Here is a 57,671-nt window from a genome sequence, read left to right as displayed (position 1 = left end):
CTACTGGAATACGGTAGCGCTCTGCAAAGGCAACTAATTCTTTATTGGCATCTGCATAATTGACACCACCACCAGCCAATATAACTGGTTTTTGAGCTTGGCTAAGCTGTTTCAAAATTTTCTTAACCTGCAAACCATTTGGTTCAATCGTTGGCTGATAACTTGGTAGGTGTAGAGTTGGGTCATGATAAAAATCAACAACTCTTTCTTGGATGTCTTTTGGAACATCAATAACAACGGGACCCGGTCTCCCCGTTGTTGCAATATGGAGAGCTTCTGTAATGACTCTAGGAATATCTGCCGTATCCCGAATTTGGTAATTGTACTTGGTAATCGGCATTGTCATCCCCAAGACATCTGCTTCCTGAAAAGCATCTTTACCGATACCACGTGTTGCGACTTGACCAGTAAAAACTAAAAGAGGAACACTATCACCCATTGCGTCCGCAATTCCAGTAATGGCATTGGTAGCTCCTGGCCCAGAGGTTACAATGGCTACGCCCACCTTTCCTGATGATTTAGCGTATCCTTCGGCCTCGTGGACCGCTCCTTGTTCATGACGAGCCAAAATATGCTGGATTCCCTCATATTGATAGATAGCATCATATAGAGGCAAAACTGCCCCACCAGGATAACCAAAAACAAGGTCTACTCCTAGTTGATGCAGGGTGTCTAAAATGAGATAGGACCCCGAACGCGGTTGGTCTAGTTGAATTTCTTGCACGAATATTCCTCCTCTCTGCAAATTTGTTATCTACTATAATATCACAAGGAAGTAGAATGTCAAGGAATTTTCTGAAAATTCCTACATTTGTTCGTTTTCTTAACTATTTCCTAACATTTTCTTAAGCAAAACTTAAGCAAATCCCTTGACCGGCTTGGTTTCAGCTTGCTTTTAGAAAACTTCAGTATAGTAGTCCTAACAAGAAAAATAAATGAGGTTTAGGATATGTATTATGTAGTGATACCGGCTTACCAGCCAGATGAAAAATTAATCCAACTATTAGAAATAATGAAAAACAGGCTAAATTGTCAGGTCATCGTTGTAGATGATGGTAGTACTGGCGCATCCAAAAATATTCTTGAAATCGCCAAAACCTATGCGATTGTTCTACACCATGATGTCAATAAAGGAAAAGGCCAAGCCTTGCGAACAGCCTTTAGTTTCATCCAAGATTTGAGAAAACCAGGTGTTATCGTAACTGCTGACGCAGATGGTCAACACGCTGTAAATGATATTGACCGTGTCGCACGCGCCGCCATGAATCTACCAAGCCGCCTCATCCTTGGCGTCCGTCAATTTACTAAGGACATCCCGCTCCGTAGCCGATTTGGTAACAAACTAACCAGAGTATTGTTTAGACTGCAAACTGGTGTCAATGTGTCCGATACACAAACAGGCTTGCGTGGATTCCATACTGACTTAATTCCATTCATGTTAGATATTGAAGGCGACCGCTATGAGTACGAGATGAACATGTTAACTCAGGCAAGTCAACGCTATAAAATTACGGAAGTTCCAATTCAAACTATTTATATCGATGATAATGCCAGTTCGCATTTTCGTCCCATAAAAGATGGGCTGCTCGTTTACAAAAATCTCTTCAAATTTGCCCTGACATCTTTTGGTGGATTTCTAGTTGACTACGGAGTATATGCACTTGCCTTATTGCTACTCACTAGCTTACCAACTGCTGTACGCTTATTGGTCGCAAACACGATTGCTCGCATTTGTAGCGCTACCTGCAATTTTGCACTTAATAAGAAATTAGTCTTTAACAATGAAGAGAGCATCGCACGAACAGGCGCAGGCTACTTTACACTAGCCTTTGTCCTCTTCCTTTGCGATACAGCCCTCCTCTATCTCTTCCACCAAATTCTAGGACTCAACCTCTACATTGTCAAACTTGCAGTTGGTATCTTCCTTTTCCTAGCCTCTTGGTTTGTTCAAAAGAATATTATTTTTAAAGAAAGGAAATCATTTTCCCATGAAATTGCTTAAAAACCCCTTTGCCTACGCATCCATCTTCGGAATGCTTTTGACAGGAGGTTTTACTTACTCCATGTTAAAAACCTTCGTGCTTTCCGAGGCTATCACAACGGTTGCTGCAAGCAATGCTACTTCTACGAGCGAGCAAAATACGACTACAGCTTCGTCTTCCACTACTGCCACAACAGCAACGAATGTCTCTACAACGGATACTAGTTACACTGATGACAATATCCAAATCAACCTAGAGACCATCACTACCAACAACACAACTGTTTACGTCGCAGATATTCAAGTCAGCTCTCCAGAGTATTTAAAGACAGCTCTAGCCCAAAATACCTATGGCACGAACGTAACAGCTAAAACTTCTGAAACTGCGGCAGCAAACAATGCCATTCTAGCGGTTAATGGTGACTACTACGGAGCCAATTCAACTGGTTATGTTATTAAGAATGGGGTTCTGTATCGAGACACTGTTCGGGACAATGCAGCTTATGGCGACTTGGCCATCTACGCAGACGGCTCATTTGAGGTCATTTATGAAAATGAGATTACCGCCCAAGAATTGATTGACAAGGGTGTCGTCAACCTCTTAGCATTTGGTCCATCATTGGTCGAAAACGGCGAAATTGTCGTCGATACTTCAACAGAAGTCGGACGTGCAATGTCATCCAACCCTCGTTCTGCTATCGGGATTATCGATGAAAATCATTATATCATCGTCGTAGCAGATGGACGTACGTCTGAAAGCCAAGGACTCTCTCTCTATCAATTGGCAGAAGTTATGAAACAATATGGTGCTCAAACTGCCTACAACCTTGATGGCGGTGGTTCATCTACTCTTTATTTTAACGGTCAAGTTATTAACAACCCAACAACAAATGGAAATACTATCTCAGAAAGGGCGGTGAGTGACATTGTCTACATCGGTTACTAATTCAACTACAAGAGTTTCAAGAACATTTATCTCCTACTTAGCAATAACAGCTTTCCTGTTTATTTTCAGTCGAATCTATGAAAGTCTCAGCTATGGCGAAGTCTCTGTCTTTATGCATTATATGTTCTGTATACCATTAATAGGCGGAGCTGTGCTACTCGGTCTGCTGCAACTTATACCTACCCTTTCACGTCTCTCTTATAATTTGTGGAATTCTGGCGTTGCAACTATTACAGCTGGGTGTCTTCTCCGAGGCATTATCAACCTATCTGGACGTTCAACTACCTTAGATCAACCTTATTGGTACATCGGCGCAGCCTTCCTAGTTCTATCTTTAGTCAGTCTTTTTATCAATCCATCCGCAAAACAATCGTCGAAAAACGACCACTTAATCTACAAATAAATTGTAATGGCACTTAACATTCTTAGGTGCCTTTTACTGTGGAATGAATTGTTGAAAAATTCGGAAATTTCCAATTATTTATCAAATCTTTTATCGTTTCTTTCATATCTATGATATAATGGGTAAAATAAGATAGGGAGAAGAAAATTATGATCGATACAAACAAACTTAAAGACTTTCGACATCGCAGCTCTGTTTACGATTCGATGGTCAAATCGCCCAACCGTGCTATGTTGCGTGCCACAGGCATGACCGATGATAGCTTTGAAAAGCCTATTGTTGGGGTTATTTCGACATGGGCTGAAAACACACCCTGTAACATCCACCTTCATGACTTTGGAAAATTAGCCAAAGAAGGTGTCAAGGAAGCAGGTGCCTGGCCTGTCCAATACGGTACCATCACCGTTGCAGACGGGATTGCCATGGGAACTCCCGGTATGCGCTTCTCCTTGACTTCACGTGATATCATTGCAGATTCTATTGAGGCAGCTATGGGAGGACACAACGTGGATGCCTTTGTCGCAATCGGTGGCTGTGATAAAAACATGCCTGGTTCCATGATTGCCATCGCCAATATGGACATTCCTGCCGTATTTGCCTACGGTGGAACCATCGCTCCAGGAAACCTCAATGGTAAAGATATTGACTTGGTTTCTGTCTTCGAAGGAATCGGAAAATGGAACAATGGCGACTTAACTGCTGAAGAAGTTCGTCAGATTGAGTGTAATGCCTGTCCTGGACCTGGTGGTTGTGGTGGTATGTATACTGCCAATACCATGGCTACTGCCATTGAGGTAATGGGCATGTCTATTCCTGGCTCTTCTTCTCACCCTGCTGAATCTCCTGAGAAGAAGGCTGATATTGAAGAAGCTGGTCGTGCTGTTGTACGCATGCTAGAACTCGGCATCAAACCATCTGACATTATGACGCGTGAAGCCTTTGAAGATGCTATTACAGTCACAATGGCTCTAGGCGGCTCAACCAATGCTACGCTCCATCTTCTAGCCATCGCCCATGCTGCTAATGTTGAATTAACACTGGAAGATTTCAACGATTTCCAAGAGCGTGTACCTCACTTGGCAGACCTCAAACCATCTGGTAAATATGTTTTCCAAGACCTCTATAATGTCGGCGGTGTCCCTGCGGTTATGAAATACTTGCTCAAAAACGGCTTCCTTCATGGCGACCGCATCACATGTACAGGTAAAACCGTTGCTGAAAACCTAGAGAATTTTGCAGACTTGACTCCAGGTCAAGATGTCATCATGCCACTTGAAAATCCAAAACGTGCAGATGGCCCACTCATCATCCTCAAAGGTAACCTTGCTCCTGAAGGTGCCGTTGCCAAGGTTTCTGGTGTGAAAGTCCGCAACCATACAGGTCCAGCCAAGGTCTTTGATTCTGAAGAAGAAGCGATCGAAGCAGTCTTGACTGACGAAATCGTAGATGGCGATGTAGTCGTTGTCCGCTATGTTGGACCAAAAGGTGGACCTGGTATGCCTGAAATGCTGTCCCTTTCTTCTATGATTGTCGGAAAAGGCCAAGGTGACAAGGTAGCCCTTCTAACAGACGGTCGTTTCTCTGGTGGTACCTATGGACTGGTTGTCGGACACATCGCACCTGAAGCTCAGGATGGTGGACCAATTGCCTACCTCCGTACAGGTGATTTGGTGACGGTTGACCAAGATACCAAAGAAATCACCATGCACGTTTCTGACCAAGAAATCGAAGAACGCAAGAAAACCACTGTCATTCCACCACTCTACTCTCGTGGTGTTCTCGGTAAATACGCCCACACCGTATCCTCTGCCTCAAAAGGAGCCGTTACCGACTTCTGGAGACCAGAACGTACGGGGAAAAAATAAGGAACTCAACGACCCTGTCCTCGTGGCAGGGTTTTCCAAAAGGAGAAAAAATGAAACTAAACGTCGAACTCTCCCGCTTTCGAGTCAAAGAAGGGAAAACTGCCAAAGTAGATGAATGGATGGCCTTTCTCAACGAGCACATGGAAGACACTCTCCTCACTCTTGAAGGAGAGAAAATGTATATCGAAACCATCTTCCGTGAAGTACTGGACGACCGCGAATACCTCTACTGGTACTCTGTCCAAGCCGAAGGAGGGATTGAAGTCAAAGATTCAGAATCCTATATCGACAAAAAACATTTAGAATACTGGGAAGAATGTATCGACCCGAGCTATGGCATGGTCGATTTGGATCCGCAAGTTATCATGATTCCAAAGCCTGTTTATGAAACCATAGAAGAACTAAATAGACAATACGATGAAACATTTAAAAAGTGAGGCTGGACAGAAAGTCCAGCCTCACTTTTCAGAGTTCGTGTCAACATCTCAGCGCAGTGGTTGATTGGCTCTAACAGTCCACTGGACTGTTAAAGGTTGGAGATAAGATTTTGCAAAGCAAATCTCAGCAATTCGTGTTTTACACTCCAAATCCGACCATTACGACTGTTGCGAACAGAGTTCGCTTTATCTCCAACCTCAAACTGTCTCCCAGACAGTTTTGTAGCGAACTCTGTTCGCCCTATCTCCAGCCTCCAAAGATTCCCCGAACCTTTGGAGCTATGCGGAGGTGGGAGCGAAATAGTCCAGTGGACTATTTTAGCCCGAACCAACATATTTGGAAGCGAGGGGAACTCTTTTGATCGTCAAGTTCTTTCCAGCTCCCATTTTCTTTTTATTTCGGACTGATACCAAGCGTAATGCGTCCAAGACGACTGATGCGGGTCATCTTCCAAGCAGGAGACCAGACAATCTCTACCTGTGCATCGTTTATACCATCAATCGTTTTCAAGGCTGCAACCAATTCACCAGGCATAGTATCCGCACAAGAACAACCTGAATCTGTAAAGGTCATGATAACCTTACAAAAACCAGCTTCATCTAAATGAATCTCATAAATCAAACCCAAATTGTAGATGTCTAGTTCAATTTCAGGATCGTAAATGGATTCTAAAACCTCTATCAACTGTTCTGATACAGTTAAGGCTCGTTCATTAATCTGAATATCTTCTCTCATTAGCTTTCTCATCTTTCTAATTTGTATCATTTTCTCATATTTTTTATCAATTTTCAAGAAAAATTTGCAAATTCTGAATATTCAAAAAAGAGGTTTGAACGAAACCTCTTTTTAATGATTAGCCTTCTCTAGAATCGACGTAATAGAGAATAGAGAATGGCTAGTGTAACTAAGAAAATGATGGTTTTATAGAAAAGACCTCGTCTTTTCTTATCCGGTTTTGGTTCAACGTAACGAGCTTCTTGAATTTGTTGAGTGATTTCATCTTCTAATAGTTGATTTTTTTTTGTCATCAAAAGCCTCCCCTAGCCTAAGATAGCTACATAGTTTTCTACAAATTCATTACTTGTATGAGTGCGCTGTTCAACGACCTTGTCAGTCAGTCGCCCAGCATTCGAATTCAGTAGTTCTACTAATTTGTGTGGTTCTGCCTGTGGTACAATATGATCTTTAATAATTAACGAAGCATTATGAACAGTATTTTCAAAAGCAAAAATCAACATGTTTTGCTCAAAGGCTTTCCGAACCACTTCCATTACTTGACTTCCATGATTGATGTCCAAATAGATGTCACAGGTATCATATAATCGTTCAAGCGCCCTTTGTGAAATATTTGGGTAAAGTTGAACATTGTCCCTGGTATCAAAAGCCATCAAACGCTGTGACATTTCAGTCAAGGCAGCAATATGAAATTTGAAATTCGGCAGAGCAGTCGTCAAATAGTCCAGTTGCTCAATCTGATCCGAGTTTGTAAAAATAAAAATGTCTTGTCGGTTCTGATTCTCACGTCTTTGAGGGTAGATATAGCCAAGATATACTAACTTTTCAGCCTGTTCTGCAGGCAGAAGCGTCCGCATCTTGTCAAAAGTAGCCTTATCCTGAACCACGACGGTCTGGGTGCGTTGAGTAGCACTAGCCAGTAAAATTTTCATATTACCAGGAATGTCATCTCCTATCGTTTCCTGCCAGAAAAGAATATCCTGTCCTGGTTGTGGCATATTGTAAGATAGGAAAAAAGGAGTCGACAGGGAATTATACCAAATTTGCGAAGTGTCCCAGCCCATCTCTTTAAAGTAGTGTTTTAAAAATGCTACACGATTTTCAAAAAAATGAGTCTTTCCTTGCCAATTTAGGATAACATCGCCAGTCATAAAGTTTTCTACAATGACTTCCAAGCCTTCGCGAGTAAAATAACTACGCGTTGTTGCCTTTTGTTCTGCAGTAAAATAGGTCCGAGCATAGAGCCAGCCATATTGATTGTAATGGTCTGTAAAACGAACTTTTTCATTCTTATCCATCCAATCAACATTCTTCACATATCGTAAATGCTTGGGCTCTGCATAGAAAATTTTCGCACGTTTTTCGCTATATTCCCAGATTTCTCCCTCACCGTTAGTGCCTGTAATTTCCCAGAATGGTGGCACCTTTATCTGATTAAAATAAAGAGGTTTTCCGTGACCGGCTTCCATCTGGCAATAGTATGAATAAACGGATGTCACACCTTCTGGCAAAAAACCATCATCGTTGATGACAACAGTAGAGCCTGTAAGCCCTGCTTGCTTCAAGGAGTAGTACAAATCTTGACTAGCTGTATGAAAATAATCAAATAATAAAATCATCGCTTACACCTCCTCGATAAATGTTTGCCAAGCTTCTTCTAGACGACTGGTTAGAAATTCTTCTGCCCGCTTGTAAGAAGCCTGATGCCAGGCATCCAATTGGTTAGATTGATACAGTTGAATCAAGCGCTTCGCAAATTCTTGTGCATAGATAATGGCATCATCTGGGTCCTGTCTCGGAATAAGAGAACCATTTTTTTCATTTTCAACAAAGGTTTGGTTCCCGTACGGAACATCCAGACCAATAATCGGCAAACCTGAGCCGATAGCTTCCATCAGAGTCAAACCGAAGCCTTCACTGGTTGAGGCTGTCAGATATACTTGATACTGCTGATAAATATCAGTCAAATCATGGTGTCCCTTGAGATGAATATAACTTTGCGCTTGATGTTGCTCAATCATGCTTGCCAACTTCGATTGCTGACCACCAGCACCATAAATATCAAATGTTAGGTCAGGTAGTTGCTTCTGCGCTAAGACGACACCTTCAACTAACCAATCAATATGTTTTTCTGCAGCTAAACGTGAACAGGTAAGAAGCGAGAATGGACGTCTTCCTTCGGCTGAATGACGCAATTTATCTAAACTACCGACTGGCAAGACAAAAATAGCTGGATCTAAATTTGTATATTTTTTAAATTGAGCAGACAGCGTATCTTTCTGAGCCTGGGTGGATGTGATGAAGGCGTCAATTTTATCAGCATTGGTAAACTGATATTCATAATAATTATTCCAGAGAATGGTATCCTCTGTCATTGAATTAATATTGTAGTGTTCCGCATGAATCACCACAGCAACCTTTGCAGCTCCCTTATGACGAAGAATAGCTTGACCTGTTCCCGTCGCGCGATCCACAAGAATAATATCTTGACTGGTCAACTGCAAACAATCCAACATATAGCCAATCAATTCTTCTTTTGAAAATAAAATCGTATCCTTGAAACGGAATAGAGACTTTTCACCGTCACAGTTTTCTTCATAGGCTACACTGCCATCTTCATTGAAGAATGTCCGTTGATACAACTTAGGCTGATTGTCTACTGGTGCATAGTATTCAGAGAACATTTTTGTATAACTAAAATAGTCTTTACGAATAAGTTTCCCTTTGGATAGGTATTCGACACGTTGCACATAGTCTGGGTGATCTTTTCTCAAAAAACCAACGGCTACAATGCCCTTTTCCTTATCTTCATAGCGGATAGAGTCATTGTTTTGTGAGATTTTAACCATGCCAGATGATAAACTCGATTCAAACTGACCAATGGTATAGGTTGTCGATCTGGTTTTCACATCAGTAAAAAATCCATACAGCCATACTACTTCCTCATCTTGAAAACCAATATTAGCTGTATAATGTGCAAGGTTTTCACCTTGGAACATATCCGTAAAAATAAATTTACTGTCTTGCTGAATATTTCTTAGTATGCTCGCGCGATAGGCTTGAGCATACTCAACGCCACTACTGGCCCAACCGATACCTCGGTTGATATTGTAAATTGTCATTCACTTTCCTCACTTCACCTTATACAAAGTAAATAGAGAATCTTCCCTCTTTATCTACTTCGATAGTACTTAGCATGATATTACGTACAATTTTCTGCTGAATTTGTCGAGTCATTTCCTTGTAGGAGCGCAAAGATTCTTTGTAGTACTCGGAGACACTTCCTTTTTGTGCTGTTGAACGCGTCGTTATCACACCTTTCAACTGTTGCAGCGTATCTACCTCTTCAATCCAAGCTTCATCAATAGCCTTTAAAACTGCCAATCGATAAAATTCAGACATCCCCTCATGTGTTTGAACAATACGAGCTTTCTTCTTCATTTCCTTTTTAAAGATTAGAAAAAGTAGGTCCTCAATTTGGGTATCACTAGCAAGAAGCAAATCTTCAGGTATTTTTTTAAATTCGTAGGTAAAGTTGTCCAAAATATAGCGTCTCAATTGATGAGGGCTACGTTTGGGATGGGTCTGTAAGAAATCTCCAATGACTTCAAATACAATTTTCTCTACCTTAGCCGACAGATCCACGTCTTCTAACATGAGTTTATCCCTAAGAGCATATACCTTATTCCGCTGGATGCGCATGCTCTCATCATATTCGATCGTAAAACGACGGGAACTAATCGCCCCATCCTCACTTTTTGTTTGAGCATGCGTAAGTGCACGTTTGAAGCGTTTCGATTTTAAGGGCTGTCCATAATTCCTTCGTTCGGTGTTGTTATTTTTCTTAAAGTACTTTTTAACCCACTCAGGTCCATTATTGACTAGCAACTCATCTTCCAATGAGACAAAAAATTGTGACATCCCCGGTTCACCCTGACGTCCTGAACGACCTCGCAACTGCCAGTCCATACGACTGTTGGGCATCCGCTCTGTTCCGATAACTGCTAACCCGCCAAGTTCAGCCACTCCTTGACCAAGTTTGATGTCCGTTCCACGACCAGCCATAATAGTTGCACAAGTTACAGTTCCATATTGTCCCGCTTCTTGAATAATAAGCGCCTCTTTGGCAACATTATTAGCTGTAAGGGTACTATGCGGAATTCCTTCTTGCAACAACATCTTAGAATAAATTTGCGTGATTTCTACCGTTCCTGAAATTAACAATACAGGCTGCCCCTTCGCATGAAGTTTTTTTACCATCTCAATGGTGGCATATAACTTCTCTGGTAGGGTGGCATATATCTTATCAGGGTAGTCAATGCGCTGGGTCGGTTTATTTGTCGGAATAGAAACTACAGGGACATGATAAGTTTCAATCAATTCATCTTCAGCCTGATGTCCAGTTCCAGTCATTCCTGCGATTTTCGGAAACATGTTAAATAGACTCTGATAGGTGACTGAGCCCATCGCTCGACTTTCCTTAGTCTTCTTGACCTTTTCTTTTGTCTCGATAGCTTGGTGAATACCAGATTGCAAACGTGTTCCTTCTAGCACCCGACCTGTCCGATTATCCAACAGTTTGATTTCATCATCCTGCACGACATAATCAAAATTTTTCCGATAAAGATAATGAGCGCGGAGAGCCAAGTTAATATGGCGATTCAACTCCCAACTTTCGGATGAGTAGAGTTCAGCTATATCAAAGTACGATTCTGCATAGTCATTCCCTTTATCTGTCAGATAAACTTCTTTTTTATCTGGGTCAAAAAAGAATTCCTCCCCTTCTTTTAAGGTTAGAATGAACTGATTACAAATATCAAATAGGTTTGATTGCACTCGTGGAAAACCCGAAATAATCAACGGTGTCTGAGCACTGTCTAGTAAGACGGCATCCGCCTCATCAACGATTACATAGTTAAAGTCTCGTAGGAATTTGCCTTCTGCAGATGACGCAAGATTATTAGAGAGATAATCGAAACCAAGTGTTGCACTAGTTGTATAGGTAATATCTGCCATATAGACACTTTCCCTATCTTCTTCTGAATCTTGATTCGTATCAGTATCTTCTTCCTTCGCACCAATCCCAACAGTCAAGCCTAGAAACTGATAGACTTTTCCCATTTCTTCCCCATCACGAACAGCGAGGTAGGCATTGGTGGTTACTAGTATCGCTCCCTTACCCATTAGTGCATTTAGGTAAAGGGGCATTGTTGCAGTTAGGGTCTTTCCTTCTCCGGTACGCATTTCTGCAATACAACCTTGGTGGAGGGCGATGCCTCCCATGACTTGAACTTCGTAAGGAAACTGCCCTAGTATGCGGTAGCAGGCTTCCCTCGCAGTTGCAAAAGCCTCTACCAACAAATCATCCAAAGTCTCCCCTTGTGCAAGGCGTTCTTTGAATTTTATTGTCTGACCAGAAAGCTCTTCATCGGTCATTTGGCGATACTCAGATTCTAGTTTAATAATTTTTTTAGTGATACGCCTAATTTTAAACAACCGATATTTGTTTAAAATTGAAGTATTATTTCTTAACTTCATACCCCTTCCTCTTCTCTAGTATTTCGGATAAGGCCTGTTACAAATTCTAAATCCTGCGGATAACGATTTTGGCTGTAATACCCCCTCGCTTTTCTAGATTGGTAGTGGGTGTCAATCTCGTCCAAGACATATAGTGCAATATCAGAAAAATAAACACGCTGACAACCTGCACTAACTAAAGCCATATTGTAAGTGAAGGCATCAGCAGGGTAAACAAACTCTTGTTCTCCATTTTTCAAGATATCTAATCCAACAACCTCGCCTTGGCGATTAAAATATTGCAATTCAATGTAAGCACGACCTTCTGGTTCAACAGAATAGTTGTGTTCTATGCGATAGCGATAACCAGGACGCAAAAGCGGAAGATTCGGCGACTGACGATCCCCTTGATAATTGGTCCTTGAATGCCATCGTTTTATTGGTTTACCAGAAGCAAAACGAAGATTTTCAAACTGAACCTGTTTATCAAAATGATCAATTACAGAGCCATACAAATAATTTCCACCATTCGCTGTATCTCCCCAATAAATCTTTTGTATTAATCGTCCTTCCATTAGAGCTTCCTTCCAAAATCGTTCTTCAAGAATTTATGATACTGCGTCATGAACCACCTATTAATGGCTCTACTATTATCATTGTGACGTCCCTCATATCCCTTGGCATAGATATGTGTATCACTATCTGCCAGATGCTCTACTAAACGCTCCATAGCATGACCATCATAGTCATCCTGTTGCATGTAGGCAATGGCAAATTCCGTCTTATCAAAGTCTACCTTACCAAATTTATTCCAAAAATGCTGGTTAAAACGTTCAATCGCTGCTTCGTCTGATCCTCCAACGACATTTCGAATCATATCGCCACTTGTTTCAAACTCATCTGGTCGCTTCAACTTCAAGTTAGCAACTGTATCTCCTAAATTTGTAAATGGTTTCCCAACAATGACAGCGTGCGGTTTAAAGTGAGAAGCATAATAGAGACCACCAAATGCGCCCATCGACAACCCGGATAAAATCAATTGATCGGATGTGAAACCAAGATAGTCTAACGACTCCTGAATGGCATCAATCACATTCTTTTCCAATTGCTCTGTTCCAGAATAGAAACACCCACCTTCTAAACGCGGATCAGCAATTAACATAAATGGAGTTCTCATAGCTTTCATCATAAAGAACCCTTCGAAACCTTCCGCTCCACGGAAACCAGAAAAGTATACATTCAGTGGTGGTTTTAAATCTCCAGGATTGAAATAGGTAAAAATCTCTTGTCTTTTTTCATCAACGTGTCGCTTTCCACCTAAAACAAACCGCCCAAGCCCTTCTCGAGAGTATCTCCAGTGAGTTACACCAAATTTTAGCTTTCCACTTCCTTTTACACTAAATGAAATAGAATAATGGCCAACTTCCTCATCTGTCCTTAAAATATATGGCTCTTTTAAGTCACATTCGTCAATAATCAGAGTTTTATACACATCGCCAAGCGATCCCTTGCGAAGACAAACAATCTCCATTCGGAGTTGACAGTCGCCTTCTTTTATGAATTCTGGCCAAAGTTCCAATGACATAGAGAAAACAGGCAGATTATACCGAAATGTATATAGTGTTGTAAAGTCTTTACCAAAGTCTCCTTCAAAATTCACACCAACATTTCCATCGTATGATACTTGTCCTTTAAAGTGCGGATTTACATCAATTTCAGGAATCTTTAATTTTGCACCATATTGCCCACCAAATAAATTCCGATATAGATAAAGTATGGTGTCGTAATGTGATTCCTCAATAGGTAGTTCCCTCATTACCGCTCGTCGACAAATTCCATCTACTCGCTGATCGAAAATAGTGACTCCCTTATCCTTAAATAGAGAGTAAGCATCGACATTAGAGGTAAGTTGCTCCAGTACTTCTTCCGCAATATCCGAAGTAACTACCACACCTGAAAAATGAATATGAACTTTTGGAGGTTCTTCCATTTCAGCTAGTCTTTCCTCGGGTATCTTGGCAATTTCAGCAGCTTTTAATCCCTCTAAGTAATCTTGTAGTTTATCACTTGGCGTGTATAACCACTCTATTTGTTCGGGAAGTTCTAGGTCTTTCGCCCAGTTCTCATCCCCTATCTGCAATAGTTTCATTTTTACTTTCCAATAATTCTTTCCAATGGGCTATGATTTTTCCACTAGTATAATCACCCATTTTTTGAACTGTATAAATAAGCGAGTTATTCCAATTGCTCAAGCCATCAAAATAATAACGAATAGCTTCCGAAATCCCTGAAACCTCATCAACAATCCAACCGTTTTCTGAATGGGTCACATACTCAGTTTTTATCATATTAATTTGAGGCAAACCAGCACTAATGCTTGCAATTTGAGTATATATGTGAGGTTTTTCACTCAAATCAATCACTAATCTTGTTGTATCCAATTCTTTTATAATCTGATTTTCATTTGTAAAATGTTTGAACTGGATAGCAGTTAACTCTATTTCCTCATCTTCTTCCAGTAAGTTCTCGCTTTCATTTTCCACCAAATCAGTGAATCGTTCTAATGAATAATTTTCATTAATAATCTGCAAGACTTCTTCTGTTACCTGCTCTTTTTTTCTACCGTTCTCATAACTTATTAAATGAAGTTCTATCAGTGGATTCTCCATCATTGTTCCTAAAATTTCATCTAAAGCTAGACGATAACGGGTTTGATCTATACCATCAATTAAGAAATAGATAATTAGTTCTTTAATTGTCTGGCTACGCCCTAAGCGAAGACGAGTATCAAATGGAGTAACGCGATTAATAAAACGATGTGGTAACTGGTGTTGTTCGATTTCTGCCAAAAGCTGTTGTTCTGCTGCCTCAGTATCAATAATTACTAAACTTGCAGCCTCAACAACCAGCTTTAGCGCCTCAGTATTTTTTACATCAAAACGATCGCCAAAGAGAGAAAATACCTTTCGATACTCGCTAAAATTATTAAAGATAAGATCATTATGACGTAAATCACTAGCTACCACCAAAAAGTCATCTGGTTTCATCCACTCAGATTTCAGTAATTGTACACGTTCTTTAAACAATTCCTCCCAGGCATCATACTCTAATTTATGGAAGATTTGATCGGCCGATGGATTGATTTCAATCACACTATGCTTTCGAGTTAGATGTTCTCGAACCTGCCATACCCCAAATTCATTTAAGTAATCCTGATAACTAGGAACACCATCTTTTGAATATTGAATGCTAGATAAAAATCCTCTATCGTCAAAGTAATAGCGTCTAGCTTCTTTATTTTCTTCGTAAAAAATAACAAAGTGTAGATTACCATTTTCGGCAAAATGAATATCAGCAATCTTTTCGTTATCAACATATGCCAATACCATAAATGGGGAATAGATAAATCTAGTTCCTTCAGGCCATCCTAATTCTTTAAAAGGAATCGTCTTCGTTTCCTTTCTTTGAATATTTTGAATATCATCAAAAAATGACCAATAATTCACATCTAATAAGCCTTGTTTGTGTAAATAATAGCGAAGTTGCGGGTGGTAGCATGTCAAAATAAGCGCAGCTTCTTCATGAGCGGCTTGAAACATCTGAATTTGGTTGATTGTATCATCAAAGCTCATACGCTCAAATACACGGAACCATAGTGGCGTTTCAACAAACCACTTACGATTTCCGTTATACCATGACGGAATAAAATAATACATTTTTTCTCCTTTAAATCAAGTCATCGTACTGTTTCCAAGTTTGCATTACACTTATTTGCTCTACAATTCCTAACATCAGAGTGGTCATAATATAAATGTTTTGTATAAGAATAGCAAAACTTATCTGCCCTGATTGGCTCCAAATAATCAACATGGGAATACCCCCCATTAAACTTGTATAAATTGCACCTATAATTGCCAATTTCCACAAATACGATCCGATGTATTTCTTAGTAGCTTCTCCTGGACGAACTCCTTCAATATAATCCCCACCTTTTTGCATTCCTTCAGCAATTTCTCCTGGATCCAAATTAAAGAACGCAAAGCCAATTGCCAGAATAAATAACAGAATAAGATAGAAAATTATTCCTACTAGCTGTGACATTGAGAAATGTTGTGAAAGATACTGTAGTACTTCATTATCTGGGAAAAATCCGAGCAATATAGAAATAAATAACGGAGGTAGAGTCATCAAGGTCATCGCATACATAAACGGCATCCCACCTGCTGGGGTTAATTTGAGAGGGATGTACGTCTCCTCTGCAAAGGAACTAACAATTGTTATTCTTCGAATAGGGATTCGATATTCTGCTCTAAAGACCCTAATTGTAATCCAAATAAGAATTGATGCTCCACCTAGGACAAACAGAGTAATCAGCAACCAAATCCAAATATCAAAGCGATTCTCAGATACCAATCTAGCAATATTTACTAAAAATGTTAAGGTCATATTCGAAATAATGATGACTGATGGCCCACCAACGCCTTTTCTAGCGTTAACAGCCGCAAGCCATGCAAGAACATAGCTCCCTGCTATCAGGATAACAATTGAACTGATTCTCAAAAGTACTTTACTCTGTGGTCCTAATGCTGGAATTTCGAAATAATCACTAACACCACTATACCCGTATGCTTGAATAAAAGCAATTATAAACATCAGTGACATCTGCCATAACTGAGTTTGTCGCTTCGTTGCCACTTTTACCACTTTAAACAAACTCAAAAAACGCCACAGAATCATACTGGTCATCCAAGGACTTAAACCCAATGAAAATAGATTCTGCATAGAAAAATTCCCTCCAGATACCATCGCTAAAGTATCTAGAGAACTCGTTAAATCATACCCACCAGCACCTATTTCAGAATAAACTGGCAACGTCCCAATAGGAATATATTTCCCTAACATATAGACAAAAATTATACCAACTGACCAAAGTATCCTTTTTAAAATTAATGAACTTTGGATTTTTTTCTTCATTGATGCAAACATTTTATACCCTCTTTCTATCATGTATTGTGAGAATACACTTCTCACAATACATGATAAATCGAAGCTATTCAAATAAATAGCTTCGAAAATATCACTGTCGTCAATTACTGTTTTCCTCGACATCTTCCTCTTCTTTTTTACGGCGTTTATACAAACCGCCAAGAAGGAGACCTGCCCCAAGGATTCCTGCCCAAGCTGATGATTGTTCACCAGTATTTGGCAACGCACCTTGTCTACGCGGAGTTTGAGATTGACGAGACGGGGTTGATTCTGACTCTGAAATAGATTCAGAGACGGATTCTGAAATCGATTCGCTGACTGACTCGGAGATGGATTCAGAGACCGATTCGGAAATGGATTCGCTTACCGATTCAGAGATAGATTCAGATACAGATTCTGAAATCGACTCGCTGACCGATTCAGAGATAGATTCGCTAACTGACTCGGAGATGGATTCTGATACAGATTCTGAAATCGACTCGCTCACTGACTCGGAGATAGACTCAGAGACGGATTCAGAAATCGACTCGCTCACTGACTCGGAGAGGGACTCAGAGACGGATTCAGAAATCGACTCGCTGACCGACTCGGAGATAGATTCTGATACAGATTCTGAAATTGATTCGCTGACTGACTCGGAGAGAGACTCAGATGTAGATTCAGAGATTGACTCGCTGACCGATTCGGAAATCGATTCGCTGACTGACTCTGAGATGGACTCAGAAACTGATTCTGAAATTGACTCGCTCACTGACTCGGAGATAGACTCAGAGACTGATTCCGAAATAGATTCGCTTACTGATTCTGAGATAGATTCAGATGTAGACTCAGAAATTGATTCACTCACTGACTCAGAGATAGACTCAGAGACGGATTCAGAAATTGATTCGCTAACTGACTCGGAAAGGGACTCAGATGTAGATTCAGAGATTGACTCGCTGACCGACTCGGAGATAGATTCAGAGACTGATTCGGAAATCGATTCGCTGACTGACTCTGAGATGGACTCAGAAACTGATTCTGAAATTGACTCGCTCACTGACTCGGAGATAGACTCAGAGACTGATTCCGAAATAGATTCGCTTGCTGATTCTGAGATAGATTCAGATGTAGACTCAGAAATTGATTCACTCACTGACTCAGAGATAGACTCAGAGACGGATTCAGAAATTGATTCGCTAACTGACTCGGAAAGGGACTCAGATACCGATTCGGAAATTGACTCGCTGACCGATTCAGAGATAGACTCAGAGACGGATTCTGAAATCGATTCGCTGACTGATTCAGAGATAGATTCACTTACTGATTCTGAAATTGACTCGCTGACTGACTCAGAGACTGATTCCGAAATTGACTCAGATGTAGATTCCGAAATTGATTCGCTCACTGACTCTGAGATGGACTCAGATACGGATTCAGAAATTGACTCACTTACTGACTCGGAAATTGACTCAGAGACTGATTCGGAAATTGACTCAGATGTAGATTCTGAAATCGATTCGCTTACTGACTCGGAGAGGGACTCAGAAACTGATTCTGAAATCGACTCACTGACCGATTCAGAGATAGATTCTGAGACAGATTCTGAAATTGATTCTGATGTAGATTCCGAAATAGATTCACTAACTGACTCGGAGATAGACTCAGATGTAGATTCTGAAATCGACTCGCTTACCGACTCTGAGATGGACTCGCTGACCGATTCTGAGATGGATTCAGAGACAGATTCTGAAAGTGACTCACTTACTGATTCTGAGATAGATTCTGATACGGATTCCGAAATTGATTCGCTGACCGACTCGGAGATAGATTCTGATACGGATTCTGAAAGGGATTCGCTAACCGACTCGGAGATGGATTCAGAGACGGATTCGGAAATCGATTCACTTACTGACTCTGAAAGAGATTCAGAGACGGATTCGGAAATTGACTCACTCACTGACTCGGAAAGGGATTCAGATACAGATTCTGAAAGGGATTCGCTGACTGATTCAGAGATAGATTCTGATGTGGATTCAGAAATAGATTCGCTCACTGACTCTGAGATGGATTCAGAGACGGATTCGGAAATAGATTCGCTCACTGATTCTGAGATAGACTCGCTAACTGATTCTGAAAGGGACTCCGATACGGATTCTGAAAGGGATTCGCTAACCGACTCGGAGATGGATTCAGAGACTGATTCAGAAATCGATTCACTTACTGACTCTGAAAGAGATTCAGAGACGGATTCGGAAATTGACTCACTCACTGACTCGGAAAGGGATTCAGAGACGGATTCGGAAATTGACTCACTTACTGACTCTGAAATTGACTCAGATGTAGACTCTGAAATCGATTCAGATGTAGATTCAGAAATCGACTCGCTGACTGACTCTGAGATGGATTCAGAGACGGATTCGGAAAGTGACTCAGATGTAGATTCCGAAATGGATTCGCTGACTGATTCGGAAAGGGACTCGCTGACTGACTCGGAGATAGACTCAGAGACGGATTCGGAAATTGATTCAGATGTAGATTCAGAAATAGATTCGCTCACTGACTCGGAGATAGACTCGCTTACCGATTCAGAGATAGATTCTGAGACGGATTCTGAAATTGATTCGCTGACTGACTCTGAGATAGACTCAGATACCGATTCGGAAAGGGACTCGCTAACCGACTCTGAAATTGACTCAGATGTAGATTCTGAAATCGACTCGCTGACTGACTCTGAGATAGATTCTGAGACGGATTCGGAAATCGATTCGCTGACTGACTCTGAGATAGATTCTGAGACTGATTCGGAAATCGATTCGCTGACTGACTCGGAGAGGGATTCAGAGACTGATTCGGAAAGAGACTCACTTACTGACTCTGAAATTGACTCAGATGTAGATTCTGAAATCGACTCGCTGACCGACTCGGAGATAGATTCTGAGACTGATTCTGAAATCGATTCACTTACTGACTCTGAGATAGACTCAGATACCGATTCGGAAAGGGACTCGCTAACCGACTCTGAAACTGACTCAGATGTAGATTCTGAAATCGACTCGCTGACTGACTCTGAGATAGATTCTGAGACTGATTCGGAAATCGATTCGCTGACTGACTCGGAGAGGGATTCTGAGACGGATTCGGAAAGAGACTCACTTACTGACTCTGAAATTGACTCAGATGTAGATTCTGAAATCGACTCGCTGACTGACTCGGAAAGGGACTCAGATACCGATTCGGAAATTGACTCGCTGACCGACTCGGAAAGGGATTCTGAGACTGATTCGGAAATGGATTCGCTCACTGACTCTGAGATAGACTCAGATGTAGATTCTGAAATCGATTCGCTAACTGACTCGGAGATGGACTCTGATACGGATTCTGAAAAGGACTCGCTGACTGACTCGGAGATGGACTCTGATACGGATTCTGAAAGTGACTCGCTCACTGATTCAGAGATAGATTCAGATGTAGATTCCGAAATGGATTCACTTACTGACTCGGAAATTGATTCAGATACGGATTCTGAGATAGATTCACTTACTGACTCGGAAATTGACTCTGATGTAGATTCAGAAATTGATTCGCTAACTGACTCTGAGATGGATTCAGATACCGATTCTGAAATCGATTCGCTGACTGACTCGGAGAGGGACTCAGAAACTGATTCTGAAAGGGATTCTGAGACGGATTCAGAAATTGATTCGCTTACCGACTCTGAGATGGATTCAGAGACGGATTCAGAAATTGATTCGCTTACTGATTCTGAGATAGATTCTGAGACGGATTCGGAAATTGACTCGCTGACCGACTCGGAGATAGACTCAGAGACGGATTCAGAAAGAGACTCGCTGACTGACTCGGAGATAGACTCAGATGTAGATTCAGAGATTGACTCGCTGACCGAATCTGAGATAGATTCTGAGACGGATTCGGAAATCGATTCGCTAACTGACTCGGAAAGGGACTCAGATGTAGATTCAGAAATAGACTCGCTGACCGACTCTGAGATAGATTCTGAGACGGATTCGGAAATCGATTCGCTGACTGACTCGGAAATTGACTCAGAAACTGATTCGGAAATCGATTCGCTAACTGACTCTGAGATAGATTCTGAGACGGATTCGGAAATCGACTCGCTGACTGATTCCGAAATTGATTCGCTTACTGATTCTGAGATAGATTCTGAGACGGATTCGGAAATCGATTCGCTGACTGACTCGGAAATTGATTCGGAAATCGATTCGCTGACTGACTCTGAGATAGACTCAGAGACGGATTCGGAAATCGACTCGCTGACCGATTCAGAGATAGATTCAGAAACTGATTCTGAAAGGGATTCAGAGACAGATTCAGAAATTGACTCGCTGACCGACTCTGAGATCGATTCAGATACGGATTCTGAAATTGACTCGCTGACCGATTCTGAGATAGATTCACTTACTGACTCAGAGATGGATTCTGAGACTGACTCGGAAATTGACTCAGAGACAGATTCGGAAATCGATTCGCTGACCGATTCAGAGATAGATTCCGAAATGGATTCACTCACTGACTCGGAGATGGATTCTGATGTAGACTCAGAAATTGATTCTGAGACGGATTCGGAAATCGATTCGCTGACTGATTCTGAAATGGACTCAGATGTAGATTCCGAAATAGATTCTGATACTGACTCGGAGATGGATTCAGAGACTGATTCGGAAATCGATTCACTCACTGACTCGGAAATCGATTCAGATACGGATTCAGAGATAGATTCAGAGATAGATTCAGAGATAGATTCAGAGATAGATTCAGAGATAGATTCAGAGATAGATTCAGATGTGGATTCTGAAATTGATTCACTCACTGATTCAGAGATAGATTCAGATGTGGATTCTGAAATTGACTCGCTGACTGACTCGGAGATGGATTCAGAGACAGATTCTGAAATAGACTCGCTGACCGATTCAGAGATAGATTCTGAGACTGATTCGGAAATCGATTCACTTACTGATTCTGAAAGGGACTCACTTACCGACTCAGAGATAGACTCAGATGTAGATTCAGAAATAGATTCGCTCACTGACTCAGAGATCGACTCGCTGACTGATTCTGAAATTGACTCAGATGTAGATTCTGAAATCGATTCACTTACTGACTCTGAGATAGATTCACTTACCGATTCAGAGATAGATTCGGAGACGGATTCGGAAATTGATTCAGATGTAGATTCAGATACGGATTCTGAAATTGATTCGCTGACCGACTCGGAGAGGGACTCAGATACAGATTCTGAAATCGATTCACTTACTGACTCTGAGATAGATTCACTTACTGACTCAGAGATAGATTCAGATGTAGATTCAGAAATGGATTCACTCACTGACTCTGAGAGGGATTCAGATACAGATTCTGAAATAGATTCGCTTACCGACTCGGAGAGGGATTCAGATACAGATTCTGAGATCGACTCGCTGACTGACTCGGAAAGGGACTCAGATACAGATTCTGAAAGGGATTCGCTAACTGACTCGGAGATGGATTCTGAGACTGATTCTGAAATCGACTCGCTTACCGACTCTGAGAGGGACTCAGATACAGATTCGGAAATCGATTCGCTAACTGACTCGGAGAGGGACTCAGATACAGATTCTGAAATTGATTCTGAGACTGATTCTGAAATAGATTCGCTGACTGACTCGGAGAGGGACTCAGATACGGATTCGGAAATTGACTCGCTAACCGATTCAGAGATTGATTCAGATACAGATTCGGAAATTGACTCACTGACTGACTCGGAGAGGGACTCAGATACGGATTCGGAAAGAGACTCGCTGACTGATTCAGAGATTGATTCACTTACTGATTCTGAAAGGGACTCAGATATAGATTCGGAAATTGATTCGCTGACCGACTCTGAGATGGATTCGGAAATTGATTCAGATGTAGATTCCGAAATGGATTCGCTAACTGACTCGGAGATGGACTCAGATGTAGATTCAGAGATTGACTCGCTTACCGATTCTGAGACGGATTCTGAAATTGACTCACTTACTGACTCAGAAATTGACTCAGATGTAGACTCTGAAATCGATTCAGATGTAGATTCAGAAATCGACTCGCTGACTGACTCGGAGATGGATTCAGAGACGGATTCTGAAAGTGACTCACTTATTGACTCCGAAATTGACTCAGATGTAGATTCAGAAACTGATTCGCTGACCGACTCGGAGATGGATTCAGAGACGGATTCTGAAAGTGACTCAGATGTAGATTCAGAAATAGATTCGCTGACCGACTCGGAAATGGATTCTGAGACTGATTCAGAAATTGACTCTGAGACTGATTCTGAGACTGATTCAGAAATTGACTCTGAGACTGATTCGCTTACTGACTCAGAGACTGACTCTGAAACGGACTCTTTAATTGACTCAGAGACTGACTCTGAAACGGACTCTTTAATTGATTCTGAGACTGATGTTGAAGTTGACTCAGAATTAGAAACTGATTCAGAGTTTGAAACTGATTCTGAATTCGACGTTGATTCGGAATTTGAAGTTGATTCTGATTCAGACAAGGACAACGAATTTGAGTTTGATAGTGACTCTGATTCAGACGTATCTACAGTGTACCAATGAGTTGTTTCATTGACTGTATTAGCAGTTAATCCATTAGCCAGGGCTACAGATGCACCTTTTGTATTAGGGTTTAATGTCCCTGTAAATGTTTTATAATCTGGATGTGCTTCTTTCAGGATAATCTGAACCAACATACTCACAGGGTAACTTTTCGCTGCTTTTGCATAACCATCAAAACCAATACGGATTGTTTGGTAGTTATCTTCATAGATAACAGAGAAAATGTCATTCCCAGTTTTACCTGCTTGAGCATTAGCTGTAGCCAAGGCAGACTCTTCAGCAGAGATAAAATCTGTGACTGGAACTACAAGACTGGTATTGGCTGTTCCTGGAGCCATGACAGATGTTTCCATCACCTTGATGAAACCAGTTGTGTCTGTAGAGTTATAATCAACTGTACCAGTATAGGTAGGATCTTTTACCCAAATAGTCTTAACAAGGCTACCGTTCTCATCTACAACCTCTGCCAAACGCTTGATGTAGTTTGTAGCAATAGCTCCATCGTTATACACTGTACCTGGTGAGTAGAGACGTACTGTTGTACCACCTGTTGTACTTGAGTAGTCGTAACCAACAAAGTCACGCTTAGCTGATGGTGTTGCCATTTGTCCGCCAATACCATTGATGGTGTAAGTGGCAATTGTTTTTCCATCAGTTGTCTTATAGTAAGTTGTATATTCTTGATAGGTTGGTACCAAAGTGTTAGTAAGGGTACCACCGTTGTATTGTAATTGAAGCTCACCAGAAGTTGTACTTGATGAAGTACTGTCACCGTATGTAATTGTTAACGGTAGGTTGTTAGCACCAGCATAACTTTGGAAGTAAGTGAATGTTGCAGTATCACCCTTATCCAAAGTGTAACTTTCAACTACAGTGTTTGTCGTCTTATTAACTAATTCAACATAAGTTGTTGTAGTTGTTGTATCGTAGTCTAAAGAATAACGGAAATAGTAGTTATCTTTGACTGTTTGATCTGTCAGCTGATCACCAAACCAGTTGAATTTTGAATAGTTAAAGGTGAAACGTTCCGCATCTGAAGATGGTGTAAAACTTGTATTATTTGTCGGATTTGAAATTGCAGCACCGTTAGCATTATCCATTGATGGTGAAGCAGTTGACAAGGTATCAACCAAAATACCATATCCTTCACCAACTTTAGTCACGGTTGCTGTCGTTGAAGTATTAAGAGCAAAAGTAATCACTCCGTCTTCATCATTTTCCAACAACAAAAGACCAATTGCTTGGTTGCTTGCTTGCAAACTGCTGATAATGGTAGCAAGGTCCGCCGCAGTCGCATCCGCATCTCCTAAGATGGTTTGAGCCAACAGCAGCTGATCACGACTGGTTCCAATTGCAGTTAGTAAGGCTTGACTTGGTGCAGTTTGATTACTTGCGATTTGTACTAAAACCTCTGCTTCCGAAACAACTTGCTCTAAGACTTGTTGAGGAGTTTCTTCTGAAGTTGTCGACTCTGCAGTTGAACTCTCTGATAACTCTGATGCCGTAGATGAAGACTGACTATTTTCTGAAGCAATTGTCGACTCACTTGAAGAAGTAGATTCACTAAATGAAATCGATTCACTTTCTGATATTGACTCACTTGTCGAAGCTGATATGCTATCAGATTCCGAACTACTAATAGATTCAGAGTCACTGATTGACTCTGAATGACTTGTCGACTCGGATTCACTTACTGATTGTGAAGATGTATCTGATTCCGTACCAGCATCACTCATGCTAATAGTGTCTTCGTTAGCTAACACTGATGTGGTTACTTCAGTAGCAATTACCGTATCTTCGGCAAGAACTTGCTCTGCAGTAAGTCCTCCACCGACCACAGCACTTGCAGCTATCAATCCACGCAACATCTTCGCAGCAGACTCTTGCCGACTTGCAGAAGTTAATTTTATTTTTGGACTTTCAGAAGCGCTACGTTTCCCCAATTGAATAAGCCCAATCTGTGACATAACTGTACGTACCCAATGCTTCCCAGACTTGTGCATTTTCACTCGGCTTTTACGCGAGACCTCGGTATACCGCTTTCCGTTTTTTCTTTCCATAAATACCTCGTAATCTGTATGTTGATATATAATCTCTCCCTAAAAACATATTTATAAATATATTTTTAGGGAGGTTTATACGATATTTTACCTAAAACAACAAAGGTTGTCAACTCTTTATGCTCAGAACATTCGTTTTGTAATACATTTGTATAAATAATAAAACAATTGCTATTTTACAGCGTTTTCAGGCATATGAATAACCTCAATTAGTATTTTCATTTAGACAAATCATCGTATTTTCTTAAGTAAACACACACACACATATATATATATATATATATAAACCTACTTTTATTTAGCAATGTTTTTATTGTTTTTTTAAGTACAATACACACGTAACATCCTCGCAAAACTTTATCAAATTATTCAATATAATCGAATTCATTTTACAGATAATTAGGTAATAAATATATATTTGTTTGTACATTTTTATAAATAAGATCGAGATAAATATAGTTTTCTCTTAACACCAGTAAAAACACAACTCTTTTCGTATGACTAACACTCCAGCAGTCAATCAAAAGAAAGCCCCTACTTTTAATCCATCACTTCCCTCTCACTATTCAACTACCATGAATTGTATGTCTCTTATTTATAAGATTGATCGCAATAATAAAAGGGAACTATTCCGTTCCCTTTTATTATTATTTTTACTACTAGCATACGAACTCTAGTTAGATACAATTATTCAGTTTCTCCATTTTCTTTCTTCCGACGTTTATAGAAGCTACCAAGAAGAAGACCTCCCCCAAGGATTCCTGTCCAAGCTGATGATTATTCACTAGTATTTGGCAGCACATCTTGTTTACGCGGAGTTTGAGAGTGACGAGACGGAGTTGATTCTGACTCGGAGATAGATTCAGAGATTGATTCGGAAAGGGATTCGCTGACTGACTAGGAGATATGAAAACAAAAAAATCCCTGTTTTACAGCGTTTTCATCTACTTTGTTCAATTCTAGTTTATTTTTATAAACATATAAAGCTGTGTTTTTCTTGAACACAGCTTTATATCTATATATTGTTTTTGTTATAATACTTATTTAGAATGGCTATTTTTTGTAGGCATTTTTGATATTCTTGCATATGACCCGACGCCAAAAAACTATCCCTGTGAAGATCCAATCTCCACCGATAAGCTCTCAGCTCTGCGGCTATATCAAAACCAATCAGACTCAAAATAGTTATTCGCTCTTCGATACTTTTTAACGGAAAAACGTAAGTCGTCTCTACTGTTTTAGTCACACTAGTCTCGCGCTTACGATGATAGTACAACGCAGTATTGGTAAATACAATCCGATCAGCCATCAAATATAGCTTCCAGGTCGTATAGTCATCCTCAACTTTTTCATCTTCAGGATAGCTAATATTCTCAAACAAGGACGCCTTATATAATTTACACCATGGAACTGTAAAACACTGACTAAAGGAAAATCGCCCATCATATTCTCTAGTAAACCATTCTTGAGGAGTATAAACCTCTCGAAAATAGTCCTTTTCTGTTACATGAAAAGCAAAACTCCCTCTCTCTTCCATAAATTGCGTAAAATTAACTACAGCAATATCCGATTCCGTCTCCTTCAACGCTTGGTACAACACTTCTATATGGTTCGGTTCTAACCAATCGTCATTATCAACAAAAAGAACAAAATCACCCGTGATTAATGGAAGGGCCGAATTACGTGCTGCTCCTACTCCTCCACCACCAAGTTTTTTGTGGATAAGTCGCACACGACTATCTGCCTGTCGATAAGCTTCACAAACTTCTGCACTCGCATCTGTTGAACCATCGTTCACTAAAATCAATTCAAAATTTGAATAGGTTTGCGAAAGAATGCTATCTATACACTGTCGCAAATAGGGCCCCGCATTATACACAGGAACAATGACAGAAACTTTTTCCATCTAGTCCTCCCTCTTTTGATAACCTTCATACAAATCAATTTTTGAACAGATTGTACGATAGAGATTAATTTGACCTGCATAGAGGGCATCACCACGACATTTTTTCAAACGCTCAACATAGGATGTAATCTGTGCGGCCGGATTGTAACCAAGTGCAACCATCAAAGAAATCCGCTCCTCTGCATTGGAAACCATTGTTGCTATATCATCATGCATGGCTGTTCTAGACAATCCCTCCGCTCGCTGAGAATAATAATAGGTTCCTTCATTAGTAAAATGAATTTGGTTAGCTTTCAAGTATAACTTGTAAATTGTTGCATCGTCTTCGCGCAGGCGACCTACAGGATAGCGAATATCCCCAAATAACTCTCGCTTAAACAACTTCAAAGGTGAAAAAGTGAATGCCAGGTGCATATTATTTTTCATATCACCTTCCAAGTCCATCCATTCTTGCACCGAGTACACTTTCTGGAAGTAGGATTCTTTTGTATGATAAAAAAGAAAACTCTGTCTTTCTTCATTAAATGAAGAAAAGTTTGTCGCTGCAATATCAGAACCCGATGCAACCGCCGACTGATAGAGATGCTCTAAGTAAAAATCCTCTACAAAATCATCCGAATCAATAAAGGTGATATAAGAGCCTTTTGCTTCATCAATCGCACGATTCCTAGCAGCAGATACCCCCATATTCTCTTGATGTATCACACGAATACGGCTATCTTTCTTAGCATATTCCTCTAAAATAAAAGCCGAACCATCCTTCGAGCCATCATTCACCAACAGAAGTTCAAAATTGGTATGTGTTTGCTTCAGAAGCGAATCGAGACAACGTGCCAAATATGGTTTTACATTATATACCGGTACAATCACGCTGATTAAACTTTGATCCATTACTTCCTCCTCTTTATGAATCAACGACTTAGCTGGGACATCAACCCATTCCAAAACTTGATTGATATACTCCTCATCGACTACTTCCGCAATATTTTCATCATAATTAAACTCAGCTGTATGTTTGTGTTCCAATTTGACTTTAGACTCCGCCTTCATCTGGAACCATTCATATTCTGAATCAATATGACCTAAATCTATCGCTTGATAACCACGCTTTGTCAAATCATAAGAAAGCAGTTTAGCAGTCGGTCCCAACATCAAGATGACCAACCGTCCCTCAGCATGACGTAATATAGAGGAAATGATTCGATCATACGATGAGAAGGCATTTTTTGACGGGCAAATAATCCGTGAAACAGATTTGGCTTGCTCAAACAAATCATTTCCCATACCAGAACGTGATGTTTCTCCTTCAACAATTAGAATATCACGACCTGACCATAATTTTTTGATTGCCGCAAAATACCTATCAGAGTGACTCTTATCAACTAGATCAATATAAGGCCGAGACAGGAACGTCGAACCATACCACTCTGATTGGCATTCTTCTTCGTAAAAAGCATGGTACTGTTCAAAATGCTTACTCCAGAAATAACGAGCATTGCTATTGTAGCGCTCAAGATTCTGAAAAACATCTGGTAGGCACACCAACAGCTGTTCATTACTAGGCATCTGTAAAATTGCTTTCAATGCTCCAGCCAGTTCTTTATCATAAGCCTGATAAGGAATGCTATGCCCTAGAATTAGATCGATTTCACCATCACCGAATCGGACAACTGAAGCATTATTTTCTTGAATAAACTCAAGGCTTTCTAAAATGGGCAACACCCGAATATCTTCTAATTTTTTCATAATACCCTACTTACATACCGCTTCAAACACCGCTTCTGTCAACAATTTTCTTGTAAAGAAGCCTTGTCGAACCAAAGAGCTAAATGAGCGGACCTTCGCTACCATTCCTTGATATTCTTCGACAGACATAGTCTCGATTCGAGCAACAGCTTCCTCTAGACTATCTACAACCATACCCAAGCCATTTTTTTCTACAATTTCTTGATTGGCCAAACCACGCTGAACAATAACAGGAATCCCTGCAGCAACAAACGCACCTAATTTATAAGGACAGTATAATTTTTGATACTCTTTATCGTGATCATCCATCCAAACCAGCCCAAATCCACCTTCTGACATTTCAATCAACAATTGCTCATCTGGTCGATAGGTAAAATGCTTCACATTTGCAGGCAACTCTACTTCCTGACGTGCATACAAGTTCAATTGAACGTCGTACTCCCAAGATTTCACAAAACTAAATCTATCTGGAGACCCTGGAAAATGGATTTCTTTTTTGAAAATTGCTGGTAACTGCGGAACATTGGTTGGATGGTCCCACATTCCCTGTACAATTGTTTTTTCTACAGTTAGACCATGACGTCTTAAATTATCAATCATTTGTTGACTCGGAGCTACAACAACATCCGCTTGATTATAATATGCAATTGTACGGTCCATCAGATAGTAATTTCCAGCAAACATCAACGGAACAACATCATGAATGAAGATGACTATTTTAATCTGATATGCACGTAATTTGGCCATTATCTTTTCGTCAAAAGCCGTTGTATTCCAAGTCGGCGTTTGAAAAATAACCACATCCCCGTGTCTAAGTCCTGCGACTATCCCATCCAAGCGCTTACTCAGTTCCTCTGGTGTATCTGCATCCATACGATAAGCATGTATGCCCATTTCACGATAGCCTAGCGATGTCGCAATATCTGTGACCATATTCTGACAGATTTGTGCGGTACTAGAAGCCGCATGTCCATTCAAATTTGTAATATATACACGCATTATTTTTTACCATATTTTTCTAATAGTCGGATTCGATACTCTAAGTTTTTATAGGCTACTACATCACCTCTTCGCAATTTGCTATCGCGATTTAACTGAGACCTCCACTTAAAAGCCGCAATTTCTTTGGATAAATCAAAACCAAGAAGTCCCAAAACTTCCAAGCGTTCTGCAACAGGTACAGTTGAAAAAATTGTGGCTTGATCCGCAGTTTGTGTCATAGAACCTTCATTGACACGATAAATTAGACTTGAGCGATGCATGTATGCAATTTTATTGGCAGCGAGATAGGTTTTCCAGGTTGTACGATCATCTTCACCAAAACCATCTGTCGGGTACAATATGTATTCAAACAAGGATTTTCTATACATTTTTGACCACGGAACAGTGAAGCAAAGACTGATATTGTGACCAACTCCGTATTGATAGTTAAACCATTCCTCTGGGCTATATACTGCCTCATAGTAATCTTCTGGCCCAATATGAAGGTTATAACGTCCAGTATCTTCATAGTATTGGGTAAAATTTGAAATAGCCACATCGCTACCTGTCCGTTGCATCAAGTCATATAGGTCACTAACATGATTTGGATCTATCCAGTCATCTGCATCCACAAAGACGATGTATTCTCCTGTAGCAACATCAATCGATGTATTTCTAGCAGCACCAAGACCTTCGTTTTGCCGCTTATGAATAACCCTCACTCGGCTGTCCTGATGCTTTAACTGTTCACAAATAAGCGCAGAACCATCTTTGGAACCATCGTTTATCAATAATATCTCTAAATTTTTATAATCTTGAGCCATAATTGACTCTACACACTGTCTCAGATGTTTCTCTCCATTGTAAACAGGTACGATTACACTGACTTTTTCCATGAACGCTCCCCTAAATTTTTATTCTATTACTAACTATCATAGCATGCCCAACAAATATTTGCAACGTTCATAGAAAAAGGAGGCTATCCCCTTAGCGATAAATTCCGTGTTCTAGATGAGCAGACCACAAACCAGTCGCAAATGATTGTATCAAATCCGGGTCACTTAAAAAATCAACTACTGGTTGTCCGTTTAAATACCCCTGTCCCGAACAAAAACCTGTATACTCTCGACATATTCTTATCAACGATTCCCTGATTGGCAGAAAAGTATCAGGATTTTCTTTCGGACGATTGACATCATAAGCTCCAGCTAAAAATTCTTCCTCTGTCATAGAATGCACTAATTCTCTGAGACCGCTAAAGCGACCTTCTTCATAGCTAGGTAAAGAAATATTTAATACAGGTGTTCCCAATGCTAAACTAGGAAGCGTTCCATGCAAACGAGTTGTCACAACCAATCTTGCCGACTGATATAAATATAAATAATACTTCGCCAATTTCATACGACGTTCTGTGGACATGTAGATATGCGCTACGTCTACCATCAGTCGTACTACTGGCAATTTTGACTCCGACTTCATTTTTTCGTAAACTTCGTTCGACACATCTACAGCCAATATAAAGTCTTGTTTCGGAACATCCTTCTCACGTTGAAGAGTCAATGTTAAACAACCCGACCAGTAAGTTTCGACTCCTATTTTTTCAAAAAACTCCTTAGTCCCATAACTTCTCGCTCCTACCGGACCAAATTTTCGGAAGAACTCCACATTTTCTTTCGAAGAAAAAATAGGCTGAACCGGACCATCAATATACATAGAAATCAACAGAGGATGAATCTGAGGATGTTTCAAAGGAAAATTTTGTGGATGATGACTGTACCAACCATTCATAATTAGCTTTATCTCTTCGTCAGTAGAGTCGGCAATAAAATCATGAAGATAATCACGATTCAGATAGTAGTCTACCTGTGGTAGAAAACGCTCGGCTGCAACCGACTGTATTTCATCACCAATATTTCCAGTACTATAACATAATAAAGCAAATTTTGTCATAAGCCCTCTCTTTTCAAAAATTTTTCAATATTATAGCACAAGAAATATCTAAAACCAATTTATTTGACCATAAAAAAAGAGAGTAGGTTTTGCAACCTGTTCTCTTAATTTTTCATTATGAATTCTGCCATTTCTTCTGCCGTATCAAAAACAGCTTCTTCAAAACCATCTGTTTTTGTCGCAGTGAATGTCAATAGAGGTTTATTTCGATCTACAAGCATTTGCAAAATATCCCTAAATTTTGAACCATGATTAATATCCAAATACATATCGCAGTTATCAATCCAACGATCCGCTGTATAGTGCATAACATGTGGATAGAGCTTAACATTTTCATAGCTTGCTAATCGCTTCAATTCTGGAACGATGTCTGTAAACGCCATAATGTGAAAGTTACAATGTGGCACTAACTGCACCAAACTTTCGATCTGCTCCAATTTTGGAAATTCAAAAATAGTCAACAAATTCTTTTCAGCAGAAATCGTCAACTGGGAATGATGATGTAAAATATCGGCCCATTCTAGTTGTGAGTAACGCCACCAAACTTCTCTCAAACGACTCGTTGAATATGTCAACCATGGTTTTACCGGTGAAACATAGTGAATAATCGCCGGGAGTGGATCAAGTGGAATATCAAAAATAAATTTATAGCCAAATTGCTCTAATAATTTATCTGTCCCAATTTGGAAATTGTAGGTATCTTCAAGCAGAAGATAACGATCTTTAATGACCATATTCAAGACAGATTGATCCGCTTCTGTCAAGTTTTGATGTTCTTGACTTACTACCTCCAACAGGCGTTCCATAATTTGTTCATCTTTCCAACGTCTGTTATTAATCAACAGAACTCCTGCATTGAACCTCTCTTCTAGACCATAGCCAATCTTTGCAGCAGCAAGATAATAATCTTCAATATCTTTAGCAAATAATTCATCCAATGATCTCGTCACTACTAAGTCACTATCCAGATACAGAACCTTGTCTTCTTCAACAAATTTCGGAATAAAGAAACGAGCATACGTCATATAATTTATATGAGGTCCATTCTTAGGCAATGTCCAACCAAGCTCCACTCCGGTACCGATAAGTTTTACATCAATTAGCTGACTTCCAGTTTCTCGCATTCGTCTTCTGATATAAATAAACCATTCTTGAGGGATGTCCTGGTTAAATAGATAAATTTTTACATTGGCATTATGATAACAAATTGATTTAATAGTTGCCTCGATGTAGCGAATATAGCCATAATCTCCTGCCAATACAATTGCCTTTGTTTCCTTATTCATTCTTCTCTCCTGATACTTCAATCAACTTTCTTAATTTGTGGGATAAAAATCCGATGTTACAATTCCATTATACCATGAAAAGAATAAAATAACCGAGTAATTTACCACAGACTATTAAAGATACGGTTCTCTATAAACTTCTTGCTTGTCCTTCGTTGTCGCCTCCAATAGAAAATAAGTAGCGATGTCCTTGAGTTAGACTATGATAAAACCCATCTCCTTCATAAATTTGAAAAATCCTCATAGTCTTTTGACTTTCTTCATCTTTATAGACATGTTGAATATAGTCATTATCCGAAAACACCTTGTCCAGCAGTTCTTGACTTGCCAGTCTTGCCTTTCCCTCAATCCGAATAACCTGAATGAGATACTCTTCTTCAGACAAGGCCGACAATGCCACGCGACCATCTTCTATTAACTGTCTATAAAAATGAGTCTCAGAACCAGTCATAAAGAAGATACCATCTTCATTCGCAGCAGTAATATGAATAGGTCGAGCGTGGGGATTTCCTGCTTCATCTACTGTTGCAAAAATCCCCAATTTCATCTCTTCCAAAATCCCCATGATTTCTTTCGTCTTCATCAGTAGCCTCCTTGACATAAATTCTACCTAGATTATAGCAAATTCTATGCAGAAAGTTAAGATGAATAAATCTAAAACCATATTCCTATATCAGATATATCATTTTAATTACTAACAGTCCAATTATAGAATATATATAGACAGCCATTAATGATAAATACCACATCCGCTAAAAATAAATAGAATCCATTCCCGTAGAAACCACAAAAAAAGACACCCAAGATAAAAATCTTGAATGCCTTGAAACGTTGATATATCGCTGATAATTAACGTTTTGAGAACTGGCTAGCTTTACGTGCTTTCTTAAGACCTGGTTTCTTACGTTCAACCATACGAGCGTCACGTGTAAGAAGGCCTGCGCGTTTCAATGAATCGCGGAAGTCTGGGTCTACTTGAAGCAATGCACGCGCGATACCGTGACGGATCGCACCTGATTGACCACCGTAACCACCACCGTTCACGTTAACGAAAACGTCGTATGAACCTTGTGTTGAAGTTACTGCGAATGGTTGGTTGATAACCAAACGAAGGTCAGCGTGTGGGATGTACTCTTCTACATCTTTTTTGTTTACTGTGATTTTACCAGTACCTGGGACCAAACGTACGCGTGCAACCGCGTTTTTACGACGACCAGTACCTGTGTATTGTGCTTGTGCCATTTAGATTACGTCCTTTCCCTTAGATAAGACCTGAAATATCAAGTACTTCTGGTTGTTGTGCAGCGTGAGTGTGCTCAGCACCTACAAACACTTTCAATTTCATGCCTTGTGCACGACCAAGTGTGTTGTGTGGAAGCATACCTTTAACTGATTTTTCAATCAAACGAACAGCGTTTTTAGAACGCAATTCACCAGCTGAGATTGATTTCAATCCGCCTGGGTGGTTTGAGTGAGTGTAGTAGATTTTATCAGTTGCTTTTTTACCAGTCAATTTCACTTTCTCAGCGTTGATAACGATAACGAAGTCACCAGTATCAGTGTGAGGTGTGAAAGTTGGTTTGTTTTTACCGCGAAGAACGCTAGCAACTACTGCTGAAAGGCGTCCAAGAGGTACATCAGTAGCGTCTACTACATACCATTTACGTTCAACTTGGCCTGGTTTAGCCATAAATGTTGTTTTGTTCATGATTTCTCCTATACGAATCGTTTTTGTTTACTGGGCGGATGTTCCGGTCCGCGGGTATTTGGAAGGTTCCGGGGCCTTTCAAATGGGGTAAACAATACCGTCTACCATTTTATCAAATCTACTAGTCTCCGTCAAGCTATTTTACTTTACTTTTTTTATTTTTTGAAAGATAGCAGAGCTGCTGAGAATGAAAGCCTTATCAGGTTTACTTTTCCCACTGACCTAGCTGTCCAGGTAAGACCAGCTTCTCTTTATAAGGGAAGGTCTTATCAAATTCTTCCAAGACCAATTCATCCACCGTGTAACCCGGCGGATCTGTAAACCACCAGTCCCGGCCTTCCAGAACTTCTGGTCGGAACAACTTGACCAAGAAATAATCAGCTTCTGGGTCCGCCTGATAACGAATGCCGACCTCCTTACCCTTGACAAAACCAAATCGACTGTAGTAATCAGGAGAGCCTGTAATGGCCACCAAGACTGCTCCGCTATTTTCCGCCAAAGCCAGCGAATACTCCAAAAGTGCCTGACCGTAACCGCGGCCTTGCTGGTCTGGCGAGATGCTAAAGGGACCAAAGGTCAGACTGGGCAGGCGAGCGCCGTCCGCCGTAATCTCCGACGCCACATAGAGGATATGCCCCACCAGCTGACCGTCGGCTTCCGCGACAAGATTGAGGTCTTTTATGACGTGTTTTTGCTTTCGTAATTGATGCACAATCAGATGCTCAGTAGCACTCAGATAATAGGCCTTCAGTTTACTTTAGTACAAGGCAACGAGTTGCAGACAGTACTGGAGTACAGCAAAACGAGTTAACGATGTAATAAAAGATAAACTGACGGACGAAAGACATTCCAAAGGCGTCACGTGTTTGCTCCTCCACCGCACGCTGATCCTTTTCTTCTTCTCTTCTGATGATGAGTGACATCTTATCTCCTTTTGATTGTCCTATTCTGCAATAGTTCGCTGCCACACAAAAAGGAATACATCTTTGCAAGAAATATCCCTTAGAATCTAGGCTCTCATTTCTGTCCCAATTGATAAAATAGCTAGGACTCCTGTCCCTGTATGAGTGGCAATAACTGGTCCTAATTCTGTCAATAGAACATCAGAAACACGGTCGTCTTCCAATAAACTAGATTTGACGCCCTCTGCCGCCTCAATATCACCTGTATAGGCCACCATGACTGTAGAATGATCCAAGTTGTCCAAGGTCAGGTTCAGCATTTCTTTGATTCCTTTTTTACGACCACGGATTTTAGCAATAGGCACAAGTTTCCCTTCTACATCTAGCGAAAGCAGAGGTTTGATATTCACTAAGCCACCAATAAGACCTGCTGTTTTCGATAAGCGACCACCACGCACCAGGTGGTTAAGGTCATCGACCAAGAGGTAGGTCCGTAGGCGCGGCACCAAATCTTCTACGATTGCCTTAGTTTCTGCCAAAGTCTTACCCACAGCACGCGCCTCAACGGCCTTCATGACCAAGTAGCCTTCTCCAATGGTCGCTGCCTTTGTATCAACAATGGTGATGACTGCTTCTGGATATTGATCCATAACCATATCTCGTGCAATGACTGCACTCTGGTAGGTCCCTGAAAGAGCTGCTGAGAAAGCGAGATAAAGCACCTCTTGACCTTCCTTGGCTGCCGCCTCAAAAACTTCTTCAAACTGACCAACATTGACCTGACTGGTCGTAGGTTGACTGCCAGAAGCCATTTTCTCCAGCAAATCTGCTGAGGTCAAGCGGTTTTCACCGACTGTTTCATAAGTCACGCCGTCTAGGTTAATGGTCAAACCAAGCACGGTCACATCGTTTTCTTGGACCCAGCTGATTGGCAAATCCGATGTCGAATCGGTTACAATTGTAAATGTCACTCTTTCATTTCCTCCATCATTTCTTTTAAGGCTTGAAAATTCCCATCTGACCAGGGATTGAGCCGCGGGGTGTAGAGTTCTACCTGGTCCACAAACTTGTCCAAGTCCTTTTTGATGACCCTGGTTCTCTCCTCTAACTCACGCGCCGAAACCCGTAAGGCCCCTTGTGAAAAGACCACCCATTGTTCATTGAGGTCGCTGGTTGCGACGGAAACCTGTTTGCCACGGTCACTATTGAGCTGGGCACTGAGTCGTTCGATGTAGCTATCTGCCGTCTCTTCCTCCTCTGTAAAAATGACCGATACCTTAAATTCGTCATACTGTTGGCGAAGACCTGGCACATGGTGGGCATCGAAGACACAAATCACCTCGATTTGTTCAAAGGCTGCGTAGTGAGACAAGGTGCGAAGCAAGGTCGTTCTGGCCGCATCCAAGTCTCCCTTTTTAAAATCTTGCTTGGTGGCCTGCCAAAAGGCAATCATGTTGTAGCCATCTACAATGAGAACTTTTTCTTTCATTTAGATTTTCTTCCGAAATACTTCGTACATCAGCACGGCTGCTGCTACGCTGGCGTTGAGAGATTGGACATGGCCCTTCATAGGAATGGTAATCATCTCATCCACCTGCTTTTTGATATTGCTGGAAATCCCTTTACCTTCGTTGCCAATAATAAGTGCTAGTTTACCAGCTGTATTCCACTTGTGGCTTGGGGTTCCGTTCATATCGGTACCAAATACCCAGAAACCAGCCTCCTTGAGCTTATCAAGGGTTTGGCTAAGATTGGTCACTCGGGCGATTGGGACATGGGCCACCGCACCTGTGGAAGTCTTTGCCACAACAGGCGTCACGCCAACTGCTCGGTGCTTGGGAATGACGATGCCTGCTACCTGAGTGGCATCTGCAGTCCGTAAAATCGAGCCGAAGTTGTGGGGGTCTGTCAGCCCGTCCAAGATGAGAATGAGAGGATTATCTTCTGCTTCAGCTTTTTCCAAAATCACCGATAGGTCCGCATAGGCAAACTCAGAGACTCGTAGGACAAAGCCTTGGTGAACGGCACCTTCAGTCATGTCAGACAGAGTCTTCTTCGGCGTCCAAGAAATCGACACCTTTTTCTCTGCCGCCAGTGCCTTGATTTTTTCTACATTTTTTCCGCGCAAATCATCCTGAATGTAGAGTTTGTTGCCGGTGTTGGCCTCCAAACTCTCCACTACAGCATGTACGCCATATACTATATCATTTTGTTCCATAAGAGTATTATAGCATATTTTGGAAAAGGAAAAAGCCGAGAGTTTCTCAGCCTTCTTAGTTCACACTGTTTTCCAGATAATAATGTTGGGCAACATACCAGTTGACACCCCCTTGTTCCGGATCTGTATCATACTCACTGGCTTCCAACTCCCCACGACTATTGATCCGATAACTCCAATTTCGTGGCTCAAAATTAGGGTCTGATGGTACCGTTACATCTGCATATACTAGACCATCTTCAGCCATACGGACACTAATGACAACCTGATCTTTCCGATACTTTTCAATCATGACGCTACGACTAAACAAATCATCCATGACCCAAGCTTTTACCTGATCTGTTGTTAAGTTTTTGGTATCAACCTGCGGTACAGGATTATGCAAATCTGTCAACGAAATCCAGCCCTGTCCTGACTTCAACCTTCCCCAACTATGTCCTTCCTTTTGAGTCGTCTCAACTATCGTGTACGTTCCAGGTTCTATATTGGTCACAACTTCTCCAGATAAACTAGGTTCCTGACGAATAACTAGTCCTTGTTTTTTAATATCCACAGTAAACGATTGAACGGCGCTACCTACCTGAGACTGGCTAGAAGCTTGCGAACTTCCAGCAGTCTTACTAGTTGCTACCTCACTAGTCGAACTATCCTCAACTACGGTAGTATCCTTTGTATCCACATTTTTAGCAATAATTAAGTTAACCGCACTTCCCCGCTTTACCTTCTTCCCGCTACTTGGAGAAGATACACTAACCATCCCTGGCTGAACTGACTGTCCACCAACTTCTGTTATTGTACCAACTTTCAACCCCTCTTCATACAGTAAATCCTTAGCTTCAGATAGCTCAATACCATATAATTCAGGAACTGTAACTTGAGAAATATCTTGGTAGACAAAATATAAACCAGCCATTCCTAACACAGCTACAACACTTGAAATGACAAGCCAAATCTTTCTTCTTTTTGCATCTGCCAAACGTTTCTCAGCTCGCTCTCTTTGATAATCCTCATAATCTTCCTCAGCTTCGCTGAGCATTTGCTGGAGTACAAATCGTTGACTATCATCTGTAGCCTGTGCTAGATGCAATCGTAATTGAAAAATTCTGTCCTTAAACTCTTTTTCAATTTGACGCTCATGCTCTTTTTGCAAAATGTCATTTTGTTTGTGAAGTGCTATTGCCTGAGAGTTCATGGCAGAGGTTTGAGCATCCATTTTTCGTTTCAACTCATCATGTCTCTGCTGCTCTTCAAAATCTCGCATCCATTGATCCATAACAATCATCTCCTCATAAAATATTGGTTGATATCTATAAACGAAATCTATTTTATTTTAGTATAACATAACACCTAAAATTGTCAATTCTCATTTTCACCCCGTTTCAATCTAACTTTTGACAAATAGTAAAGCCTATGATATTCTAACGTCTATCATTTGTCCGTACAAACGGACACAAAAAGGAGATTTTATGACACTTATTTTGGGAATTGTGGCAGGGCTGATTGCCTTTGCTATTGGTGGTTTGTGGTATGGTTTGATTTTCCGTGATGCTTGGATTGAAGCCTCTGGCATTGACATGGCCAAGGTAGAAGCTGACCGTCAGGCTGGGAAAAATGGCCAGAAGGAAATGATGATTTCCTTAGCGATTGAAGTTTTGACTGCTGTTGTGGCGATTTTCTTCATCAAGACCCTTGATGTTTCACCACTCCACGCAGCTGGTGGCATGGGCGTGATTGCCGTGCTTGCTTCATTGAAGAACTACGTCTTTGAGCAACGCCCTCTTAAACTCATCCTCATCAACGAAAGCTACAAACTGGTCTGCTATTTGGTAGTCGGAATCATTGCCTTGTTTGCATAAAGTCAACCCTCCTAACCTTAGGAGGGTTTTATGGTACAATAAAAAGAAGACTAAGACCAAAGGAGCCCCCATGTCCCTCTCCCTCCGAACGATTAAACTGATATTTGCTACCGTACTGGCTATTTACCTAGCGACCGCCCTGGGTTTGTCCTATGCGACGGCAGCTGGCATCATCGCCATTCTCAGCGTCCTCGACACCCGCAAGTCCAGCTTCAAAATGGCCCGCAACCGCCTCTTTTCCACCCTCCTGGCCCTGACCATAGCCGTCCTGACCTTCGCCCTCTTTGGCTTTGGCATCTGGACCCTAGGCATTTACCTGACACTCTACGTCCCTCTAGCCTACAGATTCAACTGGGAGGCTGGCATCGCCCCCTCAACCGTCCTCGTCACCCACCTCTTGCTAGAGCAAGATATTTCGCTGATTTTTTTAGGAAATGAGCTGGCGCTTTTTCTGATTGGGGCAGGACTGGCACTCTTGTTTAACCTCTATATGCCCTCGCAAGAAAAGAAAATCGAGGCCTACCACGACCAAGTCGAAGACCTGCTCAAGCAGATTCTCCTCCGCTTTGAAGCCTTTCTGCTCAACGGCGACGGACGAAACGAGGCAGAATTGATTACGCAGCTGGATAAGACCTTGGAAGAGGCCCTCAAAGTCGTCTATCTAGACCGCCACAACCAGCTCTTCCAACAGACCAACTACCAGGTCCATTACTTTGAAATGCGAGCTGCACAAAACAAAATCCTGCGGACCATGGCAGGAAATATCAACAAATGTTTGCTAGAAGGCAGAGAAAATGTCATCCTGTCCAGCCTCTTCGAGCGAGCAGCCCAACAACTGAGCCGAGAAAACTCCGCCAAGGAACTGCTCCTGGACATCGAACTCTTCCATGCCACCTTCCGCGAGCGACCCCTGCCACAAACCCGAGAAGAATTTGAAACCCGTGCCACCCTCTTCCAACTCCTACACGACATGGAAGCCTTTATTCGCCTCAAGGTTGACTTTTATGAGGTTTATAAAGATGAAGATGAGGGTAGTGAAAAAGGAAATTAAAATGAATCGCAATTTTTACTTCTATCTTTCAAAATTGATGTGCCTCTGTAAATAAATATCTATGACTACTATATTATACGGAGGGACCATGACTATTATTACTTATGCACTGATTCTCGGTATTTCAACAAGTATCGATTATTTCCTAATTTTATTCCTTTTATTTTCACAGGCAAAAAAACCAGGTGAAAGACGCACAATCTATTTTGGACAACTACTTGCTAGTTTTATACTCATTCTCTTAAGTTCGACCCTTAGCCAAGTTGCCAATGTTTTTCTAGCTGACTGGATCCTTGGTCTGCTCGGCTTCGTCCCTATTCTACTAGGGGTTAGAATCCTTTTTGAAAACGAAGCAGAAACAGAGATTCCTGATAGCAAAATCGGACTACTGTCTATCATTTTTATTTCATTAGCATCGGGAGTAGATAATTTAGGAATATTCACACCCTATTTTACAACTTTAAGTACCTTAGAAACGCTCTTAACTGCTGGCCTGATCTTGCTAGAGACAGTCGCCATTTGCTACCTAGCAGAAAAATTTGGGAGTCTCCATAGCATTTCTGAATTCATAGAAAAATATGAAAAAATGATTCTTCCAACCATTTTTATCATATTAGGAATCTACATTTTATTCGAATTCGGAACAATGACCTACCTACTGCAATTACTAACATAAGAAAAAGAACCGTCAGTTTAAACCGACGGTTCTTCTATTTTCCCATGAAATTCATCCAATACTTGATTGTGCAAATGCAAGAAAGACAAGCCCATCATGACCGTATTCCCTGCGACTGCAATGATAAATTCCTCCTTTGCGGACACCTTCCCTAGCCAAAAACCGCCAGATTTTCATCTGACGGTCAGGTGTTTTATGAACAAATTATAAAAGATTAAACAATGGCTTGATCTGTTTCATCATCAAAGAAATGAGCTTTGTTGAGGTTGAAGGTCAAGCGAACCTTGTCTCCTGGATTGTGGTAATCACGCGCATCTACACGAGATACAAATTCTGTATTTCCTACTTTAGAGTAGAGCATGGTTTCCGCACCAAGAAGCTCTGAAACGACAACTTCTGCTTCCACGATAGAAGATGGATAAGTGTCCAACTCCAATTGTGAAGCTTTAATGTCTTCTGGACGGATACCCAATGTAAATGATTTACCATTGTAGCCTTTTTCTTCCAAGTGCTTGCGACGACCTTCTGGAAGATCTACTTTGAAACCATCTCCAACAAGCACACCCTCTTGAAGAGTCACTGTAAAGAAGTTCATTGCAGGACTACCGATGAAGCTGGCAACAAATTTGTTTACAGGTTTATTGTAAAGCTCTTCTGGGCTACCAATTTGTTCGATACGACCGATTGTACCTGTACCTGCTTCATTCTTAGTCGCAGACATGATAACAATGCGGTCAGCCAAGGTCATAGCTTCTGTTTGGTCGTGCGTTACGTAGATCGTTGTTGCACCAATACGGCGGTGGATTTTAGCAATCTCTGTACGCATGGATACACGCAATTTGGCATCCAAGTTTGACAAAGGCTCATCCATCAAGAATACTTTTGCATCACGGACAATAGCACGACCCATGGCAACACGTTGGCGTTGACCACCAGAAAGGTCAGCAGGTTTACGTTGCAAGAATTCAGTCAAACCTAGAATTTGTGCTGCTTCTTCCACACGTTTTTTGATTTCATCCTTGCTGTATTTACGCAATTTCAAACCGAAAGCCATGTTGTCAAATACAGTCATGTGTGGATAAAGGGCATAGTTCTGGAATACCATGGCAATATCACGGTCTTTTGGTGCCACATCGTTCATCAACACGCCGTCGATGTAAGCTTCACCTTCTGTAATATCTTCCAATCCAGCAATCATACGAAGAGTAGTTGATTTACCGCATCCTGAAGGACCTACGAAAACAATAAACTCTTTATCTTTAATATCTAGATTAAAGTTTTCAACGGAATAATGCTCGCTATTTGGATATTTTTTATAAATATTTTTTAAATTAAGTTGAACCATGTTCAAGCCTCACTTTCTTTGATAGTTTTATTGTAAATGAAAGCGTTTTATTTTTCTAGGTCAAGGTGAACAAAAAGAACACAATCTTTTGTACAAGTTGCACAAAAGACTGTGTTACTGAAATAGTCTACTTTTCAAAAATTCAATGAGCCCTCTGGGATTTTCAGAAGAAAAGGGACGAAGTGATGGGGGCATTCTCAAAGGCTACAACGCTTTTCTCATCATTAGCTCCTATTAGATACTTAAATCCATGATAACCATGTAGCAAACTGCTAAATCCGTCAATTCCTTGAGCTGTAATCCCGTCCAATCAAACCATTTGTCCAAGCGATACTGCAACGTATTTCGATGGATATAGAGAGACTGGGCTGCCTTGGTTATGACCGCACCTTCTTGCCAAAGAGCTACAATTTCCTTTTCTAGCTGCTGGTGGGCAATCAAACTAGCAAGTCCTTCTCTCAAAACGGGGTGGAGTTGACCTGCCCAAAGATAGAGCTGACCGAAGTTAAGCAACCGTGATTGGTGGTGGCTGCTTCGCCAATGGTGAAAAAGGGATTGTTCAGCTTCGATTAATTGTGGCCAAGAGTGTACCAATTTGGCTGGCCAGATTTGCCCTAAAAACAATGTAATTCTCAGACCAAAATCGAACTCCATGGTAGCAAGGGTGTCACGCAGTATTTCTTTGACATCAAAAAGAGGTGCCTGATGTAGAATGAACAGGTAATCCTGTCCATTGCCTGTATAGTAGCCTTGGAGATTGGGGAGGAGTTTGGCCATCATATCAAGCCAGGCTACCTTTCCATCTTCATCGGATACGTGGCCTACATGAGCATGAATAACCTGTAGTTTTTCCAAGGTTTGTGGAAGAGGACCTCCCCCTTGGAAATAGCGTCCCCAAGGATGACCTTGTTCTGCGCTCGAGTCATTCATCAGCAAGTCAATCAGTTCGATTTCTCGATCTGTCAAATCCTTGCGATCGACGGAAAACCAAGTATGATCAGCCAGAGGCAACTGGATACTTGCTCCGTTTTCTGTCTTTTCAAATACAAGCCTTCCTTTTGGAAATAGGTGTTGCAATTCTTCCCCTTTGCTCATCTCGCCTCCATCTCATTCTGTCTGTAATTGACCGATTTTCTGTCGGTAATTTTTGGGAGATTCCCCACAAATGCGTTTAAAAATCTTATAGAAGTAGCCCACATTCGTGTAACCAACTTGAAAACAAATTTCTTCGATTCCCAACTGACTGTTCAAAAGAAGCTGCTGTGCTACCTTGATTCGCTGATGATTGAGCAATTCTGCAAAAGTATGCCCAGTCTCTTTTTTGATAAGTTGACCTAGGTAAACCGTATTTAGGTAGAGATGGGCACTCATATCTTTCAAAGACAGTTCCTCTGCAAAGCGTTCACGAACAATCGTAACAACTTCCTGTACATGAGGACTGTAAGTGGAACTCTCGGAAAATTTTTTCAGATAATGACAAAAATACTCCATTAGTTGATGTAAATCTCGACTAGCTTCTACCTTTACATAGAAATCTTCTAAGCGCTGATGGTCTTCTTCATTAAAATAGTAAAACACATCCGACATCATCTGATTAAAAAATTGTTTTGTTAGGTAGACTGCCGGAGTGGTTTCTCGCAATTTATCAGCCAAATGTGGTAAAACATCAACGATTTTTGCCAATCTTCCTGCACGTAGAAGCGGTTCCATATCTTTATAGAGTTCTGTGGTAGTAGCCGTTAAATCTTCTGATAGTTGCCTATAAAATAAGCGCCTCTCTACCTTGTCAATCAACTGCCGTATGGTCATCGTCGGGGTAACTTCTTCTGTATATAGACTACCCTCTGGTCGACTTTCTGTCAACTGAAAATAGTAGACTTGATGTAAAATATTTTTTTCACGACAGTAGCCCATTGGGTTTGGTGTCTCTTTAGCGGCAAACCATGTTTTCTGGGAGTGACTTAATAACTCACTCGCTGTCAGGGTTCCTGCCAAGAAGCCCTTGATATATTCCCTATCTGTCTCTTTCTTCAACATTGGTAGCTGTTGGAGCAGCTTAGCCAGTTCTTGTTTATTGATGGGCTTAAGGAGATAATCCATTGCCCCGAGGGAGATAGCTTTACGGGCATATTCGAATTCTTGAAAGCCTGACATGATGATAATGTGGGTATCAGGCGATTGTTCTTTCATTCGTCGAACCATTTCTAGGCCTGTCATATCTGGCATGCTGACATCGGTTAGGACAAGGTCCACAGTATGCTGTGAAAAATAATCCAGCGCTTCTTCGGCGTTCTCTGCCGTATAAACAATCTCGACATTGTATTCATGATAAGGGAGAAGATGCTTCATCCCTTCCAAAATCATATATTCGTCATCAACTACTAACATCTTATGCATCATGCTCATCTCCTCGGGGGAAGACACCTTCAAATAAGATTGAATAGGTCACCCCTTCCCCTTCTTTAGAATCTAATTCTATCTGGTAACGGTCTCCAAAATAGAGAAGTAACCGCTCGTGAACGTTTCGTAATCCGATTGATTGTGACCGATTTTCTTGCGACAGTTCTCGACTTGCCAAGAGGTGTTTGTAGGCTTCTAGGGTTTCTGCGTCCATTCCCTTACCATTATCTCTGATGAGAATTTCCATATCCTGTCCATGCTTGAGAGCTTTGACACTAAGCGCATTGTCTTTTCGTTTGAGGTCTACTCCATGGACAAAATAATTTTCTACCAGAGGCTGGATTACAAAACGAGGAATTTCAACCCTTTCGCACCCAGGATCCATTTGATAGGCATAGGCAATGGAACGAGGATAGCGGATTTGACAAATGTAGCTATGTTTTTCGCAAAATGAAAGTTCTTCTGCCACCGTTGTCATTTTTGCCTGGGTCACACTACTGCGAAGCAAGCTTGAAAATTCATAAATCATATCCCCTAGCTCATCCATCTGCTTGCTGACTGCATACATACGGAAAAATTCCAAGGTATTGTAGAGAAAATGGGGGTTAATTTGGGCTTGTAAGGCTCGCATATTGGCATCTTTCTGAGCCAACTGCAAGCGATAGATGTCTTGAATACTCTGGTCCATAGCATCCAGCATCTGATTGATTTCTGATGAAATGAGATACATTTCCTGCTCTTTATTGTCCGTCTGTAGACGAAGATGCCTGTCTTCGCCACGAATCTGTTGCATGGTATCAACAATGTCCAGCACTTGGACTTCATATCGTCTAAACACCCTTCTCAGGACCAGTAGTAAAAGAGCAACGAGGCAGCTACTTCCTAGAAAAATGATTCCGACTAGGCTGCCAACTTTTTCAATAGCATGTTGCTGGTCAACTCCAACTGCAATTTGCAAATCCCCACTCATTCGATAGGAGAGCGGAGGCGAGGCAACATCTGGTCGCAGACTATAAAATTCCCGATCTAGAGAATCTTGAACTCTAACAATCATGGGGAGATCCGTCTTACGTTGGATATACTGTTCGAGCAAATCCGCATCGATGGTGACATAGATGGTCGCAATACCTTCTGTTGTCGACGGAGAAAATAAGGTCATCGAGATACTATGTTGCGGAGCCTTGTAATTTTCGGCCGTGACCTTTTTACCAGACTTTAAGTCAGAGGTAGAAACAAAGACAGTATTTGCATCCATCGGAGCAATATCGACTCCTTCTACGAAGGGATAATAGAGATAAAGAGTGCGAACAGAATCCTGCAAAGAAATCCGTTTGACCATCAGGTGAGGGTGACTCAGTAACCAGACCTGGTACTGAGAAGGAGATAATTGAAAATAGTGATAAAGACTGTCTAGACGATCCCTGTCCGTAATGTAGTCTGCTAGATAATTCCCAACCCGTCCTTGATAATAATCCAACTCCTCTTTTAGACCATCTGCTACTTCCTGTTGAATGCGGATGCGATTGGTGTCATACTGATACCAGCTGATGTAGGAAAGAATACTGGCAAAGAAAATGACAATCCCAATCACTAATAAAGAATAACTTTTCAAAAGAGTATGAATTAAAACTTTTTTCATAAGTAATCCTTGTCAACTTGCTTGTACACTGGATCAAAGGCATCATAGAGAAATAAGAGCCATAAGACCGGTAGTAAGAAGAATAAAATCAAGGGAAGTTTGAATAGCATGAACCCACAGACGAGACTGCCTAACAAAAATTTGACCAGGGCTTTCCAATCAAGAAAAAGCGAGACAGCCGCCAACTGTAAGCCTGTTGTTAGACTAAATTCAAAATGTACTTGAAGTTTTAAAAAGAGAGCATAGAGCGCAAAAACATAGAAAAGACCAAAAGCATTTGTAATAAGAACTGCTGGCATCCACCAGGTCTGGGGCAATTGAATCAGGAGCCAAATGCCGCTAAATAAAAGACCAATCAATAAGAGGACAAGACCGAGGCCAAGGTTAAGCCGAATAAAATGCTCTTTAAAATAGCCAAACGCCTCTCGAAAATGGTACTTAGATGCATCTATATGATAGTTATCGTAGAGGTAAAGTATCGTTCCATTTGCTGGTGAAATGCCCAGCACTACGCCTCCTAGCAATAGAAGAACCAAATAGATGGCACTCAATTTCATGAGGAAGAAAAGAAGAGTAAAAAGCCTGTCTACCCACCCTAACATTGTATATTCCTCCTTTTTTATCTATTTTATCAAAAATCGGTGCTTTTTGTATATATTAACATAAAACAAATGCGAAAAGGTTGGATGTTGAACCCAACCTCTTTTCACACTTCATCACCTGTATCGAATTATTTATTTGCTAAAAACGCATCGTATTGTTTTTGCATTTCTTCTTTTACTTTTTTGTAGGATTCTTCTGCTTCCAATTTTTTCAGCATTTCTGGAACAGCAACATCAGGATCCACAGTACCAGTATTGATACTTGCTGCATATTGGCTCATGATATTTTGGATACTTGTAATTTCAGTCTTAACTGCATCAGCATTGAAGTTGAAGCCAAGAAGCGGAGACTCTTCTGCACCTGCCAGCAATGCTTCTGCTTTTTTCACATCTTCATCTGTTACCTTGTCAGTGATGTACAGAATTTGGCTGTTACCTGTGTTCCAAGCTGACATACGAGTATCGCCTTTGTAACCATCCAGCAACTTGATACGATTTTCAGCACTTGGGTCTTTTTCCCAGTTGACGCCCTCTGGACCAAATACCAAGCCGTTCAGCAATTCTGGATTTGTATTGATAAGAGTCAATACTTCCATAGCTTTTTCTTTGTTCTTAGATGTTTTTGAAATGACAAAGTTTGCTACTTGGGTAGAGCCGCTTGTCTTATAGGCAGATGTGATTGGTTTAGAAGTAATCTTATAGCCTGCAACTGTTGAAAGGAGGCTATCGCCAAAGTCAGCTGGTCCTTGTGTTTCTTCACGAACAAACCAGTTTGCTACATCAAGCGAGAAGGTTGCGTCAGTAGTCGCTGCATCTGCCATAATGTAGCCAGCCTTATAGTATTTGTGAATGGTACGAAGGTTATTCATGTGGCGGTCAACTTCAAATGGGTTTACCACTTTTGTAGTGTCGCCTTTCAAGTCGATAGCAAATGGTAACTCATTTCCAGCGGGATATTCCAAACCGTCTGTTGATGGTTTGCTAGATTTCACCCAGGCAAATGGTGTCACATCTGCTTCTTTTTCTTTGATGGTTGCTAACATGCTTTCCACATCATCGTAGCTATCTACTTTAGAAATGTCAAAACCATACTTATCAACCATGTCTTGGTTGAAGGAAAGCATCTGTTGACTAGCTACGTTACCGATGACAGGGACTGCGTAGATTTTTCCGTCGATGGTATTTCCTTTGATGTAGGCAGGGTCAATAATGTCATAGAGAGCCTTGCCTTCTTTCTTGTAAAGTTCTGTTAAATCAGCATAAGCTCCTTTTTGCGCATTGATAATATAGTTGTCTGCAAAGGCAATATCATATTCCTCACCAGATGAGGTAATAATGGCCATTTTATCCTTATAGTCACCCCATGAGATATACTTGATGTCTAGATGGGCACCTGCTTCTTTTTCGATAATCTTATTGGCATTTTCCAAAAGAACATCGATGTTTTTCGGTGCGTCTCCGATTTGATACATGAGGATGTTTGTCAATCCATCTTCTGTTGTAGCGCTACTTGATGCGGTCTTATTTCCAGTCAGACTACCACAAGCGGCAAGGGCAGCTGCGGACGCAAGTGTCACGCAGGAGTAGGCAAATTTTTTCCATGTTTTCATTTGGCTGTTCCTTTCTATTTTTTTAGATAATGAAGTATGGAATACGATTGTTAAGATAGAGTGATGTCTCTACTCCTTGACTCCGCCAATTGTCAAACCTTTGACAAAGTAACGTTGGAAGAAAGGATAGAGACAGGCAATTGGTAGAGTCGATACGACCACAATAGCCATACGTGTTGCTTCTTTTGGAAGGGCACCTGCAACTTCTGAGGACATGGCCGCTGCCGCGGCAGCATTTTCAGAGAGATATTGAATGTTTGCTTGAATTTTCATCAGCAGGTATTGGAGAGGGAAGAGGTTATCGCTCTGGATATAGAGGAGAGCGTTGTACCAGTCATTCCAAAAAGCAAGGGCTGTAAAGAGAGCGATGGTTGCGATACCTGGCAGGGTTAGTGGCAAGCAGATTTGGAAGAAAATCCGAAATTCACTGGCCCCGTCAATCCTGGCGGATTCGATAATAGACTCAGAAATAGTCTTTCTAAAGAAGGACCTCATCACCATGATATTGAAAGGAGATAGCAGCATGGGTAGAATCAAGGCTGCCACTGTATCTTTGAGATTTAAAAACGAGGTCATGACGATATAGGTTGGAATGGTCCCTGCGCTAAACAGCATGGTAAAGAGAGCCATCAGGGTAAAAAATCGTCTGTATCTGAAACTGTTTCTCGAAATGGCATAGGCGTAAAGAACAGTGAAGAAGACATTCAAACTCGTCCCTACAATGGTCACAAAGAAGGTGATAAAGAGGGCTTGGAGAATCTGATCTTTCAATTGAAAGAGGTATTCATAACCCGCCAAACTCCATTGCTCTGGCCAGAAAGAATAGCCGTTGATAGCCAAGCTTGTCTCATCTGTCATAGAAATGATGATAACAAATATGAAGGGAAGGGTACAGGATAGGGCAAATATCCCTAGTAAACTTGAGAAAAATAGATCTGTTTTCTTACTAAATGAATGAATAGAAACAGAAGTGATTTGTTTCTTTTTTTTCATACTCCCCTCCTAGAATAAGGCTGATTCCTTATCAAAGCGACGAACAATCAGGTTGGTCACTACCACCAAGATACAGCCGACAACAGATTGATAGAGGCCTGCCGCGATAGCCATACCGATGTCCCCTGTTCCTGCAATGCCACGATAAACGTAGGTATCAAGGACTTGAGTCACATTGAAGAGAGGACCTGAATTTTTCGGAATTTGATAGAAAAGGCCAAAGTCTGCTCGGAAGATATTTCCGACAGCCAGAATCGTTAAAATAGTCATCAGAGGCATTAACTGAGGAAGGGTGACATAGCGGATGCGTTGCCACTTGGTCGCCCCATCCACAATCGCAGCTTCATAGTAGGTTGGGTCAATGCCCATAATAGTTGCATAATAAATAATACTGTTGTAGCCCAAACCTTTCCAAATTCCTAAGAAAAGCAAGATGAAGGGCCAATAGGTCGGTGTGCTGTACCAGTTGATAGGATCCATCCCCATTCCTTTGAGAATATTGTTTATCAATCCTTTATCTGGACTCAAAAATGCGTAAACGAAGAAACTGATAATGACCCAAGAAAGGAAATAAGGGAACAAGGTTGTGGTCTGGTAGATCTTTACCAGCTTCTTCGACCGCATCTCACTAAAGATAATGGCAATACCTACTGCAAAAATCAGTCCGAGTACGATAAAACCAAGATTATATAAGATGGTATTTCTTGTGATGATATAGGCATCGGATGACTGAAATAGAAATTTAAAATTATCCAATCCTATCCACTTACTTTGTATGAGGCTATCCCAAAAGCCGTTTCCTGTATGACGATAGTCCTTAAAAGCAATCACATTGCCAAATACTGGAATATAGAAAAATAGAATGAGCCAGATGACTCCTGGCAATACCATTAGGAAAAAAATGGCATTTTGTTTTAGATTTTTTATGAGGTCTTTCATCATAGCTCCTTTCTATTATGAACCTTTACATGATTAGTTTACTCCTGATTGGGCCAACTGTGAATTGCCACATTATAGGCAAAATTCTACAAATTATAGGTGTATATAATAACCGATATATCTTCTGTAAAAAACAAAGAAAATCTGGTTTGCCAATCAACATTTGCATAAAAAATCGAGCCCTTTCGAGCTCGAACACCACTAGGTTGTGTAGATGGTTGAAGCCGTCGCAATAATCTGCCATTGGTTGGCAGTTGTCGCACGAAAGCCCTTGTCCTGATGGAAGTCATCGTAAGGGAGAATAGGCACTTCTAGTTCATCTAGTTTAGGTACTTCCTTGTTCAGATAGGCTTGCAAGCGCTGGATTGCTCGGCAAATGCGGGCATCCAAGCCCCCTAGACGAATGTCCACCGTATCCAGACCAAACACCTTCTTCTCTACCATCCATTGGTAGCTGAGCGCTTGATAAAAGCTTTCTAGGTCTATTCTTAGTTGCTGCAAACCGTCAACTTGCTCTGCCAAGACCTGACGATTTCCTTCCTGATAGGCCTGACGAATATCTGCCGAAATTACCGCCTTGGTCGCCAAAACCTGACACAACTTAGCCTGAGTATCAAAGAGATAGGCATAGCCCTTGGCTCGGCTTCCAACCTCTGCCAATCTAGGCGCTAATTCCTGATAAAAGGCACTGTCTTTTTCGGCATCAATATGCTCTTGCAACAAGGGGCAGAGAATATCTTGATACAAGATATAGCGACTAGGGTTGAAACCGTGATGACCTGGACCTGGGTGGCTAGGTGTCTTATTTGGTAAATCCAGTTGCAGGAAGTCATCCAGGGAAACTTGGTGTAGTTGATAGAAATGCTCAGCCAGACAGTCCAAATTTCCTCGGTACTGGAGTTCTGCCCAAGTATGAAGACTCGGCAAGATCGAGAAGGTGGCGCATTCCCCACCATTATCTCCCCAAGCGGTCACCGTCACTTCTTGGACACCATATTCTTGGCAGGCAGCATGGGCTTCTGGCGCAATCCGCATACTGAAATCATTATCAGGAGTAAAACCAATCCACTTCCAGGCACCACTTGCAAAGGCAATCTGTTCTCCCAACTGCTGATGACTTGCTAGTTTTTGAGCATAACTCTCACGACTGGTCTGATAGTAATCCCAATAAATCAAGGTCACTCTGTCCTTGAGACGATCCAAATAAGCCTGAATTTCCGAGTCAATTTCCAACTGACCAGTATAATCCTTACTCGCTGTCAACAACTGGAAGAACATATCACTCCACATACTACAATGGAAGCCATACTTGTCAGCAATATCCAAAACCCGTTCCAAGTGTTGACACATAATGAGACTTCGTTTCTGATAGCCATGTTGATTGAGGTATTGCCCCAGCCCAACCAAGTGAGCCTCATCCATACCGATGTTAATGGTCCGTGTTTTCAGATGGGACAAGGCCTCAAACATCTTATCAATCAAGGCATAGGTCCTCTCATCTCCAATCAAGAGAATATTGTCCACATCTCGAATGGCCTGAATAGATGATATATTCCACTTGAGGTAGGCAATCAGATGGGCTAAGGTCTGGATGCAGGGGATAAATTCCATACCGTAACGGTGGCACTCCTCCTCAATAGCCTGCAATTCTTCTCTTGTATAGGCCCCTCGGAAATAGCCAAAATAGGGTTCCTCACGCAGTTGGTAGGTATCTTCCATATAAAGTTGGAAATGGCTGTAGCCCATCAAGGCCAGTTGTCTAATCAAAATCTTACTGGCTTCAACCGTCAGGACAGCATTTCGAGAACAATCTTCCATAAAACCGAGTTGACGGTAGGCAGGTCTTTCCTGGATCTGTATATCAGTCTCGCCCTGAGCCAGCTGACTGGCCAAAGCAAGCAAGCCTCGATAAATCATGTGTTCTTTGGGCGCACGGATACGGTAAGAACCCGCTGAACCTTCAATCCGCAAACTCTCCTTGCCATCGACTTCAAGTTCTAACTGGCAATCCAAACCCAGCCCAGAACAAATCTCTTCCAAGACCCTCTCCGACTGCTGTAACGAATGGTTTATCTGTAACATCATCATTTCTCCTTATTGTAGGGTCTTCATATAAGCACCCATGAGATTGGCATCCTGCTGATAGTGACAGGCACGAATAGCAGGTAGATAAGGAAATTCTTCTGGATATTCCCTTTGTATAGCCTCTAGTTGCTCCTGAATGGCTTGGATAAAGACTGGACTCTGGCTGATAGAGCCGCCGATTGCCAGCACTTCTGGTTCCAGGAAATAGGAGATATTCAAAATGCCATAGGCCAGATTGCGTGTCATTTCTTCAATGGCTAATTGACATACCTCATCTCCCTGTTCTGCTAGTTCAAAAATCCGCTTCCCGTTCCAATCTTCCACAGCCTCCTCATACTGACCAGCAACCTGTCTGACCAAACTACCAGTCGAAGCTAGTTGAGACCAGTTTTTGAGAGGTCCCTTTCCAATAGCAATCAGCATATAGCCAAATTCGCCACCGAAACCTTGTTTCCCACGGATGAGTTTTCTATCCACAATCAAGGCACCACCGATACCCGTCCCACAGACGACACAGGCAAAAGTCGATAACTGGTCATCAACAGCCAATTCACTCAGACCGACACAATTGGCATCATTTTCCAAATATACAGGACAGCCATACTGACTTAATAACTCATACCAAGATACACCATGGATATAAGGAACGGCACTCAGCCCCTGGATAACACCTGTTTCAAGGTCTACCGCTCCAGGTATACTGAGGGAAATGGCCTCCAAGCCGTCTACCGGCTGAATAACACTGTCCATAAGCGCCAACAATTCTGCTAAGCTGGCCGGTGTTGGCCATTCCTGTCGATGGTTGATCTGCTTATCTGAACCGATCAGGGCCGCCTTTATGCCCGTACCTCCAATATCAAAACAAGCTACTACCATATTCTTTCTCCTTTTCAAGATAGCCAATGACCTCTGTTCGGATTGCCTGAGGTTCAATCCTAACCGGCAAAACCTCTAGTGGTTCTTCTAGCAAATCAACCCCTTCAGTCCACTCGCTCCAGCCTGCTAACTGCTCCTGGCTCATATTATAATAACGGAGTAAGATGCGATCCGAAGTTTCTGCTACCTTCAAAGAAGTCACGCATAAGCGGTCCTCTTCCAGTGCTGGATGAGTCAAAAACTGATGATCACACGGCAGATGCCCACTATGGCTGGTCAGTTGTTTGGTTAGCAGGTTTCCTTGGAAGGCTTGCGCTCTTTGGAAGCTGGCAAAACCTTCCTCTACTGGGCAAATTTCAAGGGCATAATCCAACTGACATTCCCTCAAACACTGGGCTTCTGGTGTTGGGAAGTAGCCCCAATCTCCCAGCTCTCCAGTCGCACGAAGTAGTGTCAAAGCTATCTTGCCCCTGTCTAGGATTTCATACTCATGTAGGCCCTTACTCGAAACGGTCATGGCTTGTCGACCATCTGATAGACAAATAAAACTGCGGTGACGTTGAGGATTGGATGGATTTTCCCAGGCTGGATGTGGCTGATTTGGACGTTCAACGACTTCAAAGATGGAATCCGCCAAGTGGTTCTCAGCTTCTATCCCAATATCAAAGACTGCTCGTAAGCGATGGTCCTTGATTTGGTTGTGGAAATTGGTCTGGATGCGAATGTGTGGTTGATGGCGGTAGAGGGTCAGATAGGTGGTAAGGAGCAGGTCTTTCTTTTCCTGACTCCTTTGAGAGGTTCGATGTTTAAATTCTACCAGGCACTTCTGTTCATCTTCCAGACTTGTTTCCATAGCTATAGGCAGTCGCAAACGATGAATGACCTTGGCAATGCTGACTGTTTCTGTTTGGTAGACAAGACCGAAGTCCTCTATCTGACCATAGATCGGTTGATCATTTTTAGGCGCCATAAAGATGTATTCATTACCCAAATCTCCACAATCTTCAAACCCTAGCCAATCTTTATAGGCTTGACCAGTTCTCTTGTCTTCCAGTAAGAGCTGACCATCCACCACGTCGATACGGTAGTAATCATTCTCAAACTGTTCACTTAAACTGCTATTCACTCTAGCTTCTCCAATCGGCTTGACTTGATAGGTCTGCCATGAAAATGGTGCTTGATTTTCCACTACAAAGCGGACACGAATCTGGCGGGCAAAATTGGCAGAGCGAAAAGCATCTTTTGGTAAATCGTAGCGGAAGTTGACACCTAGATCTTCAATGGTTGCTTCCAGCTCTTGCCCTTGACTGGTAAAGAGGCCCAAGGCTGGCAGAGAAATAGCTGCCATGGATTGGAAGTGTTGTTCTAACTGCCCATCTCGGAAATCTTCCTGTTCAACAAGCAAATCAACCTCCACTAGCTGGGTTTGTCGGCAGGCTGTAGTATTGAAAACCGTAAATAGGAGGCCGTCTAGTTGGCTAGAATCCACCTGCTTTTCCCACCTGTCTAGGGAGCGCTGGCTCAGGAAATGAGCGACTTGCTTGACCTTCTTAAAGCGAGTTTCCATCTCACTATGCACCTGGTCTACGCTACAGCCACAGATGCTATCATGGGGGGCATTCTGCAACAAGAGTTTCCAGGCATAGCGCAACTCATCTCTGGGCACCTTATCTCCTGTCATCACCACCAAGGGTTCTACAACTTGTTCCAAGAGCTGACTGGCTTGGTCATTGGCCTGCTTGAGATAGATTCTCGAAGAGGCCGTATTTGCCAAGGTGTACCAGCCATCTGTTTCCTGGCTAGTCAATTCTCCCTTGACGCGGCTAAGGTCCTCGGGTAACTCTACCTTGACAGCAGCTATGTATTCTTCAATGCTTGAATGAACAAAGTCTATATCTGGGTACAGTTTTCGGGCCAGTCGTAAAGCTTGGCTGAGATTTTTCTGGACAGGCTGGTGATCACAGCCATTCATCAGCAGATAGTGGGAGGTTGAAGCGTATTTGCGGACATCTGCCAATTTTTTCTCCCAGAAAACACGCGCTTCCTCCTCATCAACTGGGATTTCATTGCCATTGCTGTACCAGTTAGCAAATAAAATTCCCAGAACCTGACTGCCATCTGCCCCCTCCCAAATCATCTCCGAGAAAGTGGACTGGAATTGGTCATCTCCCAGAACCTGATTATCAAAGCCAACTGGTTTGACCCCACGACCAAACAAGGCCACATCTATACCAGCCTGACGCAGTAGCTGAGGAGCCTGCCCCATATTTCCAAAAGTATCTGGATAGTAACCAATCTTTGGAGCCCGTCCCCACTTCTTACTTTCCAAGTGGCCCAGAAGGGTATTGCGCATATTGGCCTCGCTGGTGATGAGGTAATCATCCTGCAAGATGTAAAAAGGTCCAATAATCAGCCGACCGTCTTGAATGTATTTCTTCAATAACTCTCGATTCTGCGGACGAATTTCCAGATAGTCATCTAGGACAATGGTCTGACCATCCAAATGAAAACTCCGAAACTCAGGATCTGTTTCAAATAAGTCAAATAGGTCATCAAATAGCTCTACTAAGCGCATCCGATGTTCTTCCAAAGGAAGATACCACTCCCTATCCCAGTGGCTATGTGAAATAATATGAACCGTTTCTTTTCCCATTTTATTCCTCCGGTCGTATATCATAATAATCTAAAACCAATTCGCAAAACATCATATTTGCCCAGGAGAACCACTCTCTAGAGTAAAGCGTCGGATCATCCACATGGAAACTCTCATGCATCAGCCCAGTACCGCCATCACAGGCCACCATGGTATCCAATAAGCGCGCTTTTTCTTCCTTGTCATCCGTCGTCAATCCTTGAATAGCCAAGGCAATCGGCCAAATATAGCGATAGAAGGTATGACTGGAACCAAGACCCGCAGCATAGTCTCCCTCATAGTAATAGGGATTTTCTTGACTTAAAATGGTCCGACGGGTTGCCAAATAGATAGGATCATCTTTGGAACAATATCCTAGATAGGGAGCCGCCAACAAGCTGGGGACATTGGGATCATCCATGATCGACTGATTGCCCAATCCGTCCACTTCATAGGCAAAAATAGTTTCTCCCGCCTGATTCTTGGTCAGCCCGAAGGTCCGAATCCCCTGGTCAATTTCCTGCGCCAACTGTCTGGCACCTTCAGCCAAATCTGAGAATTCCTCACTGGCAAACAGCTCTGCTATTTCTCCTAAATAGCCCAAGACGACGACCGCAAACATATTTGAGGGGATGAGATAAGGGTAGATACAGGCATCATCACTTGGACGAAAACCAGACCAGGTCATCCCTGTATAGGCGCAGGGAGCCCCTTTTCCTTGGTGCGTGAGGGTATCC

Annotated in this window: 47 protein-coding genes and 1 pseudogene (2 of these 48 cut by a window edge); 8 read left to right on the top strand and 40 right to left on the bottom strand. The window is 41.6% G+C overall.

Translation table 11 applies throughout. The features are described 5' to 3' along the window. Positions 1–724 carry the beginning of an acetolactate synthase large subunit gene (locus ODU46_RS04420; protein WP_105139558.1) on the bottom strand. Its footprint begins 980 nt before the window's first position, so the window shows 724 of its 1,704 coding nt (coding positions 1–724); the start codon lies at positions 722–724; the stop codon falls past the left edge of the window. A 225-nt stretch (positions 725–949) separates the two neighbouring features. Between ODU46_RS04420 and ODU46_RS04415 the strand changes: the two genes are divergently transcribed. The 4 genes from ODU46_RS04415 (at position 950) to ODU46_RS04400 (ending at position 5,632) form a co-directional block, all read left to right on the top strand. Beyond that, on the top strand, positions 950–2,002 hold the full coding sequence (locus ODU46_RS04415) for a glycosyltransferase (protein WP_398579300.1): 1,053 nt from the start codon (positions 950–952) through the stop codon (positions 2,000–2,002). Further along, complete coding sequence (locus tag ODU46_RS04410; RefSeq protein WP_398579299.1) at positions 1,989–2,927, top strand: phosphodiester glycosidase family protein; 939 nt, start codon at positions 1,989–1,991, stop codon at positions 2,925–2,927. Before ODU46_RS04415 ends, ODU46_RS04410 begins: the two co-directional genes overlap by 14 nt. Positions 2,928–3,479: 552 nt before the next feature. Beyond that, on the top strand, positions 3,480–5,195 hold the full coding sequence (gene ilvD / locus ODU46_RS04405; RefSeq protein ID WP_398579298.1) for a dihydroxy-acid dehydratase: 1,716 nt from the start codon (positions 3,480–3,482) through the stop codon (positions 5,193–5,195). Between the two features lie 50 nt (positions 5,196–5,245). Further along, the gene (locus ODU46_RS04400) at positions 5,246–5,632 is read left to right on the top strand and encodes a DUF6176 family protein (RefSeq protein WP_205028439.1); all 387 of its coding nucleotides are present in this window, start codon (positions 5,246–5,248) and stop codon (positions 5,630–5,632) included. Positions 5,633–6,026: 394 nt separating this feature from the next. On the opposite strand, the gene ODU46_RS04395 is transcribed toward ODU46_RS04400, so the two are convergent. From ODU46_RS04395 to ODU46_RS04345, 11 genes and pseudogenes are all read right to left on the bottom strand, one after another. Beyond that, the gene (locus ODU46_RS04395) at positions 6,027–6,368 is read right to left on the bottom strand and encodes a metal-sulfur cluster assembly factor (protein WP_029171035.1); all 342 of its coding nucleotides are present in this window, start codon (positions 6,366–6,368) and stop codon (positions 6,027–6,029) included. A gap of 128 nt (positions 6,369–6,496) precedes the next feature. Next, positions 6,497–6,664: a hypothetical protein gene (locus tag ODU46_RS04390; RefSeq protein ID WP_153308745.1), complete on the bottom strand. Its 168-nt coding sequence runs from the start codon at positions 6,662–6,664 to the stop codon at positions 6,497–6,499. 9 nt (positions 6,665–6,673) lie between these two features. Continuing rightward, complete coding sequence (gene gtfB, locus ODU46_RS04385) at positions 6,674–7,987, bottom strand: accessory Sec system glycosylation chaperone GtfB (protein WP_398579297.1); 1,314 nt, start codon at positions 7,985–7,987, stop codon at positions 6,674–6,676. Positions 7,988–7,990: 3 nt separating this feature from the next. Next, positions 7,991–9,490, bottom strand: a complete 1,500-nt coding sequence (gene gtfA, locus ODU46_RS04380) for an accessory Sec system glycosyltransferase GtfA (RefSeq protein WP_029171037.1) — start codon at positions 9,488–9,490, stop codon at positions 7,991–7,993. A gap of 19 nt (positions 9,491–9,509) precedes the next feature. Further along, positions 9,510–11,906, bottom strand: a complete 2,397-nt coding sequence (gene secA2 / locus ODU46_RS04375) for an accessory Sec system translocase SecA2 (protein WP_398579296.1) — start codon at positions 11,904–11,906, stop codon at positions 9,510–9,512. Next, positions 11,903–12,460: an accessory Sec system protein Asp3 gene (gene asp3, locus ODU46_RS04370; protein ID WP_114866823.1), complete on the bottom strand. Its 558-nt coding sequence runs from the start codon at positions 12,458–12,460 to the stop codon at positions 11,903–11,905. The genes secA2 and asp3 overlap by 4 nt, the downstream gene beginning before the upstream one ends. Next, the gene (gene asp2, locus ODU46_RS04365; protein WP_044668843.1) at positions 12,460–14,034 is read right to left on the bottom strand and encodes an accessory Sec system protein Asp2; all 1,575 of its coding nucleotides are present in this window, start codon (positions 14,032–14,034) and stop codon (positions 12,460–12,462) included. The genes asp3 and asp2 overlap by 1 nt, the downstream gene beginning before the upstream one ends. Beyond that, positions 14,009–15,601, bottom strand: coding sequence for an accessory Sec system protein Asp1 (gene asp1, locus ODU46_RS04360; RefSeq protein ID WP_222759345.1), 1,593 nt, complete (start codon positions 15,599–15,601; stop codon positions 14,009–14,011). Before asp1 ends, asp2 begins: the two co-directional genes overlap by 26 nt. 10 nt (positions 15,602–15,611) lie before the next feature. Beyond that, entirely contained in the window at positions 15,612–16,871 is a 1,260-nt protein-coding gene (secY2, locus tag ODU46_RS04355) for an accessory Sec system protein translocase subunit SecY2 (RefSeq protein ID WP_161949734.1), read from the bottom strand. A gap of 100 nt (positions 16,872–16,971) precedes the next feature. Beyond that, a complete protein-coding gene (locus ODU46_RS04350) occupies positions 16,972–17,094 on the bottom strand; it encodes an LPXTG cell wall anchor domain-containing protein (RefSeq protein WP_161496330.1) in 123 nt (40 codons plus the stop codon). Between the two features lie 2,370 nt (positions 17,095–19,464). Beyond that, positions 19,465–23,811: pseudogene (locus ODU46_RS04345) on the bottom strand (DUF445 family protein); the annotation flags it as partial. Positions 23,812–24,490: 679 nt separating this feature from the next. On the opposite strand from ODU46_RS04345, the gene ODU46_RS04340 reads away from it, so the two are divergent. Further along, entirely contained in the window at positions 24,491–24,793 is a 303-nt protein-coding gene (locus tag ODU46_RS04340) for a hypothetical protein (RefSeq protein ID WP_275125578.1), read from the top strand. Positions 24,794–26,548: 1,755 nt separating this feature from the next. Here the strand turns inward: ODU46_RS04340 and ODU46_RS04335 are convergent. From ODU46_RS04335 to ODU46_RS04265, 15 genes are all read right to left on the bottom strand, one after another. Beyond that, positions 26,549–27,439 carry a glycosyltransferase family 2 protein gene (locus ODU46_RS04335; RefSeq protein WP_105119015.1) on the bottom strand — a complete coding sequence of 297 codons (891 nt, stop codon included), beginning with the start codon at positions 27,437–27,439 and terminating at the stop codon, positions 26,549–26,551. After that, positions 27,440–29,185: an SP_1767 family glycosyltransferase gene (locus ODU46_RS04330; RefSeq protein WP_398579295.1), complete on the bottom strand. Its 1,746-nt coding sequence runs from the start codon at positions 29,183–29,185 to the stop codon at positions 27,440–27,442. 6 nt (positions 29,186–29,191) lie between these two features. Continuing rightward, entirely contained in the window at positions 29,192–30,184 is a 993-nt protein-coding gene (locus ODU46_RS04325) for a sugar transferase (protein ID WP_192872297.1), read from the bottom strand. Then, complete coding sequence (locus ODU46_RS04320; protein ID WP_044772091.1) at positions 30,184–31,062, bottom strand: glycosyltransferase family 2 protein; 879 nt, start codon at positions 31,060–31,062, stop codon at positions 30,184–30,186. Before ODU46_RS04320 ends, ODU46_RS04325 begins: the two co-directional genes overlap by 1 nt. A 91-nt stretch (positions 31,063–31,153) precedes the next feature. Further along, positions 31,154–32,116: a polysaccharide pyruvyl transferase family protein gene (locus ODU46_RS04315; protein WP_105256093.1), complete on the bottom strand. Its 963-nt coding sequence runs from the start codon at positions 32,114–32,116 to the stop codon at positions 31,154–31,156. 104 nt (positions 32,117–32,220) lie between these two features. Continuing rightward, the gene (locus tag ODU46_RS04310) at positions 32,221–33,402 is read right to left on the bottom strand and encodes a glycosyltransferase (RefSeq protein WP_105256092.1); all 1,182 of its coding nucleotides are present in this window, start codon (positions 33,400–33,402) and stop codon (positions 32,221–32,223) included. Positions 33,403–33,532: 130 nt separating this feature from the next. After that, positions 33,533–33,985: a pyridoxamine 5'-phosphate oxidase family protein gene (locus ODU46_RS04305; protein ID WP_029187364.1), complete on the bottom strand. Its 453-nt coding sequence runs from the start codon at positions 33,983–33,985 to the stop codon at positions 33,533–33,535. A gap of 266 nt (positions 33,986–34,251) precedes the next feature. Then, positions 34,252–34,644, bottom strand: coding sequence for a 30S ribosomal protein S9 (gene rpsI, locus ODU46_RS04300; protein ID WP_002942223.1), 393 nt, complete (start codon positions 34,642–34,644; stop codon positions 34,252–34,254). A 19-nt stretch (positions 34,645–34,663) separates the two neighbouring features. Further along, on the bottom strand, positions 34,664–35,110 hold the full coding sequence (rplM, locus tag ODU46_RS04295) for a 50S ribosomal protein L13 (protein WP_002876943.1): 447 nt from the start codon (positions 35,108–35,110) through the stop codon (positions 34,664–34,666). Positions 35,111–35,315: 205 nt separating this feature from the next. Continuing rightward, positions 35,316–35,822, bottom strand: coding sequence for a GNAT family N-acetyltransferase (locus tag ODU46_RS04290; RefSeq protein ID WP_161947365.1), 507 nt, complete (start codon positions 35,820–35,822; stop codon positions 35,316–35,318). 40 nt (positions 35,823–35,862) lie between these two features. After that, entirely contained in the window at positions 35,863–36,033 is a 171-nt protein-coding gene (locus ODU46_RS04285) for a hypothetical protein (protein ID WP_161947366.1), read from the bottom strand. Positions 36,034–36,119: 86 nt separating this feature from the next. Beyond that, the gene (locus ODU46_RS04280; RefSeq protein WP_136627944.1) at positions 36,120–36,983 is read right to left on the bottom strand and encodes a DegV family protein; all 864 of its coding nucleotides are present in this window, start codon (positions 36,981–36,983) and stop codon (positions 36,120–36,122) included. Next, the gene (locus ODU46_RS04275) at positions 36,980–37,501 is read right to left on the bottom strand and encodes an NYN domain-containing protein (RefSeq protein ID WP_114866829.1); all 522 of its coding nucleotides are present in this window, start codon (positions 37,499–37,501) and stop codon (positions 36,980–36,982) included. Before ODU46_RS04275 ends, ODU46_RS04280 begins: the two co-directional genes overlap by 4 nt. Continuing rightward, the gene (rlmB, locus tag ODU46_RS04270) at positions 37,502–38,230 is read right to left on the bottom strand and encodes a 23S rRNA (guanosine(2251)-2'-O)-methyltransferase RlmB (protein ID WP_105256073.1); all 729 of its coding nucleotides are present in this window, start codon (positions 38,228–38,230) and stop codon (positions 37,502–37,504) included. A gap of 55 nt (positions 38,231–38,285) precedes the next feature. Then, entirely contained in the window at positions 38,286–39,503 is a 1,218-nt protein-coding gene (locus ODU46_RS04265; RefSeq protein WP_114866831.1) for a PASTA domain-containing protein, read from the bottom strand. Between the two features lie 193 nt (positions 39,504–39,696). Here ODU46_RS04265 and ODU46_RS04260 point away from each other — a divergent pair, with 193 nt between their 5' ends. The 3 genes from ODU46_RS04260 to ODU46_RS04250 all read left to right on the top strand — a co-directional run bounded on the left by ODU46_RS04260 (position 39,697) and on the right by ODU46_RS04250 (position 41,813). Further along, complete coding sequence (locus tag ODU46_RS04260; protein WP_105115890.1) at positions 39,697–40,086, top strand: DUF1761 domain-containing protein; 390 nt, start codon at positions 39,697–39,699, stop codon at positions 40,084–40,086. Between the two features lie 70 nt (positions 40,087–40,156). Beyond that, a complete protein-coding gene (locus ODU46_RS04255; protein WP_114866832.1) occupies positions 40,157–41,137 on the top strand; it encodes an aromatic acid exporter family protein in 981 nt (326 codons plus the stop codon). Positions 41,138–41,225: 88 nt separating this feature from the next. Further along, entirely contained in the window at positions 41,226–41,813 is a 588-nt protein-coding gene (locus ODU46_RS04250) for a cadmium resistance transporter (protein WP_024406511.1), read from the top strand. Positions 41,814–41,830: 17 nt separating this feature from the next. Here ODU46_RS04250 and ODU46_RS04245 read toward each other — a convergent pair whose 3' ends face one another. From ODU46_RS04245 to ODU46_RS04185, 13 genes are all read right to left on the bottom strand, one after another. Beyond that, positions 41,831–41,959 (bottom strand): hypothetical protein, encoded by a 129-nt coding sequence (locus tag ODU46_RS04245; RefSeq protein ID WP_301183330.1) that lies wholly within the window; start codon positions 41,957–41,959, stop codon positions 41,831–41,833. 68 nt (positions 41,960–42,027) lie between these two features. Further along, positions 42,028–43,158, bottom strand: a complete 1,131-nt coding sequence (locus ODU46_RS04240) for an ABC transporter ATP-binding protein (RefSeq protein ID WP_002938838.1) — start codon at positions 43,156–43,158, stop codon at positions 42,028–42,030. A 234-nt stretch (positions 43,159–43,392) separates the two neighbouring features. Further along, complete coding sequence (locus tag ODU46_RS04235) at positions 43,393–44,253, bottom strand: helix-turn-helix domain-containing protein (RefSeq protein ID WP_398579294.1); 861 nt, start codon at positions 44,251–44,253, stop codon at positions 43,393–43,395. Between the two features lie 12 nt (positions 44,254–44,265). Continuing rightward, positions 44,266–45,558, bottom strand: a complete 1,293-nt coding sequence (locus ODU46_RS04230) for a response regulator transcription factor (RefSeq protein WP_336372287.1) — start codon at positions 45,556–45,558, stop codon at positions 44,266–44,268. Continuing rightward, positions 45,548–47,197, bottom strand: coding sequence for a sensor histidine kinase (locus ODU46_RS04225; protein ID WP_398579293.1), 1,650 nt, complete (start codon positions 47,195–47,197; stop codon positions 45,548–45,550). The genes ODU46_RS04230 and ODU46_RS04225 overlap by 11 nt, the downstream gene beginning before the upstream one ends. After that, entirely contained in the window at positions 47,194–47,799 is a 606-nt protein-coding gene (locus ODU46_RS04220; RefSeq protein ID WP_398579292.1) for a DUF624 domain-containing protein, read from the bottom strand. The genes ODU46_RS04225 and ODU46_RS04220 overlap by 4 nt, the downstream gene beginning before the upstream one ends. Positions 47,800–47,927: 128 nt before the next feature. Next, positions 47,928–49,409, bottom strand: coding sequence for an ABC transporter substrate-binding protein (locus tag ODU46_RS04215; RefSeq protein WP_398579291.1), 1,482 nt, complete (start codon positions 49,407–49,409; stop codon positions 47,928–47,930). A gap of 69 nt (positions 49,410–49,478) precedes the next feature. Beyond that, complete coding sequence (locus ODU46_RS04210; RefSeq protein WP_012027800.1) at positions 49,479–50,402, bottom strand: carbohydrate ABC transporter permease; 924 nt, start codon at positions 50,400–50,402, stop codon at positions 49,479–49,481. A 9-nt stretch (positions 50,403–50,411) separates the two neighbouring features. Continuing rightward, positions 50,412–51,341, bottom strand: a complete 930-nt coding sequence (locus tag ODU46_RS04205; RefSeq protein ID WP_012775341.1) for a sugar ABC transporter permease — start codon at positions 51,339–51,341, stop codon at positions 50,412–50,414. A 201-nt stretch (positions 51,342–51,542) separates the two neighbouring features. Further along, positions 51,543–53,423 (bottom strand): beta-N-acetylhexosaminidase, encoded by a 1,881-nt coding sequence (locus ODU46_RS04200; RefSeq protein ID WP_398579327.1) that lies wholly within the window; start codon positions 53,421–53,423, stop codon positions 51,543–51,545. 12 nt (positions 53,424–53,435) lie between these two features. Further along, positions 53,436–54,302, bottom strand: a complete 867-nt coding sequence (locus ODU46_RS04195) for an ROK family protein (RefSeq protein WP_398579290.1) — start codon at positions 54,300–54,302, stop codon at positions 53,436–53,438. After that, entirely contained in the window at positions 54,283–56,955 is a 2,673-nt protein-coding gene (locus tag ODU46_RS04190; protein WP_398579289.1) for an alpha-mannosidase, read from the bottom strand. Before ODU46_RS04190 ends, ODU46_RS04195 begins: the two co-directional genes overlap by 20 nt. Position 56,956: 1 nt before the next feature. After that, positions 56,957–57,671, bottom strand: the 3' portion of a protein-coding gene (locus ODU46_RS04185; protein WP_398579288.1) for a glycoside hydrolase family 125 protein. 572 nt of this gene lie beyond the right edge of the window; 715 of the gene's 1,287 nt are visible here — the last part of the coding sequence; its start codon lies beyond the right edge, outside the window; its stop codon occupies positions 56,957–56,959.

Origin of the sequence: Streptococcus sp. 2020WUSS089, from assembly GCF_044427405.1 — a bacterium.
GTDB classification, from domain to species: domain Bacteria; phylum Bacillota; class Bacilli; order Lactobacillales; family Streptococcaceae; genus Streptococcus; species Streptococcus hashimotonensis.
Note: the sequence above shows the minus strand (reverse complement) of the source record. Positions and strands in the feature narration are given on the sequence as shown.

Coding starts and splice junctions, on each gene's coding strand:
- ODU46_RS04285 (WP_161947366.1), bottom strand. CDS start 36,033: ATGTCACTCATCATCAGAAGAGAAGAAGAAAAGGATCAGCGTGCGGTG.
- ODU46_RS04330 (WP_398579295.1), bottom strand. CDS start 29,185: ATGAAAAAATTAGAAGATATTCGGGTGTTGCCCATTTTAGAAAGCCTT.
- ODU46_RS04240 (WP_002938838.1), bottom strand. CDS start 43,158: ATGGTTCAACTTAATTTAAAAAATATTTATAAAAAATATCCAAATAGC.
- ODU46_RS04190 (WP_398579289.1), bottom strand. CDS start 56,955: ATGGGAAAAGAAACGGTTCATATTATTTCACATAGCCACTGGGATAGG.
- ODU46_RS04215 (WP_398579291.1), bottom strand. CDS start 49,409: ATGAAAACATGGAAAAAATTTGCCTACTCCTGCGTGACACTTGCGTCC.
- asp3 (WP_114866823.1), bottom strand. CDS start 12,460: ATGGAAGGACGATTAATACAAAAGATTTATTGGGGAGATACAGCGAAT.
- ODU46_RS04395 (WP_029171035.1), bottom strand. CDS start 6,368: ATGAGAGAAGATATTCAGATTAATGAACGAGCCTTAACTGTATCAGAA.
- rplM (WP_002876943.1), bottom strand. CDS start 35,110: ATGAACAAAACAACATTTATGGCTAAACCAGGCCAAGTTGAACGTAAA.
- rlmB (WP_105256073.1), bottom strand. CDS start 38,230: ATGGAACAAAATGATATAGTATATGGCGTACATGCTGTAGTGGAGAGT.
- ODU46_RS04320 (WP_044772091.1), bottom strand. CDS start 31,062: ATGGAAAAAGTCAGTGTAATCGTACCTGTTTACAATGGAGAGAAACAT.
- ODU46_RS04260 (WP_105115890.1), top strand. CDS start 39,697: ATGACACTTATTTTGGGAATTGTGGCAGGGCTGATTGCCTTTGCTATT.
- ODU46_RS04230 (WP_336372287.1), bottom strand. CDS start 45,558: ATGATGCATAAGATGTTAGTAGTTGATGACGAATATATGATTTTGGAA.
- ODU46_RS04220 (WP_398579292.1), bottom strand. CDS start 47,799: ATGTTAGGGTGGGTAGACAGGCTTTTTACTCTTCTTTTCTTCCTCATG.
- rpsI (WP_002942223.1), bottom strand. CDS start 34,644: ATGGCACAAGCACAATACACAGGTACTGGTCGTCGTAAAAACGCGGTT.
- secA2 (WP_398579296.1), bottom strand. CDS start 11,906: ATGAAGTTAAGAAATAATACTTCAATTTTAAACAAATATCGGTTGTTT.
- ODU46_RS04335 (WP_105119015.1), bottom strand. CDS start 27,439: ATGGAAAAAGTTTCTGTCATTGTTCCTGTGTATAATGCGGGGCCCTAT.
- ODU46_RS04410 (WP_398579299.1), top strand. CDS start 1,989: ATGAAATTGCTTAAAAACCCCTTTGCCTACGCATCCATCTTCGGAATG.
- ODU46_RS04310 (WP_105256092.1), bottom strand. CDS start 33,402: ATGAATAAGGAAACAAAGGCAATTGTATTGGCAGGAGATTATGGCTAT.
- ODU46_RS04305 (WP_029187364.1), bottom strand. CDS start 33,985: ATGAAGACGAAAGAAATCATGGGGATTTTGGAAGAGATGAAATTGGGG.
- ilvD (WP_398579298.1), top strand. CDS start 3,480: ATGATCGATACAAACAAACTTAAAGACTTTCGACATCGCAGCTCTGTT.
- ODU46_RS04315 (WP_105256093.1), bottom strand. CDS start 32,116: ATGACAAAATTTGCTTTATTATGTTATAGTACTGGAAATATTGGTGAT.
- secY2 (WP_161949734.1), bottom strand. CDS start 16,871: ATGTTTGCATCAATGAAGAAAAAAATCCAAAGTTCATTAATTTTAAAA.
- ODU46_RS04210 (WP_012027800.1), bottom strand. CDS start 50,402: ATGAAAAAAAAGAAACAAATCACTTCTGTTTCTATTCATTCATTTAGT.
- ODU46_RS04325 (WP_192872297.1), bottom strand. CDS start 30,184: ATGCGTGTATATATTACAAATTTGAATGGACATGCGGCTTCTAGTACC.
- ODU46_RS04265 (WP_114866831.1), bottom strand. CDS start 39,503: ATGGATCAATGGATGCGAGATTTTGAAGAGCAGCAGAGACATGATGAG.
- ODU46_RS04275 (WP_114866829.1), bottom strand. CDS start 37,501: ATGAAAGAAAAAGTTCTCATTGTAGATGGCTACAACATGATTGCCTTT.
- ODU46_RS04225 (WP_398579293.1), bottom strand. CDS start 47,197: ATGAAAAAAGTTTTAATTCATACTCTTTTGAAAAGTTATTCTTTATTA.
- ODU46_RS04250 (WP_024406511.1), top strand. CDS start 41,226: ATGACTATTATTACTTATGCACTGATTCTCGGTATTTCAACAAGTATC.
- asp1 (WP_222759345.1), bottom strand. CDS start 15,601: ATGTATTATTTTATTCCGTCATGGTATAACGGAAATCGTAAGTGGTTT.
- ODU46_RS04205 (WP_012775341.1), bottom strand. CDS start 51,341: ATGAAAGACCTCATAAAAAATCTAAAACAAAATGCCATTTTTTTCCTA.
- ODU46_RS04235 (WP_398579294.1), bottom strand. CDS start 44,253: ATGAGCAAAGGGGAAGAATTGCAACACCTATTTCCAAAAGGAAGGCTT.
- ODU46_RS04255 (WP_114866832.1), top strand. CDS start 40,157: ATGTCCCTCTCCCTCCGAACGATTAAACTGATATTTGCTACCGTACTG.
- ODU46_RS04400 (WP_205028439.1), top strand. CDS start 5,246: ATGAAACTAAACGTCGAACTCTCCCGCTTTCGAGTCAAAGAAGGGAAA.
- gtfB (WP_398579297.1), bottom strand. CDS start 7,987: ATGATTTTATTATTTGATTATTTTCATACAGCTAGTCAAGATTTGTAC.
- asp2 (WP_044668843.1), bottom strand. CDS start 14,034: ATGAAACTATTGCAGATAGGGGATGAGAACTGGGCGAAAGACCTAGAA.
- ODU46_RS04200 (WP_398579327.1), bottom strand. CDS start 53,423: ATGTTACAGATAAACCATTCGTTACAGCAGTCGGAGAGGGTCTTGGAA.
- ODU46_RS04415 (WP_398579300.1), top strand. CDS start 950: ATGTATTATGTAGTGATACCGGCTTACCAGCCAGATGAAAAATTAATC.
- ODU46_RS04195 (WP_398579290.1), bottom strand. CDS start 54,302: ATGGTAGTAGCTTGTTTTGATATTGGAGGTACGGGCATAAAGGCGGCC.
- gtfA (WP_029171037.1), bottom strand. CDS start 9,490: ATGACAATTTACAATATCAACCGAGGTATCGGTTGGGCCAGTAGTGGC.